A 57,671-nucleotide genomic window follows, 5' to 3' on the forward strand; every position below is an offset into this window, starting at 1 on the left:
GTTTTTGCAAGATGATAGTTTTTCTCATAATTAAGAAATTCCTTGTGTTCAAAATAGTATTGTCTGACATTGTACAATCCGACGTTGTACATGTTCTTGGCAATATGGCACAGTTCTCGAAGAGTCAAGTATTCTTCTTTGGTCAAACCATTTAGCTGTTGTTTGATACAAAAATACATTTTTTCACCTCCCATCTAACTATATTATACTATATTTTACTGAATCTATCCTATTTTCAGCAAAATATAGTTAAGGCGATTCATCTCCCACTTACTCCGCTTCGCTTCGTTGAAGTGGGAGTCTTCTCGCCTAATTAAGATAAACAATTATTTTTTCTTTATATTGTTCAATGAATTCTTTTTTTATTTGTTGATGATTTAGAACATAGTTTTATAAAAATAGATAAAAAATGACTGTACATGTTGTGGCAATGGCTATGCCTATGAGCGTTTCGTACGGAAGCAATGTAAGGCGCTCTTTCGTTGACATATGTACACTCGCTGCGGTGATATGAAAAAAACTGCCGTGCGGTAAATGATCGAGCACTGTTGCCCCCGCATGTACCATAGCTGCTCCCGCAAGCGATGGGACACCCGCTTCAACTAATGCTTTTCCAAACACGTGGCTTGCGACAGCTGTCCCCGCCGTTGTAGATGCAGTAATGCCTGACAATAACGCACCAGCTAACGATGCCATGACGTATGGCGGAAATCCTAGCGATTCGAGCATGTGCATAAACGTTTGGTGCAAATCGGAGTTCGCGATTACACCCGCTAGCGTTCCAGTACCAAGAAGCATGAATACAACACCGCTCATTTTTTCCATGCCTACGCGTAGAAACACGTTCAACTCCCTCGTTTTATTCATAACAATCACACCAATCACCGCACCAGTCGGCAGAGCGATAAGCGGATCAATTGACACGCCAAAGAGCGGGCGTGACAATAAAAGAATTATCGCAACACCGGGAGCAACGATCGCTTTTTGCCATGGAGGTGTTTCTTTTTCAACCGTTTCAATTTTTGGCATATGTTTGTCATCACCCCGCCACCGTTTTGCAAGCTGGTACGTGACAAAAAGACCAATCACCGCCGGTGCGATGCCTGCCATCATGAGAGAGGAAAGAGGGACATGAAATGCCTCAGCAGCTGCAATCGTATTCGGGTTAGGAGAAATAATATTCCCAGCTTTTCCCCCACCAATTAATGCGAGCAATATAGCAAAACGCGACACGTCAAGTCGATGTGCCATCGCAAGCGCAACAGGTGCAATCGTCATAATGGCAACATCAACAAATACCCCACACGCTGTTAACATCATCGCTGCAACACATAGCGAAAATAGCGCATATTTTTCCCCACATGCTTGCATGAGTTTTTCTGCTATTGCCACCGCTGCCCCCGACTGCATTAATACACCAGCAAGCACACCAGCTGCTAAAACGCGCAAAATAGACGGGGTCATCTCTTTTGCTCCATCTATCATTAGCCGAACAGCTTCATCGATAGAAACTCCCCCTAGTAAAGCACCAATAAACGCGCCGCACATCATTCCATACCCTACCGGCACATTTCGTAAAATAAATACAACAGCTAGTAGAAAAGCAGCTATCGCTCCAAATGTGTTCAATTTGATCCCCTCCAAGTATACAATCTATAAACATATCATGATGTAACGTCATTTTTTGTAAATATATCACAAATAACATAAAAACTGTGTAAAAATTTTTAAAAATACGTACAGATGTCATCCGTATATACATTATTTTTGTAATAGTCTTTTTGTCGGAGGTGATCAGTGTAACAGGACGTTTTTTACTTATTTCTCTCGGAACAGGTGTTATAATGGTACTTGGAACATATTTCAAATGAAATGAAGCGAGCCATTCGACAATTTTCCACGTAAGAAAAAGGTGCCCAAATTGGACACCTTTTTCTTACGATGAAATCGTACGTTTAAACGTATCAAATTGCTCTGTCACTTGTTTACCTGGCGCTGCTGTCAATACGCTGACGATAACAATAGCGATGAGGCCTGCGATAAAACCAGGAACCATCTCATACATGACGCTAGCGTATGAAGAGTTTGCCCAAACGATGACCGTCGTCGCCCCTGCAATCATTCCCGCAAGCGCTCCCCATTTTGTCATGCGACGCCACCATAAGCTTAATATAATAACAGGACCGAATGAAGCACCAAACCCAGCCCATGCATAGCCAACAAGATTTAAAATCGTATTGTTTTGCTCATATGCCAAAATTAAAGCAACAACAGCAACAAGTAACACCGATAAACGACCAACAAACACAAGCTCTTTATCGGACGCTGAACGACGGAATAAAACTTTATATAAATCTTCTGTTAGGGAACTTGATGTCACAAGCAATTGCGATGAAATCGTGCTCATAATTGCCGCTAAAATGGCCGCCAGTAAAAATCCTGTAATAAGCGGATGGAATAAAATTTCACCAAGTTTAATAAATACCGTTTCTGGATCTTCTAACGTCATGTCGGCTTGTTTAAAGTAAGCAATTCCAAAAAGACCTGTGAGCATCGCGCCGACAGATGAAAAAATCATCCAGCCCATCCCGATTCGGCGTGCTTGTTTCATCTCTTTCACAGATGAGATGGCCATAAAGCGAACGATAATGTGCGGCTGGCCGAAATAACCGAGCCCCCAAGCAAATAAAGAAATGATACCGACAACGCTTGTCCCTTTAAATAAATCAAGCAAATTCGGATCGATGTCGCGAATTGTTGTTGTCGTTTCCGTTAACCCACCAATGTGCGTAAGCGTTACAACAGGTACGAGAATAAGTGCAATAAACATGATGAGACCTTGCACAAAGTCCGTCCAACTTACCGCTAAAAATCCCCCAAACAACGTGTAAGCTACAACGACGCCTGCCACAATCCATAACCCTGTATGATAATCTGTACCGAACGAGTTTTTAAACATGACCCCACCTGAAACGAAACCAGATGAGACGTAAAACGTAAAGAAAATCATAATGACGAATCCAGACACGAGACGTAACAACTTCGATGTATCGCCGAAACGATTTTCTAAAAATGACGGAATCGTAATCGAGTCGTTCGCCACTTCCGTATATACTCGTAAGCGCGGCGCAACGTATAGCCAGTTGACGTAAGCCCCGAGCGCTAAACCGATGACAATCCATGAAGCGCTCAATCCTTGCGCATACATCGCCCCAGGTAAACCGAGCAACAACCAGCCGCTCATATCCGATGCCCCAGCGCTTAATGCCGTCACCGCTGGGCCGAGCGTTCGTCCACCTAACATATAATCGGACAAGTTTGACGTCCGTTTATACGCCCAATATCCAATTAACAACATCCCTACCATATACAAAACAACAGATGCAATAACCAAAACAATCTCCCCCTCCTTTGTTGTCTTTGAAACCTCTTTGTGTTTATCATTATACTAAAATATATTCACAATTGTACAAAAAATTTTTTCCCAAAAAAGCCTTTTAATGCGAACGCGACGTTTTGCGGGCGTTATGCAAGCCGGCTCATAAAATATCCGAACCAATCGTTCCCAAACGGTACATATACGCGCATAGTGTATCCTTCTTTCACCAATTGCTGCTGCATATCTGTTTCGTGTGTTGCAATCGCTGTATAGCTTCCGTTCAATAAGTGAAGTCGAATGATGTTCATGTAGTTTTCATCGACTTGTTGCTTATCTTGAAACGCCACTTCCGGCGGCTCTTTATACGTACCTTTCACTAAACGAAGCGATACACCTTTTAAGTTTTTTACATCTTGTTCCTTATCATACATTTGCCGAAGCTCATGCAAAAGATCGAGCGTCGCTTGACAATGCCCTAAATCTTCCATATCCATGCGCACAAAGTTGTTATATCGTTTTGCTGTGTCAACAATTTGACGCATGTTATTTAAACAAAAAATTAAAATCAATGTCGAGCCCAAGTTGTGTCAGCTTCACACATAAGTTGCTACGAACTCCTGCCCGACGAATAGCTTCTAACGTGCGAATGTTATACTCTGTCGCTTCGATTGCCTCCTCGCGACTACAAACAAACTCCCCTAAATGGTCAAGCGTACAAACAAGTCCTTTTTCATTCAGTTTACGCACTTTTTTTGATAGCGCCTTCAATCGTTTCACCCGCAACGACTTGGGAAACTCCAAAACGGATCCCTCATTTTCTCGCTGCTTGATTTAACATTTTACTTTGCGAAGCATACAAAAAGATGTTTTTCGATAATTGTGCAAACACCGTATTCACCTCTTTTAAAACATTTCGCCACTGTTTTTGCTTGCATGTACAACACTTGATCAAAGGCGTGAAAAAAGGACTTCGGGCAGCCCGAAGTCTTTTTCTATTAACGTTTTCCTTTGACATACGGCGTACCGAGCGCTTTTGGCGCATCCGCACGTCCGATAAATCCAGTTAACGCTAAAATCGTTAAAGCATACGGCAAAATAAGCAAATAAACAGTCGGTACGTTTTTCAAAAACGGAATCGCCTGTCCGACGATGCTTAAACTTTGCGCAAATCCGAAGAAAAGAGCCGCTCCCATCGCGCCAAGCGGATGCCATTTTCCGAAAATCATTGCAGCAAGCGCCATAAATCCTTGACCAGAGATCGTCGCATGGCTGAAATCGCGTGAAATAATTATCGCATAAATCGAACCGCCAATTCCTGCAAGTGCACCGCTTAACATCACTGCGATGTAGCGCATTTTTGTCACATTAATCCCCATCGTATCTGCTGCCATCGGATGTTCCCCAACGGCACGAAGGCGAAGTCCGAACGGCGTTTTATAAATGACGTACCATACGACAAACGCTAATACAATCGCTAAATAAGATGGCAAATATCCGTTTGAAAATAAAATCGGACCGAGAACAGGAATTTTACTTAAAATCGGAATATCAATTTTATCAAAACCAACTTGTACTTGGTCTGTCTGTCCTTTTCCATACCACATTTTAACGAGGAACAACGATAACCCTAATGCTAAAAAGTTAATCGCCACCCCGCTAACGACTTGGTCAGCACGAAGCGAAATGGATGCTACTGCATGCATGAGCGAGAAAATAGAAGCAACAACCATCGCAACAACAATCGCAAGCCATGGGGTTAGTTCGCCAAACTGGTCAGCAAACGTTAAGTTAAATACTACACCAGTAAACGCTCCGATGACCATCAAGCCCTCTAATCCGATGTTGACAACGCCGGAGCGTTCGCTAAATACGCCACCAAGCGCCGTGAAAATGAGCGGTGCCGCAAAGAAAATCGCGGAAGGAATAATAATTTCAAGGATGTTTAACATTTATTTTCCCTCCTTTTTCAAGCGCGTAAGCACAAGACGAATTAAATAGCTAGAAGCAACGAAGAAAATGATCAACGCAATGACGATGTCAACAAGTTCTGTCGGCACATCGGCCGCTGATGGCATCTCTAACGCTCCGACTTTTAACGCTCCAAATAAAATAGCTGCTAAAATAATTCCAAATGCATGGTTTCCTCCAAGGAGGGCAACCGCAATTCCATCGAATCCGACTCCAGTAAATCCCGCTTTAACGGAGACGTTTTCAAATGTCCCTAATCCTTCCATTGCTCCAGCAATACCGGCGAATACCCCTGAAATAACCATTGACAATACGATATTACGGTTCACGTTCATACCAGCGTAGTGCGACGCATGTTGGTTAAAGCCGACGGCGCGGAGTTCGTATCCTGTCGTCGTTTTCTCAAGCAAAAACCACATGACAACAGCCGCAATCAACGAAATAATAATGCCGTAATGAAGCGTCGAGTAATCTGTTAATGATTGTAAAAACTCAGAACGTAACGACGCCGATGGATAAATTTTCTCCGATTTAAATCCTTGATCCGATAATACGGAACGAATGACCGCATTCGATACGTATAATGCAATATAGTTCATCATAATCGTAACGATAACTTCATGAACGCGGAAACGAGCTTTTAAAAAACCAGGAATGAATCCCCAAAGCGCTCCCGCCGCTGCAGCTGCAAAAATGGCAAGCGGCAAATGAATAACTTTTGGAAGTTCAAACGCAACGCCTACCCAAACCGCAGCGAGCCAACCGACGATGAGCTGTCCTTCTACACCGATGTTAAATAGTCCTGTTCGAAAGGCGAACGCAACAGCTAAACCGGCTAAAATATACGGCGTCACTTGACGAATCGTTTCCCCAATATAATATCGATCACCAAAAGCACCGTACAATAAAGCAGAATATCCAGCAATCGGATCATAGCCGCTGACGAGCATAACAATTGCTCCGACGATAATTCCGAGAATAACCGCAAAAACAGGGACGAGAATATTCGTTAGACGATTTTCACTCATGATGATACACCTGCTTCCTTCCGTTTGCTTCCTGCCATCAACAAACCAAGCTCTTGTTCTGTCGTTTCTTTCGGGTCGACAATGGCGACAATTTTTCCTTCGTAAATGACCGCAATACGATCGCTGACGTTCATAATTTCATCTAGCTCGAACGAAACGAGCAAGACAGCTTTTCCTCTATCACGTTGTTCAATGAGACGTTTATGAATAAACTCAATCGCTCCAACGTCAAGTCCGCGCGTCGGTTGTGCGGCAATGAGCAAATCTGGGTCGCGATCTACTTCCCGTCCAATAATTGCTTTCTGTTGGTTTCCTCCTGATAGTGCGCGCGCTTTCGTATATTCATCTGGCGTACGAACATCGAATTCTTGAATGAGCTGACGCGCTTTGTCGTAAATAGCTTTGAAATTTAAAACGCCTCGTTTAGAATATGGCTCTTTGTAATATGTTTGAAGCACCATATTTTCTCCGATCGAGAAGTCAAGGACAAGTCCATGTTTATGACGGTCTTGTGGGATGTGCCCAACACCTGTTTCTGTAATTTGGCGCGGTGTTAAGTTGCGAATTTCTTTCCCATTTAAACGAATCGAGCCCGATTCAGATTTCATTAAACCTGTGATCGCTTCGATGAGCTCTGTTTGTCCGTTGCCGTCTACCCCTGCAATACCGACAATTTCACCCGCGTGTACCGTCAAATGCAAATGATCGACAACAGTAATTCCACGCGAATCTTTCACGACTAAGTCTTGAATTTCGAGTACAGGCTTGCCGACTTTTGGCGGTTGTTTTTCTGTTTTGAAATGTACTTCACGTCCGACCATTAACGCAGCGAGTTCGTTCGGATTCGTTTCCGATACATTTAACGTGCCGATCCCTTTTCCACGGCGAATGACGGTCACTCGATCGCACACTTCCATAATTTCTTTTAACTTATGCGTAATTAAAATAATGGACTTCCCTTCACGTACAAGCGCTTTCATAATTTGGATAAGTTCTTGAATTTCTTGCGGTGTTAACACGGCCGTCGGTTCATCGAAAATTAAAATATCCGCCCCACGATATAACGTTTTTAAAATTTCTACACGTTGTTGCATTCCGACAGAAATGTCCGCAATTTTCGCTTTCGGGTCAACGGCTAAGCCGTAACGCTCTGATAGTTCACGCACTTCTTGTTCAGCACGCTCAATATCGATTTGTCCGCTTTTTGTCGGTTCGCTTCCTAAAATGATGTTTTCAGTAACTGTAAACGTATCAACAAGCATAAAGTGTTGGTGTACCATTCCGATTCCTAAGTCATTGGCGACGTTCGGATTGGGAATGTTCACTTTTTTTCCTTTGACGCGAATTTCCCCACCATCTGGTTGGTATAAACCGAATAACACGTTCATTAGCGTCGATTTTCCTGCACCGTTTTCGCCTAACAGTGCATGAATTTCCCCTTTTTTCAGTTGCAGCGTAATGTTATCATTGGCCACAAAACTCCCAAAAACTTTGCGGATGTTTAGCATTTCGATTACGTACTCCAAACGTGATCCACTCCTTATATGAGCATGATTTACATCACTAAATGAAAAGCCGCAACGTGTTGCAACCCTTCATTTAGTGAGTTCTCCGAAGGGAAGGATCCCTTCGGAGAACGATCATCTACCTATTTTAACTCTGCACGAGTTGTAGGCACTTTCACTTCACCGTTAATAATTTTTTGTTTCCATTCGTCAACTTGTTTTAACACGTCTTCAGGAACGTTGTTTTTAGATGTTGGTGCAATACCTACACCATCTTCTTTTAAGCCGTACTCAACTGCTTGACCGCCAGGGAAGTTTCCGTTTTTCGTTTTTGTCGCTAAGTCGTATACAGCAACGTCAACACGTTTTACCATCGATGTTAATGTTACGCTTTTGTCTGTTCCTGGCACTTTTCCTTCTTCATATTGGTCACGGTCAACACCGATCACCCAAATTTCTTTGTTTGGATCTTGTTTTTTCAAGTCGATCGCTTCAGAAAACACGCCGTTTCCTGTTCCACCAGCTGCATGATAAATAATGTCAACACCGGAAGCATACATGCTTGAAGCAATTGCTTTTCCTTTATCCGCTTTATCAAACGCACCTGCGTATTGTACTGTTACTGTTGCATTCGGGTTAACGGCTTTTACACCTGCGATAAAACCACTTTCGAACTTCTCGATTAATGGCAGTTCCACACCGCCAACGAAACCGATTTTATTCGTTTTTGTCATTAAGCCAGCGACAACCCCAACGAGGAACGAACCTTCGTGCTCTTTAAATGTAATGCTCGCTACGTTTGGTTTTTCTACAACGCTGTCAACGATAGCGAATTTGTTATCTGGTTTTTGTTCCGCAATTTCCGTAATGGCATCTGTCATTAAATACCCGATACCGAAAATTAGATCAAAATCGTTACGTACAAGTTTATTTAAGTTTGTCGCATAGTCAGCATCACCTTTTGACTGTAAATAGTCATAGCCGCCTTTCCCTTTTTTCAAACCGTTTTCTTCACCAAATTTTTGTAGTCCTTCCCACGCTGACTGGTTGAACGACTTATCGTCAATCCCTCCCATATCTGTAACCATTGCCACGCTAAATTCAGACACTTTTCCTTCATCTGTTTTCGGCTCTTCTTGCCCTTGTTGACCACAGCCGCCAAGAATTAAACCGGCAGTTAACAATAAAGACATGGACAATCCAAAACGCTTTTTCTTCATCAACCATTACCCCCTCAATTTTCAAATATAGATTAAGTAAAAAAGTGGAATGTAAACAAACCTTCTCCCTCCAATGTCACCTCCTTAATAAAATAAGCATGTTTATAGCTACACGCGTTTTCGTAACACGTGGAAGCTAAACTTATCCGATTTAAAATAGTCGATCGAATATAAGATCGGCTCGTCGTTTTCGTCAAAATGCATTTGTTTTAAAACTAAAAGCGCAGTTTCCGGCTCGCATTGCAAAACCGGTGATACTTTTTCATGATAACCGAGCGGTTCAATGTGTGTAATAGCGTACGCAATATATCGATTCGCTTCATCATGTAATATTTCTAATAACGACTCGTTTTCATAGGCAATCCCTTTAGGTAAATATTTACAAGGGACTTTATCAATACAATACACAACCGGTTCGTTATTTGCTGTGCGCACTCGCTCGACAACGAGCAAATCTTCCTCTTTATGACATTGAAAGCGCTTTATATCATCTTCAGTCGGTTTCTGAATAGAGGATGATAAAAAAATCGTTCCCGGTTTGCGCCCGGCTTGGCGAATCATCTCCGTCACGCTGCTCAATTGCTCAATGCCAGAGGTGAACATCGGGCGGGAACTAACGAACGTTCCAACGCCATGGCGGCGGATGATGACGTTTTCTTCCTCTAACACCCGCAATGCTTCCCGCAACGTCGCTCGGCTAACCCCTAATTGTTTGGCTAGTTCAAATTCAGAAGGAAGCTTTTCTTTTTCCTTGTATACCCCTTGTTCAATATCCTTTTTAATCCGATCAATGACTTGTAAATATAAATGTCGATGATCTGTTTTAACAGACATTCACCATCCCCCACCTTAGATATCAGACATCTGATGTTAGACAAATTTCTCACTAATAATGTAACATTTTTTTGCCCATAAATAAATAGCAAATAAAAAAATTGTCGAAAAAAGTCGTATAAAATCATATGTAACCGATTTTAATAATATATCATTATTATATCCCATTTATACAAAAAAGAGGCTTACTTTTAGCCTCTTTCATGACGTTTTTGCTTGATCGCTCGGAGATACGAGCACCGCGCGCGGTTTACTTCCTTCATAAGGCCCGACAATACCACGCGCTTCCATCGCATCAATTAAACGTGCCGCCCGATTATAGCCGATGCGGAACCGTCGCTGCAACATAGAAACAGATGCGCTTTGCATTTCAATGACAAGCTGAGCCGCCTCATCAAACAGCTCATCATCAAACGCTTCTTGCGGCTCATCATCTTGCGCCATCATCGTCTCTTCGTATTGCGCTTGTTGTTGTGAAATAACATATTGCACGACCGCTTCCACTTCTTGATCGGAAACGAAAGCGCCCTGCACGCGAACGGGCTTAGAGGCACCGACAGGTAAAAAGAGCATGTCCCCACGCCCGAGCAGTTTTTCGGCCCCTCCCATATCTAAAATCGTCCGCGAGTCTGTTTGTGACGATACGCTAAACGCGATGCGCGATGGAATATTTGCCTTAATGACGCCGGTAATGACGTCAACGGATGGACGTTGCGTCGCGATAATTAAATGAATGCCTGCTGCGCGCGCCATTTGGGCAAGACGAGTAATGGAATCTTCTACATCACTTGAGGCAACCATCATTAAATCTGCTAGCTCATCCACAATAACAACGATGTAAGGTAGAAGCGGTTGTTTCGTTTCCGCAGTCTCATTATGACGCTCAATATATTCGTTATATCCTTCAATATTGCGCGTGCCTGTATGCGAAAATAGTTCATATCGCCGTTCCATTTCGCTTACGACTTTTTTTAACGCTTGGGACGCTTTTTTCGGATCAGTGACGACCGGAGAAAGCAAATGCGGAATACCATTGTATACGCTTAACTCAACCATCTTCGGATCAATCATCATCATCTTTACTTCATGCGGCTTTGTACGCATAAGCAAGCTAACGATTATGCCATTAATGCATACGCTTTTTCCGCTCCCCGTCGCGCCAGCAACAAGTAAATGTGGCATTTTGTTCAGTTCGGCAAGCACCGCTTGTCCAGATATATCGCGCCCGAGTCCGATTAGCAACTTCGCCTCCCGTTTGTCCGCTTCCTTCGCTTCTAGCACTTCACGCAAAGAAACCATCGCAATTTCTTCATTCGGCACCTCGATGCCGATAGCAGATTTTCCAGGGATCGGTGCTTCCATACGAATGTCTTTTGCGGCGAGAGCAAGCGCTAAATCATCGCTTAAGCTAACAATTTTACTTACTTTTACACCGACATCCGGGTATACCTCATATCTTGTGACAGCTGGACCAATATGCACTTTCGTTACCTTTGCCTTCACACCGAAGCTTTGAAACGTTTTTTCAAGCTTGCGAGCATTTTCATAAATGTTTTCTTTTTCTCGTGATTGATCGACCGCCTTTGGTGGAGAAAGCAAATCAATTGGTGGCAAAACATAATCTGTTTCATGCGTTTGCGTAAATACGATCGGCTTTTCTTCTTCCACTGCTTCATTAAAATTAGAAATGACAGGACCTTCGCTTTCTTTTTCCTCCGCTTCATCTTCCTCTTTTTCTTCGAATGCCGTCACCACTTCAATGTGTGGTTGAAGTTGCTTTTCTTTTTTCGGACGACTCAAAAACGAACGAACATCTGAAAGAACGGCTTGCGTTTGCCTCCGCATAAATGAAATGAACCATTCAATCCCTTTTCCAGCAGTATCACGTAACGTTTTTCCTGTTAAAAGCAACAGACCGATAATCATCAATATGGAAGCGATCCATTTTGTTCCTAGCTGATCAAATAAATAATAACTAATTGTATACAGTAGGGCACCGAGCATGCCGCCGCCCAAATCAGAAAAAGAACCGTTTTCTCCGCGCACATCTGCCCAAAATAACTCCCATGTCGTCTGAATAATGCTCGGATTTACTAATTTTCCATTCCGCGATAAAATGTTGAACAACGTTTCGTGACTAAATAGTAATAATGAAAGAATGATTAAATACAATCCGACGAGCACGCGTTGAAAAAACGGAGGCCACGCTCGCTTCCAAATGATGTACAACGACGTCATAAGCGCTCCTAACAACGCAACAATGTACCACTCCCCTAAAAAAAAGCGCGTAGTAAAAACGAGTGAACGTCCGACAGCGCCGACATTTGCCATCGCGATGACCGTGCATGCTAACATCGTTAAACCGATGAGTTCGAAATGCAATGTTTTTTTCCACTGTTCTTGTTTGTTTGTGCGACGTTTATTTTTCTTTCCCATATTTCGCCCACTCCAACATATAAGATGAAAAAGCAGCCAACAGGAGAAGCGTGGCTGCTTGCTCTTATTATACCATAAATTGTAGCGATGTCGCACAAAGTTTTGTGCCCGGCTCATACGTTAAATAATGCTGTGGATCACTACTTAGTAGCCGAACGATTTCATACTCATTCGTTTCCGTTTGTTGTACAAGTAAAGGGATCCCATTATAATAGACCGTTCGTTGCTTTTTATACTCTGATTCATCTGTTTGAAAAATGATAAATGGTGAAGCGACCGTATGTAAAATCATTGTAACATCGCCCCTTGTTGATTCGAATGATCGATCAGTTCTCGCAATTTGCGCATCGCTTGCGAAAGCCCGCCAACTTCATCAATTAAGCCATACTTCACAGCGTCCGTCCCGACGACGTTCGTGCCAATATCTCGCGTTAAATTTCCTTTTGAAAACATAAGTTCTTTGAATTTCTCTTCACTAATACGTGAATGCTTTACGACAAAATTCACGACGCGTTCTTGCATTTTATCCAAATACTCAAACGTTTGTGGAACGCCGATGACAAGACCCGTCAAACGAATCGGATGAATCGTCATCGTCGCCGTTTCTGCAATAAACGAATAGTCGCACGAAACCGCAATTGGCACACCAATCGAATGTCCACCGCCGAGCACAATCGAAACAGTCGGCTTAGACATCGATGCTAACATTTCAGCGATCGCCAACCCTGCCTCCACATCTCCACCTACTGTATTTAATACGACAAGCAATCCTTCAATATTTGGGTTTTGCTCAATCGCCACAATTTGCGGAATGATATGTTCATACTTCGTCGTTTTATTTTGTGGTGGTAATTGAATATGCCCTTCAATTTGACCAACAATTGTTAAGCAATGAACGGTCGAATCTGAAGAAAGCTGCGGAACATTCGTTTGACCAAGTTGCACAATATTTTCTGTCGGAGACGGCTTCGTTTCCTCTTGAGATATATCTCGCTCGTCCATAACACAATCCCCTTTCTGTCGTGTGATGTCGTTAGTATACGTGAACATCGTCTTATTCATACAAAAAACACCTGCGTATCGCAGGTGTGCGTATCGCAGGTGTTTTTTTGACTTTGAGCATGTTGTTTTACACTTCCATAATAATTGGTAAAATCATCGGTTTCCGTTTTGTTTTTTCAAATAAATATTGGCTAAGTGCATCGCGAATGTTTGTTTTTAATGAAGACCATTCAATAACGTAATCTTCCATACTTTTTTCAACAATCTCTTTGACGATTTTCACAGATTCTTCAAAAAGCGTTTCTGATTCACGCACGTACACAAAACCGCGCGAAATCATTTCTGGACCAGCAACAACGCGTTTATGTTGCTTACTTAATGTGACGACAACGATCATAATACCGTCTTGTGAAAGTAAACGGCGATCACGCAATACAATGTTGCCTACATCTCCAACGCCTAACCCATCAATTAAAATTTGACCGCTCGGCACCTTGCCGCCAAGACGGGCGTGACCGTTGCGAAATTCGATAACTTCCCCTTTTTCAATTAGAAAAATCGCATCTTGACGAATGCCGACCGCTTGGGCAATTTTCCCATGCGCCTTTTGCATACGAAACTCTCCATGCACCGGAATAAAATACTTCGGCTTCATAAAATTTAACATTAACTTTAACTCTTCTTGATAACCGTGTCCGGATACATGTACGCGACGTTGACCGTACACGACGTTCGCCCCTGCCCGATATAGCGCATCAATCGTTCGGGCAATAAACAGTTCGTGTCCCGGCATTGGAGAAGAAGCGACGATGACTGTGTCCCCTTCTTTAATATTAATATATTTATGTGCTTGTTTCGCCATGCGGGCAAGCGCCGCCATCGGCTCCCCTTGATTGCCTGTCGTTAAAATGACTAAGTCACGATCGTTGTAGCGATCAACTTCATTCATCGGAATAATCATATTTTCATCAAACTTTAAATATCCAAGGCGCACCGCAATATCGATCACTTTATGCATATGACGGCTCATAATGACGACTTTTCGTTTATGATCGCGTGCAGCATGCAACACTTGTTGAATGCGCGTAATGTTTGATGCAAAACACGCTACAATAATGCGTCCGCTCGCATTGTAAATGACATCGGAAATTTCTTGGCCAACAATCGCCTCTGAGCCTGTATACCCCGGTTTTTCTGCATTCGTACTATCAGATAGTAAACAAAGTACACCTTGCGCTCCAATTTGTGCCATCTTCCCAAAATCGGTGCGACACACTCCTACAGGCGTTTGATCAAACTTAAAATCGCTTGTGTATACAACAGCCCCTTGCGATGTGCGAATGCTGACGCCAAGGCAATCTGGGATGCTATGATTCGTCGGGAAAAACGATACGATCGCTTTATCAAATACGATTTCACTATCTGCATGTATTTCTATACGCTTCGCCTTAGATGTAATTCCTTGCTCCTTTAGTTTTTCTTCCATGAGCGCAAGAGTCAATTTTGCTCCGTACACAGGTACAGTAATTTTTCGTAGCACGTACGCGATCGCCCCGATATGGTCGTCATGGCCGTGCGTTAAAAAAATGCCGCGAATACGCGCCTGTTGCTCAACTAAATACGAAATATCGGGAATGACCATATCAATGCCAAACATTTCGTCCTCTGGAAACATAAGTCCAGCATCTAGGACAAAAATATCTTCATCTACCTCGACGACGTACATATTTTTTCCTACCTCTCCGACGCCGCCAAGGGCAAATACACGTATTTTCTCTGCTTGTTTCATCATAAAATCCTCCTACAATCAAACAAACTAGCCCGCTCAAAGTCACTTACATCCATTATAACTGATTCAACAATAAAAAAGAAAGGGATGAATTCCCTTTCTTTTAACCTTGTAGTACATGCATGAGTTGCAAGCGTTCTTGCTCCGTTAGCGGCACGAGCGGAAGACGAACGGAACCGACATCTAATCCTTTCAATTGTAAAGCCGTTTTTACTGGCACAGGACTTGGGGCAGCAAATAACGCCTTCATCATTGGCAACAGCCGTTGATGCATCGCTGCCGCTTCCCGATTGTCTCCACGCATAAACGCTTCGATCATTTCTTTCATTTCATTTCCGATAATGTGTGAAGCGACGGAAACGACGCCGCTTCCGCCGATCGCTAGCACCGGAAGCGTCAATCCGTCATCTCCGCTATACAACATAAAATCGTCGCGCGTTTTTGCAATAATTTCTGTCATCGCATCTAAATTTCCACTTGCATCTTTGACAGCCACAACGTTCGGGATTTCAGAAAGACGGACAATCGTTTCAACGGAAATATTGACAACCGCCCGCCCCGGAATGTTGTACACCATTACTGGTAACGATGTGCTCTCTGCAATCGCCTTGTAATGTTGATAAATGCCTTCTTGGTTCGGTTTATTATAGTAAGGGGCGACGATCATGACCGCATCGACACCAATATGTTCTGCTTTTTTCGTCAACTCAATGGAAGCGCGCGTATTATTGCTTCCTGTTCCTGCAATAACTGGCACGCGTCCGTCTACAACTTCAACGACGTGGCGAAAAAGCGCCAATTTTTCCTCTGTCGTCAACGTCGGAGATTCCCCTGTCGTTCCAGCAACAACGAGCGAATCGGTGCCGTTTTCAATTAAATAATTAACTAATTGCGTCGTTTTCGCAAAATCGACGTTCCCTTTATTGTCAAATGGTGTGACCATCGCTGTGGCAATTTGACCAAATTGAACCACAATATTTCACTCCTAACTCCATTCATATGATTCAGCCGCAGTCGGCTGTTTAGCAAGCTGAAACGCTTCATGAAGCGCATTGACCGCTTCTTTTAAATGTTCTTCTTTCACAAGTACCCAAATCGTCGTATGGCTATCTGCAGATTGCAAAATTTGAATGCCACGCTCGGATAGCGCTGTGACAATTTTCGCTGTAACGCCTGGAACACCAGCAATACCCGCTCCGACGGTCGATACTTTCGCGCATCCTCGGGTAACCGTTGGTTCGTAACCGAGCTTTTGCAACGTGGCGACAGCCCGATCTGCAACATCGCTTGATACGGTATATACGACTCCATTTGGCGAAATGTTGATGAAGTCTACACTAATTCCTTCATTCGCCATCGCTTTGAACACTTCGGCTTGCAAATCGTAATGTCCCTCTTTGGCCGGCACTTTAATTTGTGTAATGTTTGAAACGTGCGCAATTCCTGTTACTAGTCGCTCTTTCACATCGCTTCCTTTTTTCGCAATCGATGTAACGAGCGTGCCAGGCGCATCGGAATATGTCGAACGAATGCGAAGCGGTACTTTTGCTTGCATCGCAATTTCGACCGCGCGTGGATGAATGACTTTTGCCCCTTGATACGCCATGTTGCAAATTTCTGTATACGTGACGACATCAAGCGGCCGAGCATTTTTTACGATGCGCGGATCTGCCGTCATCACCCCTTCAACATCGGTGAAAATATCAATCCACTCCGCACCGAGCGCTGCACCGAGTGCCGCTGCAGACGTATCGCTTCCTCCGCGCCCAATCGTCGTTACATCTCCGTTTTCAGCAGCTCCTTGAAAGCCTGCAACAACGACAACGTCATGCTCTTTTAGCGCACGCAATAAACGCTCGCAACGCATATCGACGATTTTCGCGTTCGTATGGTCTTTGTTTGTGCGGAAACCTGCTTGCGCGCCTGTGAAGGCTGTCGCTTTTATCCCGTGCTTATTTAACATGTTTGTGAATACAACGCTTGAAATTATTTCACCGCACGCCATCAGTAAATCTTTTTCTCGGTTCGTCACATGCGCATTTGCCCCATCAATGAGGCTAAGCAACGTATCCGTTGCATATGGGTCTCCTTTTCGCCCCATTGCTGAGACGACAACAACAACTTTATACCCATCTTGTAGCGCTTTTTCAATATGTTTGCGCGCTAAATTTCGGCCGTGTTCATCGCGAACAGATGTACCGCCAAATTTTTGAACGATTATTTTCAACGTCAACACCTCGATGCTGATTTTACGCTTTTACAAACCCTAATTTTAAAAGACTTTCTGCAATTTGAACAGAGTTCCATGCCGCTCCTTTTAATAAGTTATCAGAAACGATCCATAAATGGAATGCTGTGTCGCGATCTAAATCTTTGCGAATGCGACCGACGAATACATCGTTTTCCCCTGTGGCATATAAAGGCATCGGGTACAGCTGTTCGCTCGGATCGTCTTGCAGTACAACGCCAGGCGCTTCTTTTAATAATGATTTCAACTCGTCAACTCCTACACCTTCTTTTTCAATTTCAATATATACGGATTCGGAATGACCGGTCATGACCGGAATGCGCACGCACGTTGCTGCCACTTCTAGCTCAGGCATGTGCATAATTTTCTTTGTTTCATTAATCATCTTCATCTCTTCAAACGTAAACCCGTTATCTTGAAACTTATCAATTTGTGGAATGGCATTAAACGCAATTGGATAATGTTTACGGTCTGATTTTACCGGCAAAATTTCTGGTGTCACTTCTTCCCCGTTTAACATTCGTGCCGTTTGCGTTTTTAATTCTTCGACAGCTTGCGCGCCTGCCCCTGATACAGCTTGATATGTCGAGACGATGACGCGCTTTAATCCGAACGCTTGACGAATTGGTTCGAGGGCAACGACCATTTGAATCGTTGAGCAGTTTGGGTTCGCAATAATTCCTTTATGCCAATGTAAATCTGCTTCATTCACTTCAGGAACGACAAGCGGTACGTTTTCATCCATACGAAACGCGCTCGTGTTATCGACAACGATTGCACCGCGTTTCACCGCTTCCGGAGCAAGCTGCTTCGACACCGCCCCTCCTGCGCTAAACAACGCGATATGAACACCTTCAAAGCTTTCTGGTTTCGCTGCTTGTACCTCGATTTCTTCACCTTTAAACATTACTTTTTTCCCTGCTGAACGCTCCGATGAAAGCAACGATAGTTTAGCAATTGGGAAATTTCTTTTCTCTAACGTTTGAATCATTTGTTGTCCGACAGCTCCTGTCGCACCAACGACTGCAACGTGTAATCCTTTTTGTTCCATCACTTCTTCTCCTTCCAACTGATAGACAATTTTAATATCATTTATTTTAGCATATTCATTCATAAAGGAGAGACGTTTTTTATAAATTTTCTTTCAACTGTTTATTTATGAGCGACGATGACCGGCTGAATTTGCCGACCTTCTAGCGCCGCTTCTACCGTATCAAGCAACAACGGCATATGGGCAACCATCGAATTTGGCTTTTTAAACGGATCATCTTGCCCGAACGGAATGAAGTAAATATTTTTCGCTGCCATTAATCGCATTAAGTTAACTCCATTCAAGCCGAGTGCGTCATTTGTCGAAATGCCGACAACGACCGGACGATGATTGCGCATCGTTGCTTTAGCCGCCATTAATACGGGAGAATCTGTCATCGCGTTCGCCAACTTGCTCATCGAGTTCCCTGTTAATGGGGCAATGACCATGCAATCAAGCGGCAATTTCGGCCCTAATGGCTCCGCTTTTACAATTGTATCAATGACTTGATGACCTGTCATCTCTTCCAGCTTCTTTACCCATTCCTCACCTTTGCCAAATCGCGTATTTGTCGTTTGTACCGTATATGAAACGATCGGTATGACATCCGCCCCTTTAGCAATTAATTTTTCAATTTCGGGCATGACCGCATCGTATGTGCAATGCGATCCTGTTAATCCAAAACCGATCCGCTTTCCTCGTACGTTCATTTTTTATTCTCCTTTCGTTTTTTCAAATCTGCAGAAAGAAGTTGTGCCAGCACATTCGCTACAATTTGCCCCGCTGTTTTTGGAGCGACAATGCCAGGAAGTCCTGGAGCCAATAGCGCTTGAATCCCACGCTTTTCAGCATAGCGAAAGTCCGTTCCACCAGGCTTAGACGCCAAATCAATGATGAGCGTATGAGCAGGCATTTTTGCAATAACGCTTGCAGTCACAACCATATGTGGAATCGTATTAATACAAACATCAATATCTTTTACGTGTTGCTCTAAATCGTTTAAGTGAAACGGCTCTAACGCCATTTCTGCAATGCGCGCTAAATGTTCAGAGCGGCGAGCCCCGACTTTTACTCGCGCCCCTAAAGCAGCAAACGTTCGCGCAACCGTCATCCCTACACGCCCTAAACCTAAAACAGCAATACGCGAGCCGTGGATGGTTACATCTGTATGTTGAATGACCATCATGACTGTTCCTTCTGCCGTTGGAATAGAGTTGTAAATCGCGACATCGTCCCGTTCAAATAGTTGGATATGTTTCCGACCAACCGACTTGATCACATCGTCTAAATAGTCGTTTGTAATGCCTGAATAGACGGTGCAATGCGTCGGTGTTTGACGAAGTAACTCTTCTGTAAACATCATTTTTTCGTTTGAAAATACCGTCTGAATTTCGCCGTCCATATTCGTTCCGTGAACAGGTAAAATGATGGCATCTACATCATGGAAATCAACTTCATGAATTTTCATTTTCGTTACCCCAGCAAAGCCATGGTCTAATTGATCGAAGCCAACGAGTGACAATTTCGCGTCAAGTTCCATCAATTTCCGAATGACTTCAAGCTGCCGAGCATCCCCGCCAATGATCGCAACATACATTCCTGTCAGCATGAGTTCATTCACCCTCTTATCCAACTAGTTTTTTGCCCATCGTTACTTTCACATCTTATGATATTACTCATCAAACGGTGAGGGAAAAATGAAAAAAGACACCCATTTTGAGGTGTCTAGTCATCTACATCAATTAAAATCATATCAGAGCCAATTTTTTTGACCCGGCTCCACGGTACACGTATATCTGTCCCTTCTTTCCGAAAGCCAAACCATTTTGTTGTTGGTATAAGAAGCGCTTGAATTTGACCTGTTCGTTCATGAATTTCCAAATCCGTATGCCCTAAAATGCCAAGCCGTTCTGCCCGCTTCATATCGACGATTTCTTTTCCGCTCAATTCACTTAATCGCATATGATCCCCCCTTCTTTATCATTGTAGAGAAAAGGCACAAAAAAATGCCTGCAAGTTCATTCTTGCAGGCTTTTTGGCAACTTTCCTTCCGGGCTGATTAGCGCAACAGAGAAGTCATCTGTAAAAATCGTTCGCGCCATGCGGTCGACGCTTTCCTTCGTCACGCGATCGATGCTTTCAATTATTTCATCGAGCGAACGATGACGGCCGAGCAGAAGTTCATTTTTTCCATTTCGGCTCATACGGCTGTTTGTACTTTCTAGGCTAAGCATTAAGTTCCCTTTCATTTGCTCTTTGCTATTTTCTAGCTCTTTTTCCATAATGCCGTCTTGTTTTAATTGTTCGATTGTTTGCTGAATCGTATCAAACAAAAGATCGAGCTGTTGACTTCCTGTTCCTCCATAAATCGTTACCATTCCACCGTCACGATATGAAGAATGGTATGAGAAAATAGAGTATGCTAATCCACGTTGCTCGCGCACTTCTTGAAACAGTCGGCTGCTCATGCTTCCACCTAAAATATTGTTTAAAATAATTAAGCTATAAATATCTTCATGACCGATTGGCAACCCGTTAAATCCGATACATACGTGAGCTTGTTCTGTTTCTTTTTTGCGCGCCGTTTTATTCGGATAAAACGTCGGTGCTGTATGCACGTCGCTTCCTTTTTGTCTCGCAAACGTACCGAAATACGCTTCTACTTGTTGAATGAACGATTCATCGACATTTCCTGCGATGGAAACGACAACTTGATCTGGAGTATACGTTTCGTACATGTATTGCCGCAACGTATCGCCTGTAAATGTCGCTAACGTTTGCTCCGTTCCTAAAATCGGATAGCCGAGAGGGTGATTACCGTAGCTCGCTTTGCTCAACAAATCGTGAACGAGATCATCCGGTGTATCTTCGTACATCTTAATTTCTTCAAATACTACATTTTTTTCCTTTTGCAACTCATCATCTACAAACGTAGAGTGGAAAAACATATCCGCTAATATATCTAAAGCAAACGATGCATGCGTATCTAATACTTTGGCATAATAGCACGTATATTCTTTTGATGTAAAAGCGTTGACTTGCCCGCCAATACGATCAAACGATTCGGCGATATCGCGCGCTGAACGCGTCTTCGTTCCTTTGAAAAACATATGCTCGAGAAAGTGCGAAATTCCATTGTTTTGTTCATTTTCATTGCGTGACCCGGTGCCGATCCAAATTCCAATAGCTACTGATCGCACCGTTGGAATATGCTCGAGTACAACTCTTACCCCATTTTGACACGTATATGTTTTAATCAATTCCCTTCCTCCTACTTTTTACAATTCTTTCCTCACTTAATAATGTAGACACATCGCCCATTTCGTATTCTTGTTTTTGTAACGATTGAATTAACGGCTCTAACGCTTTCACCGTTGATACAGTCGGGTGCATTAAAATCATCGCCCCATTATGCACTTTCGATGTTACTCGTTCCACTATAACAGATGGAGACGGTTTTTGCCAATCAATTGTATCAACCGTCCACAAAATCGTATACATCCCGAGCTCATGAGCAATATGCACAACATCATCGCGATAGCTCCCGCTTGGCGGTGCAAATAAACGCGGTCTTATCCCTGTCACCGCTTCAATCGCATCGTTTGCTTTGACTATTTGTTCCCGAATCGCTTGTTTACTCATCGTTTTTAAATCCGGATGGTTATATGAATGATTGCCAATTTCATGTCCTGCATCTACAATCATTTTCGCAAGCTGCGGGTTTTCTTTCACCCAGCGCCCTTCTAAAAAAAACGTAGCACGAACGTTATGTTTTTCAAGAGTATGTAGCATGTTTGGAATATGCTCGCTTCCCCAAGCGACATTAATTAAAAATGAAACCATCGGTTTATCCGGATGCCCCCGATAAATAGGGGATGGAGGTAAATCTGACAAATGAATGGTAGGTCGTACTTGTTTATACACGAGCTGTTGCTCAGAAAATATTCCACTTCGTTTCATTTGTTCATACGATGCCTCAACATCTACTTCTAATCCGTTGTAGCCTGGGATCGCCTTCCAAACGCGGTCGACTTTCGCATTTTGCGCAGGAATGCTATATTGTTTTGCCCGCTCTATAATTTGAATATATAATGGATCGCTTTGTTTCGTCGCTGTCATATGCCGTAATTCATAAATATATGTTGTCGTCCATGGATTTTGTACAATGATGGCCGCCATACATACAATCATCGCTAAAAAGAGCGCTCGCCGCACACGCCATCCCCTCCTTTTCTAATAAAGAGGGTATGTGTAAGAAGGACAAGGTAGAACGAACACAAAAAAATTTTATACACAGCAAAGAAGCCAAGGGGATGCGAACCCAAGGCTCCATTTTTATTGCTCTACTTCTCTTTGATCGCGCAATACAGCTTTACGCGACAAGTTTACGCGGCCTTGTTTATCAATTTCCGTCACTTTCACTAAAATTTCATCGCCGATGGAAACGACATCTTCCACTTTCCCTACGCGTTCTTCCGCTAGTTCTGAAATGTGGACAAGACCGTCTTTTCCGCTAAACAGTTCGACAAACGCTCCGAATTTTTCAATTCGTTTGACTTTTCCTAAATATACTTGTCCTACTTCTACTTCACGAACGATATCTTCAATAATCTTTTTCGCCTTTTGATTCATTTCTTCATTCACAGACGAAATGAAAATTGTACCATCTTGTTCAATATCAATTTTTACGCCAGTTTCTTCAATAATTTTATTAATTTGTTTGCCGCTCGGACCGATGACGTCGCGAATTTTATCTGGGTTAATTTGCATCGTTAAAATTTTTGGTGCATATTTTGATAGTTCTTTGCGTGGCTCGCTCATCGTCTGCATCATATGTTTTAAAATTTCAAGGCGACCTTTGCGCGCTTGCTGCAACGCTTCCTCTAAAATCTCGCGCGATAAACCTTTAATTTTAATATCCATCTGCAAGGCGGTAACTCCTTTTTCCGTACCAGCCACTTTAAAGTCCATATCGCCTAAATGGTCTTCCATTCCTTGTATATCTGTCAAAATCGTGTAGTGCTCTCCATTTTTCACAAGACCCATCGCAATTCCGGCAACCGGAGCTTTGATCGGTACACCAGCATCCATCATCGCCAACGTGCTTGCACAAATGCTCGCTTGAGATGTTGAACCGTTTGATTCTAACACTTCAGATACAAGGCGGATCGTGTATGGAAACTCTTTTTCAGATGGAATAACTGGTTCAAGCGCACGCTCGCCAAGCGCTCCATGTCCGATTTCCCGGCGACCAGGTCCGCGCATCGCTCCTGTTTCCCCTACCGAAAATGGCGGGAAGTTGTAGTGATGCATAAATCGTTTTGTCTCTTCAATGCCAAGCCCATCTAAAATTTGCACATCACCGAGTGCGCCAAGCGTACATACGCTAAGTGCTTGTGTTTGACCGCGCGTAAACAAGCCAGATCCGTGCGTGCGTGGTAAAAGCCCGACCGTTGACGAAAGTGGGCGGATTTCATCCACTTTTCGACCGTCTGGGCGCACTTTCTCTTCCGTAATTAAACGGCGCACTTCTTCTTTAATAAGTTTATATACAATTTCTTTTACTTGCTTAATTGTTTCTTCATCCGCTTCTTGTTCCTCATATGCAGCAACAACATCAGCTTTTATTTGTTCCAACGCTGCTTCACGCGCTAATTTTTCAGGCACTTGTACAGCTCGTTTAATTTCGCCTTCCACGCGAGCGCGAACGTCTGCTTCAAGTTGGGCATCGAGCTCATAAAGAACGACTTCCATCTTTTCTTTACCGACTTTCGCTGCAATGTCTTCTTGAAATGCGATTAACCGCTTAATTTCCTCATGACCAAACATGATTGCTTCAAGCATCACTTCCTCAGGTACTTCATTCGCCCCTGCTTCAACCATGTTGATCGCATCTTTCGTCCCTGCTACAACAAGGTGCATATCGCTTCGTTCCATTTGAGCAACCGACGGATTAATGACAAATTCTCCATCGACGCGACCAACTGTTACTCCTGCGATCGGCCCTTCGAATGGAATATCAGAAACCGTTAACGCAAGGGAAGAGCCAAACATAGCTGCCATTTCTGGTGAGCAATCTTGATCGACGCTCATGACCATGCTGACGACTTGCACTTCGTTACGAAACCCTTCAGCAAATAGCGGACGAATCGGGCGGTCGATTAAGCGACTAGCTAAAATTGCTTTTTCGCTAGGACGTCCTTCACGTTTAATGAATCCCCCCGGAATTTTACCGACAGCATATAAGCGTTCTTCATAGTTGACTGTTAAAGGAAAAAAGTCAACACTTTTTGGCTCTTTCGATGCTGTTGCTGTACTTAATACGACCGTATCCCCGTACCGTACTAATACCGCACCGTTTGCTTGTTTCGCTAATTCACCGATTTCAACGGTTAACGGCCGACCTGCCCAGTCGATCGAAAACACATGTTTTTCATGTTCCATATAAACCGAGTACCCCTCTCTATGTACAAATCAAAAGTTACGCTTGTTCTAGTATAATCAAATATCGGTGCAAATACTAATAAAAAGCGGGAATGCTCCCGCTTTTTACTTATCGGCGTAATCCGAGTTTGTTAATCAATTCACGATAACGGTTGACGTCTTTGTTACGTAAGTACGTAAGCAAGTTACGACGACGACCAACCATTTTTAAAAGACCACGACGAGAATGATGGTCTTTACGATGAACGCGTAAATGTTCGTTCAAGTTGTTAATTTGCTCAGTAAGGATAGCAACTTGTACTTCTGGAGAACCTGTGTCAGTTTCGTGAATTTTGAACTGGTTGATGATCTCGTTTTTACGCTCTTGTGTTAATGCCATCCTTGTTCACCTCCTCTTTTTTCAACCCCAATTACCGAGCAAACGCCGGTGACTCGTATTGCCCAGCAATGGTTAACATACACTAAATAGAATACATGTTTTTCCGATAAAATGCAAGGGGATTTTGAAAATATTCGCGTGCCGCTTGGGCATCGCGATGAATTTGTTCCACAAGTTCATGAACAGAAGAAAATGCTCGTTCATCACGCAATCGTTTATGCCATTGAATAGACACATTTGCTCCATAAATGTCTGTTGAAAAATTAAACAAATGTACTTCAATCGCTGGCTCATCCCGTCGTACTTGAAACGTCGGTTTATATCCGACATTGCATACGCCTTCCCACGTTTTTTCATCGATCGTGACCGTTACCGCATATACGCCGACGCGCGGAATGATGTAGTCGTCATCAAGCGCGACATTGGCCGTAGGAAATCCGATCGTCCGCCCACGTTTGTCTCCGTGAACGACTGTACCTGTAACTTTATACCATCTTCCAAGCACATGCGGCAATTGCTCGACATCTCCTTCAGCTAATCGTTGCCGAATGTATGTCGAACTAATTTTTTCTTCACCAAACGTCTGTTTCGGAATGACTGTTTGGGTAAATTGTTCGCGGGAATGAAACGGCAACGTTTCCATCGTTCCTTTTCCGAGACGACCGTACGTAAAATCAAAACCTGCCACAACATGCTTTACGCCAAGTCCGATGATGTATTCATCTACAAACTGTTGTGGTAACAAATGAGCAAATTCAGCAGTAAATTCAACGACGTATAAATAATCCACACCAAGCTTTGCGATTTGTCGTTCTTTTTCTTTTAACGGCGTAATGAAACGAACATGTTGCTGTGAGCGCCCGAGCACGACAGACGGATGCGGATGAAATGTCATGACGGCGCTTTTATATTCGTGACGGTCAGCTATTTGCTTCGCTGTTTCAATCACTTTTTGGTGTCCTAGATGAACACCGTCAAAATAGCCGAGCGCCATAACGAGCGGATGATCGTTTTTTTCATGTAACGGATGAGACAGCCAAATGGTTTTCATCGTTTTCACCTACAATACTTTTAAGGGTTTCATATAACTTTGCTTCGTCGGATGAGGCATATAAATAGCTAACGCTTCTCCGCATGCACTCAACATTAACATACGTTCAGGCATAGAAGATGGAGCCGGAAGAAGCGCACCGTTTTTTACTTTTTTCTCTTCTTCCGTATTCAGTACATATGTCGGCATGTGCGCTAACGCACACTCAATCGGCCATAATAACGCATGAACATTTCCTTCTTCTATATGACGTTCAATTTGTTCAAACGTCACACATTGTTCAAGTGTGAATGCCCCAGATGCCGTGCGAACAAGATGCGACATGTGCGCTGGGTAACCGAGCTTTTCACCCATTTGAACGGCGAGCGTACGCACGTACGTCCCTTTGCTGCATGTGACGCGAAAGCGAAAAGAAATACGCTCTCCCGTAAAAACGGTTCGTTCATCGAGTAGCTGCAGCTCGTGAATGTACACCATCCGTTTCGGGCGCTCTACTTCCATGCCAGCACGGGCATATTCGTATAACTTTTTACCATTCACTTTTACCGCTGAATACATCGGTGGCACTTGTTCAATTTCCCCCGTGAGCTGAGCAAATACACGTTCAATGTCACGGCGGAAGATGGGACGTTCGATTGGCTTGATGCAGACGACATCACCCGATGCATCTTCTGTTGTCGTCGCGATGCCTAACGTTGCTTCCCCTTCATACGTTTTTCGCTCCGCCGTTAATAGCTCAACAATTTTTGTCGCTTTTCCAATGCAAATCGGCAATACGCCCGACACATCAGGATCGAGCGTTCCTGTATGACCAACTTTTTTCGTTTGGAATAACTTACGAATGCGCATGACACAATCATGTGACGTCATGCCAGCAGGTTTATGTAACAATAACACTCCGTCCATCGCTTCACCTCTAAAAATAGCGGAAATGGATAGACGCACGTCTATCCATTATTCTTCTTTATGTTCTTTTTCTTCGGAAATTTGTTTAATTAAACTTTCGATTCGTTGTCCGTAATCGATCGTTTCATCAATTTCAAAGTAAATTTCTGGCGTTTTGCGCAAACGAATACGTTGCCCAATCTCCGAACGGATAAAGCCTGTGGCTTTCGCTAATCCTTTTAACGTATTTTTCTTTTGTTCTTCATCACCAAGGACAGAAATATATACTTTCGCCTGCTGCAAATCGCCTGTCACCCGAACATCTGTGACAGTAACAAAACCGATGCGCGGGTCTTTTAGTTTGCGCCCAATAATATCGCTTAATTCTTTTTTCATTTGTTCGCCTACACGTGTGGCTCGCAAACTCATGATCATCACCTCGATTAAAACCACTCAAATGTCGTAACCGTTCGCTCAATTTCTGGAAATGAATCAATAAATTGTAGCGCCCGATGCAATTCTTGTTCCGTTGCGGTTCGCTCAGCTGTAATGGCTACAATGCCAAGCTTCGTGCGTTGCCATACGTTTTGATAATCTACTTCGGCTACGGATATATTATATTTTTGTTTAAGCCGTGTGACAACACGTTGCAACACGGCTCGCTTTTCTTTTAATGATTGGACGTCGTAAATGATGCATTCGCATTCGACGTATCCGATCATTTCCGCTCAACTTCTTGCATAACATAGGCTTCAATGACGTCGCCCTCTTTAATATCATTAAAGTTTTTAATCGTGACACCGCATTCGTATCCTTGGGCAACTTCTTTCACATCGTCTTTGTAACGTTTTAACGTATCGATTTGTCCTTCATAAACGACGATGCCTTGACGAATGAGGCGAACGCTACTGTCGCGCGTAATTTTTCCATCTGTCACATAACAACCAGCGATTGTACCAACTTTCGATACTTTAAACGTTTGTCGAACTTCTGCTTGACCGATGACTTTTTCTTCGTACTCCGGATCAAGCATTCCTTTCATCGCCGCTTCGATTTCTTCGATCACTTTATAAATGATGCGATGGAGGCGAATGTCTACCTTCTCCGCTTCCGCCACACGTTTTGCATTCGCATCTGGACGAACGTTGAAACCAATCACAATGGCGCTCGATGCGGATGCAAGCATAATGTCGTATTCTGTAACTGCTCCCACGCCAGAGTGAATAATTTTAACGCGCACACCTTCGACTTCAATTTTTTGTAATGCAGCGACGAGCGCTTCAACAGAACCTTGTACATCCGCTTTCACGATAATGTTCAGTTCTTTCATTTCGCCCTGCTTAATTTTTTCAAATAAATCATCTAAGCTGACGCGCGCTTTCGCACTCCGTTGTTGCACAATTTGCTTTTGCGCGCGCGCTTCGCCAATTTGACGAGCTTTTTTCTCATCTTCAAACACCATAAAGCGATCTCCCGCTTGCGGCACTTCATTTAGCCCTGTAATTTCTACCGGTGTAGACGGGCCTGCCTCTTTGACGCGACGACCGAGATCGTTCGTCATCGCCCGTACACGTCCGTACGTATAGCCGACAACGATTGGATCACCGACGCGCAACGTACCTGATTGCACGAGAAGCGTCGCCACTGGACCGCGACCTTTATCTAATTTCGCTTCGATCACTGTTCCTGTCGCACGACGGTTCGGATTTGCTTTTAATTCTTCCATCTCGCTAACCAGCAAAATCATTTCAAGTAAATTGTCAATTCCTTCGCCCGTTAACGCCGATAGTTTACAATAAATTGTATCGCCGCCCCACTCTTCCGGAACGAGTTCATACTCCGTTAACTCTTGCATGACGCGATCTGGATTTGCTGTTGGCTTATCGATTTTATTGACTGCCACAATAATTGGAACGTTTGCCGCTTTCGCATGGTTAATCGCCTCAACAGTTTGTGGCATGACCCCATCATCCGCTGCAACGACGAGAATGACGATGTCCGTCACTTGCGCTCCACGTGCGCGCATTGTTGTAAACGCTTCGTGACCAGGTGTATCTAAAAACGTGATTTTTTTGCCGTTGACTACAACTTGGTACGCACCAATATGTTGCGTAATACCGCCGGCCTCTTGTTCTGTTACTTTCGTGTGGCGAATCGAATCAAGTAACGTTGTTTTCCCGTGGTCAACGTGTCCCATGATCGTTACGACTGGCGGACGTTCAACTAAATCTTCTGGATTGTCGACGATTTCAATCGTTTCGAATTCTGTTTCATCGATCGTTACTTTTTCTTCTACTTCTACACCGTAATCGGAGCAAATTAACTCGATCGCATCCTTGTCTAAGTCTTGGTTAATTGTCGCTGGAATGCCGAGCAGAAATAGCTTTTTAATAATTTCTGACGGCTGTTTCCCTAATTTTTTTGCTAGTTCAGCGACCGTTAATGAACCTTCGAACGTCACTTTTTTCGGAAGCTCTTTTTCTTTTTTCTTTTGTACTTCTGGCTGTGGAGCTGGCTGAGGCTTTTGTTTTTTATTTTTTTTGTTATTGAAAATTTTCTTTTCTTTTTGTTGGATTTGCAAGTCGTGTTTTTTCCCTTCGCGATTTTTTACTACTGGTTTTTTAATTGGCACTTTTTTTTGAATAACTGTATCGTCATCTTCTTCAAATTGTTCTAAAACAGGTTTCTTTGCTGGTTGCTTCTTTTCTTCTTTTGTCATTTGTTGTTTTCGTTCTTGCTCTTGTGTTGGTTTAAACGAACGATCTAACTTTTCGACAACATCGGCTTCAATCATCGTCATATGGTTTGATACGTCGATGTTCATTTCTTTTAGTTTATGGATGACATCTTTACTTGACACATTATGTTTTTTGGCATATTCGTATACACGCATTTTTGACATACATTCACCCCCAAAATGTTAGAGCATCGTTTTTAGCTTTTGTGCGAATCCTTCATCAGTAATCGCTACAACGACTCGTGCTCCTTTTCCAATCGCCCCACCTAATTCATAGCGATTGTCTACATAGCAAAGCGGAACGCGGTAAAACGCACATTTATCGGAAATTTTCTTCGTTGTGTTTTCTGATGCATCTTCCGATAAAATGACAAGCTTCGCGCGCTTACGCTGAATTTCCTTTACGACAAGCTCTTCTCCCGAAACAACTTTGCGCGCCCGATTCGCCAATCCGAGAAAAGAAGCCCATGGTTTATCATGCATTTGTTTCTCCGTTCTCCTTCTCAGCAAGCTGTAATAGCTGTTCGTAAATTGAATCGTCAATCGTTGTCTTTAAATGATGCGCAAGCGTATTTTTCTTTTTCGCAAGCAAGATACATTCTTTGCTTAACGTGATATACGCACCGCGTCCAGCTTTTTTTCCTGTCGGATCAATCGATACATCGCCTTCTTTCGAGCGGACGATGCGGATCAGCTCCTTCTTTGGCTTCATTTCCCCTGTGACAACACATTTGCGCATCGGAATTTTTTTCGGCATGTTACTCCACCTCACTAATCTCCTCTTCGTCAACTTGGAACGATGATGAAGAACGAGGGTAAATACCTAGCTGTTCTGCTTCAGACTGGCTTTTAATATCAATTTTCCAATTTGTTAATTTAGCCGCTAAACGCGCATTTTGTCCACGTTTTCCGATCGCAAGAGATAATTGATAATCTGGCACAATGACCGTCGTTGCTTTTTCTTCTTCGTTGACGATGACATCGAGCACTTTTGACGGACTTAGCGCATTAGCTACAAATTCAACCGGATCTGCCGACCAACGAACAATGTCGATTTTTTCACCTTTTAATTCGCTTACAATCGCTTGTACCCGCTGACCTTTTGGTCCGACACACGCGCCAACCGGATCGACTTCAGGGTTATCAGAATGAACAGAAATTTTTGAACGATCTCCCGCTTCACGTGCAACAGACTTAATTTCTACCGTCCCGTCATAAATTTCCGGCACCTCTAATTCAAACAATCGCTTAAGCAATCCTGGATGCGTGCGCGATACGTAAATTTGTGGTCCTTTTGTCGTCTTTTCTACTTTTGTAATGTATACTTTAATGCGATCATGCGGCTTATATGTTTCATTCGGCATTTGTTCACTTATCGGAAGTAGCGCCTCAATTTTACCGAGGCTGACATAAATAAATTTCGAATCCGTTCGCTGTACAATACCTGTCATAATATCTTCTTCGCGATCAGCGAACTCGGCATAAATGACACCGCGCTCCGCTTCACGAACGCGTTGTGTCACTACTTGTTTCGCTGTTTGAGTAGCAATACGTCCGAAGTTTTTCGGCGTCACCTCAATTTCAACAACGTCGCCTACTTGATAATTTGGATTGATTCGCTTCGCTTCATCGAGCGAAATTTCTAAGCGGGAATCGTACACTTCATCTACTACTTCTTTGCGTGCAAATACGCGAATCGTTCCCGTTTCTTGATTAAAATCCACACGCACGTTTTGCGCTTGATTAAAGTTACGTTTATAAGCGGACACAATCGCCGCCTCAATCGCTTCAATTAACACTTCTTTACTAATGCCTTTATCGCGCTCAAGCGCCGTTAAGGCATCCAACAATTCTGTATTCATGAACCGGTCGTCCCCCTTTATGTGAATTAAGAGAAAATGACAGCCAGCCGTGCGCTAGCTACTTTTTCATATGGAATCGTCACCATTTTTTTCTTTGTTTTTACTTTCACTTCTACTGTCACCGTATGACCATCAAATGCGGCTAGCAACCCTTCGAACTCTTTTTGGCCATCAATCGGTTCGTACGTTTTCATATAAACATGTTTCCCGACGGCACGTTCGAAATCTCTCGTCTTTTTGAGCGGACGTTCAGCCCCCGGTGACGATACTTCTAAAAAGTAATTGTGCGGAATCGGATCGACTTCATCTAGCTTTTCGCTTAATCGTTCGCTGACGACACCGCATTGATCAATATCAATTCCAGTCGGTGAATCAATAAAGACGCGTAAAAACCAGTTCTTTCCCTCTTTCACATATTCAATGTCGACAAGCTCTAATCCGATCTCTGTCAAAATCGGGGTGACGAGCTCTTCAACAATGTGCGTCACTTTTTTCATCTTGGTCCTCCTAACTGCAAGAAAATCCCTTGCAACGGCAAGGAATCTCGAATCAATACGAAAGAGTGGGTTTCCCCACTCTTTTTGTACATTATCTTTACCAATTCCACTAGAACTATAACATATTGGCAAAAAAATTGCAACTCATTTAAAAGAGCGACAATTGGTTTTGATCTGGTAGCGACTGCAAACAGCCGCGACTTTCGAGATATTCTAAAATCGTTTTTGATACTTTTCCACGTTGCTGTAAATCTTCTTTCGATAAAAATTCGCCTTCTTCCCGTGCGCGCACGATGCTAAGCGCAACGTTCGTCCCTAATCCTGGAATCGCGTTAAACGGCGGAATGAGCGAATTTCCGTCAATAATAAACTCTGTTGCTTGTGAACGATACAAGTCGATATTTTTGAATGAAAATCCTCGTTCACACATTTCGAGGGCAATTTCAAGCACCGTTAATAAGTTTTTTTCTTTTGCGGAAGCGTCAAGCCCTTTCGCTTGGATTTCTTCAATTCGTTTACGAATCGCAGCAGATCCTTGAATCATCGCATCTAAATCAAAATCTTCTGCGCGTACGGTAAAATATGATGCATAGTAAAGAAGGGGATGGTGCACTTTAAAATACGCGATGCGCACCGCCATTAACACGTAAGCAGCCGCATGGGCTTTCGGGAACATATATTTAATTTTTTTGCACGATTCGATGTACCATTCCGGCACATCGTGCTTGCGCATTTCTTCTTCAAACTCCGGCGTTAATCCTTTCCCTTTCCGCACTGATTCCATAATTTTAAATGCTAGCGACGGCTCTAAACCGCGGTAAATTAAATATACCATAATGTCGTCGCGACATCCGATCACTTCCGATAGCGTACACGTTCCGCTCTGAATAAGTTCTTGGGCGTTGCCGAGCCAAACGTCTGTCCCGTGCGATAAACCTGAAATTTGCACAAGCTCCGAAAATGTTTTCGGTTTTGTTTCTTCTAACATTTGGCGAACGAAGCGCGTACCGAACTCCGGAATTCCTAGCGTACCTGTATTGCACATAATTTGTTCAGGCGTTACTCCGAGCGATTGTGTGCTACTAAAAATTTTCATCACTTCTGGATCGTCTGTCGGAATTGTTTTTGGATCAATTCCGCTTAAATCTTGCAACATGCGAATCACTGTTGGATCATCGTGTCCGAGAATATCTAACTTTAATAAGTTATCGTGAATGGAGTGGAAATCAAAATGGGTTGTACGCCACTCCGCACTCGTATCATCGGCTGGATATTGAATTGGTGTAAAATCATAAATGTCCATATAATCTGGAACGACGATAATACCGCCTGGGTGTTGTCCTGTCGTCCGCTTGACTCCCGTACATCCTGCCGCTAACCGATCTACTTCTGCTCCGCGCACGTGAAGGTTATGATCGTTTATATACCCTTTCACAAACCCATACGCTGTTTTGTCAGCTACGGTGCCAATCGTTCCTGCGCGATATACGTTATCTTCACCGAATAACACTTTCGTATAGTTATGCGCTCGCGGTTGATACTCGCCTGAAAAGTTCAAATCGATATCTGGCACTTTATCCCCTTTAAACCCTAAAAACGTTTCAAAAGGGATGTCGTGGCCATCTTTATTGTACCGTGTGCCACATTTCGGGCAGTCTTTATCCGGTAAATCAAATCCAGAACCAACCGAGCCGTCATCAAAAAACTCGGAATGCTTGCAGTTCGGACAGACATAATGCGGTGGAAGCGGATTAACTTCCGTAATTTCGGTCATCGTCGCAACAAATGACGAGCCGACCGAACCGCGAGAACCGACAAGATAGCCATCATCAAGCGATTTTTTTACAAGTTTATGAGAAATTAAATAAATGACTGCAAAGCCATGACCGATAATGCTCTTTAACTCTTTTTCTAATCGTTTTTCAACGATGTCTGGAAGCGGATCACCGTAGATGCTTTTTGCACGCTCATAGCTCATGCGACGAATTTCTTCGTCTGCGCCTTCGATTTTTGGTGTGTACAGCTCGTCTTTAATCGGCTTCACTTCCCCGATAAGATGGGCGATCTTGTTTGTATTTGTGACAACAATTTCTTTCGCTTTTTGTTCACCAAGAAATGAAAACGCCTCTAACATTTCGTTTGTCGTTCGGAAATGAACGTTCGGCAATTCATGTCGATTTAACGGATTGCCGCCCGATTGTGAATGAATTAAAATTTTGCGATAAATTTTATCCTCTTTGTTCACGTAATGTACGTTTCCTGTCGCCACAACCGGAATGCCGAGCCTTTCGCCAAGTTCTACAATATTTGTAATAATTTCTTGTACCGCTGCTTCATCGCGCACATACTCCATCTCAATGAGCGGAGCGTACACTTCCGGTGGATGCACTTCAAGAAAGTCATAAAACGGAGCAATTTTTTCTGCTTCTTCCATTCCTTTTTGCATCATCGCTTCAAATAACTCACCTTTGTCGCATCCTGAACCGACTAAAATACCTTCGCGATGTTGCTGTAATACGGAACGTGGGATGCGCGGAACCCGGTAAAAATAATGAACGTGTGAAAATGAGACGAGTTTAAATAAGTTTTTTAAGCCGACTTCGTTTTGCACGAGCAATGTTGCATGAAACGGGCGAGATCGCTGAAAAGCACCTTGTTCTTTTGATGCCGCATTGAGATGATCGTGATGAGTAATTCCTTTTTTATCAAGCTCTTTTAATAAATGAATAAGCAAATACCCTGTCGCTTCAGCATCATAAATGGCGCGATGGTGTTGAGTGAGTTCAATGTTAAATTTTTTACAAAGCGTATTTAAACGATGGTTTTTTAACTCTGGATACAAATAGCGAGCAAGTTCAAGTGTATCAATAACTGGATTTGTTACTTTACCCCGGTGAATCTTTTTAAATCCTGCATTTAAAAAGCCGATATCAAACGTTGCATTATGAGCAACGAGCACACAGTCTTCTATCCAATGATAAAATTTCTCTAACACTTCTTCGACGTCTGGAGCGTCTTTTAACATATCATCCGTAATTTTCGTTAATTCAATAGTCGTTGCAGAAAGCGGATGATGTGGGTTAGCAAACGACTCAAAACGGTCAATAATTTCTCCGTTTTTTACTTTTACCGCGGCTAATTCAATAATTGTATCATATACAGCGGAAAGCCCTGTCGTTTCCACGTCAAATACGACAAACGTATCGTCCATAAGGCAACGGTGAGCTTCGTTGTAAGCGATCGGTACACCATCATCGACGATATTTGCCTCTAGCCCATATAAAATTTTCACACCATATTTTTTCCCTGCACTATATGCTTCAGGAAACGACTGGACAACGGCATGATCCGTTACAGCGATCGCCTCATGACCCCATTTTTTTGCTTGTTCAACAAGCTTTGTGATAGAGGCGACAGCATCCATTTGACTCATCTGCGTATGAACATGAAGCTCGACACGCTTTTCTTCCGCCGTATCTTGACGTTCATTTGGTTTCACTTCATTTAAATCGTTCGCAATGAGCACAAGATCGCGTACAAACGTATCGTTTTGCACGCTGCCGCGCACTTTAACCCACATTCCTTTTTTTACACGTTGCATTAATTCTGCATCTTCTTTATCGCGCGAAAACATTTTCACAAGAATGGAGTTTGTATAGTCGGTCATTTTCAACGTCAATAACGTTCTTCCACTTTTTAACTCTTTTGCTTCTACATCGAAAACGTACCCTTGCACGACGACACGCCGCTCTTCTTCTACAATTTGGTCAAGAGAACGAATTTGTTCCTCGTCTTTAATATGGTAACCGATTACAAGCGGACCGCTTTCCTCATTCTCGTGGTTCTCTTCTTGTTTCGGCATCGCTTCCATAAACGCGGCTAAAGCGCGCTCTTCATCTTCTTTTTGTTTTTGAGCTAAAAATTGTTCAAACTGCTGTTCATCGTGTTTCACGTCAGCTTCTAATTGCAAATGCGGAAAGCCAAACGAGGCGTACGTCTCAGTAAACAATTGAGCAAATCGTTTTTTCAAAGCAATCGCTTCTGCCTCATTGCGCGCTTGTACAGTTACTTTCGTTCCTTTTACTGCCGGTTGCTGTTGCGCGAGCAAGGAAAGAAGAGGCGAGTTTTGTTGAATCGTGTCAATAAAAATCGGCCAATACATCGCGACATCTTCAGCAGTAAACGTTTGATCCTCTGCTACAACTGTGCATTGCACATGGGCGATATGGCGAAATTGTTCGATTAATCGTTTACGAAATTCAGCATATACGTGCGCTTGCAAAATGGCAGGAAAGCGAAAGTAAAAATGCCAACATGTCGTTCGTTTGTCGACAACGACTTTTTCAATTCGTCCATGCGCCAAATCGTTTGCGATATGAGAAGAAGAAAGCTGCAACTGTTGTAATAAAATAGAAAATCGTTCTTTTTGTTCTTCCTTCATTGTTGTTCGTTACAAAAAGATGTAACGGTACACCTCCCTTTCTTTTTTATACATCGTTTGGGAGCGATAGACGACAGAAAGAGAGGGACTCCCCTCTCTGTCGTCTACAAATAACGGCGCAATGTTTCAATTAATTGCGACACGTGCACTTCTTCTGTTTCACCTGTTTTGCGCACTTTCACTTCAACCATTCCTTCACTTGCGCGCTTTCCGACCGTTACACGCACAGGCAAGCCAATTAAATCGCTGTCAGCAAATTTTACTCCTGGACGTTCTGCACGATCATCGTACAACACTTCAAATCCTTCTTGTTGTAAACGGTCATACCATTCATCTGCAAGTTCCCGTTGCTCGTCCACTTTTGGATTGACAGAAATGAGATGAACATGGAACGGAGCAACTGCTGTCGGCCAAATGAGCCCGTGTTCATCGTTATATTGCTCTGCGATGGCTGCAAGTGTGCGAGATACACCAATGCCATAGCACCCCATAATCATCGACTGCGTGCGCCCATTTTCGTCTAAATATGTTGCATTCATCGCTTCACTATAACGCGTTCCGAGTTTAAACACATGTCCAACTTCGATTCCACGCGCAAAACGAATCGTTCCTTTTCCGTCTGGCGATGGGTCTCCTTCTTGAATAAAGCGAACATCGGCATATTGCGCAGCAAAGTCACGATCTGGGTTAACTCCTTTGTAATGGTAGTGGGCTTCATTCGCTCCACATACACCGTTAACAATTGCTTTCACCGCATGATCGGCTAAAACGAGCACATCGTCGCGAACGCCAATTGGACCAAGGGAACCAACTTCGCAGTTCATTACTTGTTTCGTTTCATCTGGTGTTGCTAATTCAACAACTGTTGCTTCTAATATATTTTTCACTTTCACATCGTTAACCTCATGATCGCCGCGAACGAGAACGAGCACGTAACGATCGTCCACTTTAAACAGTAACGACTTGATACATTTTTCTTTTGGCACTTGAAGGAATTGGCTCACTTCTTCAATTGAGCGTTGTTCTGGCGTATGCACTTTTTCAAGCGGTGCATGCGGCTCATCGCTTCGCTCATACGTTGTAATCACTGGTGCCATTTCAATGTTCGCAGCATAATCAGAGGAATCTGAGTATGCAATCGTATCTTCTCCAACATCAGATAAAACCATAAATTCATGCGTATCTTTTCCGCCCATCGCACCAGAATCGGCAATGACTGCACGGAAATTTAATCCGCAACGACGGAAGACGTTTGCATACGCTTCGTACATTTTATTGTACACTTCATCTAAACTTTCGTGTGAAGCATGAAAGGAATACGCGTCTTTCATAATAAATTCACGACCGCGAAGCAAACCGAAGCGCGGACGCTTTTCGTCGCGAAACTTCGTTTGAATTTGATAAAGCGTCAGCGGCAAACGTTTATATGACTTCACTTCATCACGAACGAGCGCCGTAATGACTTCTTCATGTGTTGCCCCAAGCGCAAAGTCGCGATCGTGGCGATCTTTTAAACGCATCAATTCCGGTCCGTATGAATACCAACGGCCCGATTCTTGCCATAATTCCGCTTGTTGGAGCGCTGGCATGAGCAGTTCAATAGCACCGGCGCGCTCCATTTCTTCGCGAATGATCGCTTCGATTTTTTGTAACACACGCTTGCCGAGTGGTAAAAAGCTATATACTCCGCTCGCACTTTGACGAATGAAGCCGGCGCGAAGCAATAGCTGATGGCTTTTAATTTCCGCATCTGCTGGTACTTCACGCAACGTAGGAATAAATGACATACTTTGTTTCATCTTTTGCACCTCTTACTCCATCAATTTATTATAAGAAAAATTTTTGAATATCGTTCCATGTCACAACAAGCATAAGCAACATAAGAAGGGCGAAGCCAATAAAATGCACAATGCCTTCTTTTTGGCGATCAATCGGCTTTCCACGCAGCGCTTCAAGCGCAAAAAACGTTAAGCGGCCACCATCGAGCGCTGGAAGCGGAAGTAAGTTGATAATCCCTAAGTTGATGCTTAAAATCGCTCCCCATTTCATTAAGTAATACACTCCTGATTGAGCGACTTTATGCGTCGAAACTGCAATACCAACTGGTCCAGATAACATATCGAACGAAAATTTTCCCGTCAGCAAATGACCTAAACCAACAATAATCTCCTTTGTCCAATAGTACGTTTCTAGCGCGCCCTGCTTTATAGCACCAACAACTGATTTTTCCATCGGTCCATACACGCCAATTAGTCCAATTGTTTCTCCTTCAATCGTTTTCTTTTCCGGTGTAACGGTAAGATCGATCATTTCACCGTTGCGATTGATTTGAAATTGGAGCGGTTTTTCTGGACTTTTCCGAATGACTGTAACGACATCTGTCCACGAAGACATGGACTGTCCATCGATGGAAATGACAACATCCCCTTGCTTTAACCCAGCTTCACGTGCTGCACCGTCTTCGGTTAACTCGCCAATGATCGGTTTGTCAACAGGATAACCTTGCAATAGCCCAATAACAATAAAAATGACGAGCGCTAAAATAAAGTTCATTAGCGGGCCAGCGAAAATAGTCATGGCGCGCTGTCCGAGCGTTTTAGAACCGAATTGACGATCGTACGGCGCAATTTGCATTTCCTCTCTGTCAATGACAAAATACGCTGGGTCACTTAATTCAAAACGTTGTAAGCGATCATCATCACCTTCATAGCCTTCAATATATAGCTCATGCTCAAAGTCAGCGCGCTCCACTTCAATGATTTTGGCATCTGGATATTCATCTTTATGATTGACGATTACTTTTTTCACTTTGCCTTCCGAGTCAAACAATAATCCGACAACTTGACCGCGCTTAACGTCCATCATCTCCGGATCTTCACCGGCCATGCGGACGAAACCACCGAGTGGAAGTAAGCGAATCGTATATGTCGTTTCCCCTTTTTTCATGGAAAACACTTTTGGGCCGAATCCAATCGCAAACTCACGGCATAAAATACCAGCCCGCTTAGCGAAAATAAAGTGACCTAACTCATGAAAAAATACAAGCGCACCAAAAATGATAATAAAAGCAATAACCGTTTCCAACGTTCCAACCACCTTTTATATGTGTAGTGATTTTACAAATTGTCGCGTTTCGCGATCAATCATTCGAATCGTGTCAAGATCCGGATCAGCAATTGGGACATGCCGTTCCATCGCCTGCTCAATGTATTGTTCAATCGCTAAAAACGATATTTGCCCAGCTAAAAAGGCGGCCACTGCTTCTTCGTTTGCAGCGTTTAACACGGTCGGCATCGTCCCGCCTATTTTTCCTGCCTCATAAGCAAATTGTAAACAACGAAACCGGTTCATGTCCACTTTTTGAAAATGTAACGTAGCCACTTCTGCTAAGTTTAGTCGCTCGATATGGAGCGGAAAGCGATCTGGATATGTTAATGCATATTGAATGGGCACGCGCATATCTGGCGTTCCAAGTTGGGCAATGACGCTTCCATCATGAAACTGTACCATGGAATGAATAATGCTTTCTTTATGTAAGAGCACATGAATTTGCTCATACGGTAAGTGGAACAACCAATGCGCCTCGATGACTTCAAATCCTTTGTTCATCATCGTCGCAGAATCGATCGTAATTTTTGCCCCCATCGACCAATTCGGATGTTTGAGCGCTTCTGCAACAGTGACATGCTGCAGCTGCTCGCGCGTACGATCGCGAAAACTACCTCCGGATGCGGTCAAAATAATACATTCAACGTTTTTCTGTTTTTCTCCTTGTAAACATTGAAAAATCGCGGAATGTTCACTATCTATCGGCAAAATCGAGACACCATAGGCAGCGGCGTGCTTCATGACGAGATGACCCGCAGTAACTAACGTTTCTTTGTTCGCTAATGCGATTGTTTTTCCCGCCTCTATCGCTTTTAACGTAGGCACTAGTCCGACGCTTCCTACAACCGCATTAACGACAATATCCGCTTGTTCAACCGTCGCCACCTCAATCAACCCGTCTTCACCGGAAACGATGCGCACACGTCCAATATATTCGCGCTGTAACATGTCTGCATCTTCTTTTTGAGCGACACATACGATTTTCGGTGAAAATTGTTCAATAATCATTCGAGCCTGTTCAATGTTTCGTCCAGCTGAAAAAGCAACGAGACAAAACGCATCACGATGGGCGCGAATGACATCGAGCGTTTGCATCCCGATCGAACCTGTCGCACCTAATAAGCTAATTGCTCGCAAACTGTTCACTCCTTTTTACACAATGAGGTAAAACAAATATAAAATCGGTAAAATAAACAGCAAACTGTCGAAACGATCTAAAATGCCGCCGTGCCCTGGTAAAATCGCCCCTGAATCTTTTACTCCATAGTGGCGTTTAAACGCGGATTCAACTAGATCACCGAGCTGCCCGAAAATAGATAAAATAACGGTTGCAATAAGCAACAAAAGAAACGATGGGGCAAACGGCGATAGCCACTCATAAACGCTCACAACAAGAAGCGCACATAACACACCGCCTATTGCACCTTCTACCGTTTTATTCGGACTAATATGCTCCCATAATTTACGCTTCCCAAACGCCCGACCGATAAAATACGCTCCGCTATCTGTTGCCCAAATTAAAAATAGGGCATAAAAAATATAAGACAATCCTGCTTCTCGCACTTGTAAAAAGGAATAAAATCCGACGCCTACATATAACAAAGAAGCAATCATAAAACCGGCGTCATCGAACGTAAACGCATTTTTAGATATAACCGTATAAATAAGCAACAATAAAAGCCCGATGATGAGCATCCATATGTTTATCATATGTTCATATGGATATAAAAAGAGCCATAAAACGAGAAAACTGACGACGCTCGGAAACGAAAAGAGCGATATGCGTTTCATACGAATGAGCTCAAATAAACCAACCGTAGCTAACACATACGTTAAAATGAGAAATGGCCATCGGCCGTATATGACAATAGGTAAAAAGAGCGAAGCTGCAATGATCGCTGTTACAATTCTTTGTTTCATATGAAATTATACGCCTCCAAATCGACGGCTTCGTTGCTGGAATGCATGTACCGCCTGTAAAAAATGTTGCTCTGTAAAATCTGGCCATAATACATCTGTAAACCAAAACTCCGTATAAGCTAACTGCCAAAGCATAAAATTACTTAACCGAATTTCCCCGCTTGTACGAATGAGTAAATCCGGATCAGGCAAATCGTTTGTCATCAAATACAAATGGAACAACTGCTCATCGACATCGTTTACTTCAATCGTTCCGCTTTGAATATCAGCAACGAGCTTTTGTACCGCATGTACAATTTCTGCGCGACTTCCGTAGTTTAGCGCAAAGTTTAAAATTAAACCTGTATTTTGCTTCGTTTCTTCGATCGCTTTTTCAACTGCACGTAACGTATGTAAAGGTAGTTCATCTTTATGTCCCATCACGCGTACTTGCACGTTTTCGGCGATGAGCTCAGGTAAAAATGTGTTTAAAAATTGTTCAGGCAATTGCATTAAATAGTCAACTTCTGTTTTTGGCCTTTTCCAATTTTCCGTCGAAAATGCGTATAGCGTCAACACTTTTACACCTAGCTCGTTCGCAAAGCGCGTAATTTTTCGCACCGTCTGCATCCCTTCGTAATGTCCAGCCATACGTGGCAACGCGCGTTTTTTCGCCCAACGTCCATTTCCATCCATAATGATCGCCACATGCACCGGAATTGGCCCTTGTAAAATGGATTGTTTTGAACTTACTTCTTCTTCGTTTTTCCATCTTTTTATTTTTTCAAACATTAGCGCGTGTCCTCCAGCTTTCGTCCATCGTGATTAGGCTGTGCGCCCTATTTCGTAATTATAGCAAAAAACCCTCTATAAACATAGAGGGACTTATACTTCCATAATTTCTTTCTCTTTTTCTTTCGTAATCGCATCAATTTTTGCAATGTGGTCATCCGTTAATTTTTGAATGTCTTCTGTATACCCACGCAATTCATCTTCCGTAATGTCGCCGTTTTTCTCTAACTTTTTCAACTCGTCATTTGCATCGCGACGGATGTTGCGCACAGCAACTTTCGCTTCTTCTGCATATTTTTTCACGAGCTTCACAAGTTCACGACGACGCTCTTCAGTGAGCGGTGGAATTGCGATGCGAATGACTGAACCGTCATTTGAAGGTGTAAGTCCTAAATCTGATGCTAAAATGGCTTTTTCGATTTCTTTTAATACCGATTTGTCATACGGCTGAATGACAAGAAGACGCGCTTCTGGCACTTGAATACCTGCTAACTGAATAATCGGTGTTGGCATGCCATAATAATCAACTGTAATTTTTTCTAACAAAGCAGGATTTGCTCGTCCAGCACGAACCGTTGCGAGTTCACGAGAAAACGCTTGTACAGCTTTATCCATTTTTTCTTTCGCATTCGTTAATACTTGCATCTTATTTCCCCCTTACAATTGTTCCAATATTTTCGCCTAATACAGCACGTTTAATATTTCCTTCTTCCATAATCGAGAAAACGATAAGTGGAATATCGTTATCCATACATAGCGAGGAAGCGGTGGAATCCATCACACCTAACCCTTGTTTAATTACATCTAAGTAAGATAATTCATCGTACTTGAACGCATTTTTATCGACTTTTGGATCGGCACTATACACGCCGTCTACGTTGTTTTTCGCCATTAAAATAACGTCCGCTTCAATTTCTGCCGCACGAAGCGCAGCTGTCGTATCTGTTGAAAAATATGGATTTCCTGTGCCTGCCGCGAAAATGACGACACGTTTTTTCTCTAAATGACGAATGGCTCTTCTACGAATGTACGGCTCTGCCACTTGACGCATTTCAATAGACGTTTGTACACGTGTTTGTACACCGAGTTGCTCTAAGCTATCTTGTAGGGCGAGCGAGTTCATCACCGTTGCTAACATGCCCATATAATCCGCTGTGGCACGATCCATCCCCATTTCGCTACCAACTTTTCCGCGCCAAATATTTCCGCCGCCAACAACGACAGCAACTTCGACTCCAAGTTCAGCTACTTCTTTCACTTGCTGGGCAATCGATTTAATGACCGCTGGATTAATCCCGAAGCCTTGATCACCAGCTAACGCTTCACCACTTAGTTTTAAAACGACACGTTTATACTTTGGGCTTTTCATTTTAAACCTCCATACCGTTCTTTAAAAATAGGGAACACACATGTGTTCCCTATTTGCTTCCTTACTTACGAACTTGGCTCATAACTTCTTCAGCGAAGTTATCTTGACGTTTTTCAATTCCTTCGCCTACTTCGTAACGGATGAAGCTTTTCACCGTTGCGCCATTTGATTCTACAAATTGACGCACTTTCACATCTGGATTTTTGACGAAGCTTTGCTCAAGCAAGCAAATATCCTCAAAGAATTTGCCTAAACGACCTTCAACCATTTTTTCAACGATGTTTTCCGGTTTCCCTTCGTTTAATGCTTGCTGTTTTAACACTTCACGCTCACGAGCAATTTCATCCGCAGATACTTCATCGCGAGAAACGTATTTTGGATTAATTGCTGCAACGTGCATCGCTACATCTTTTGCCACGTCGCTATTTGTTGTACCTTCTAATACAGTTAATACGCCGATGCGGCCTCCCATGTGTAAGTATGCACCGAACGCTGCATTGTCGCCTTTTTCTACAACTGCAAAACGACGTAACGTAATTTTCTCACCAATTTTAGCAATCGCTGCGTTAATGTGCTCTTCTACTGTTACACCGTTGTCCATTTTTTGTTGTAGCGCTTCTTCTACTGTTGCAGGCTTATGCTTTAATAAATGCGCTGCTAATTCTTTAACTAACGTTTTAAATCCTTCGTTTTTCGCAACGAAATCTGTTTCAGAGTTTACTTCTAAAATGACTGCTGTATTGCCGTCAACCTCGATTAACGTTGTTCCTTCAGCGGCGATGCGATCGGCTTTTTTCGCAGCTTTCGCCATTCCTTTTTCACGAAGCCAGTCAATTGCTTTTTCCATATCTCCGTTTGTTTCTGTTAACGCCTTTTTGCAGTCCATCATTCCTGCGCCTGTTTTTTCGCGCAACTCTTTTACCATTTGAGCAGTAATTGCCATGTTCAACATCCTCCTTTTTATATGTACAAAATCGTATGTACAGCTTGTAAATATAGTATGCCTGATTTTCTTAAAAAAAGGTGATAAAAGGCTTCCCCCTCTTATCACCTTTCACATGCTTACTCAGCTGTGACAACGGCTTCTTCGCCTTGCTTTGCTTCTAAAATCGCATCAGCAATTTTAGATGTAAGAAGTTTCACAGCGCGAATCGCATCGTCGTTTGCAGGAATGACGTAGTCGATTTCGTCTGGATCACAGTTTGTATCCACGATTCCGATGATCGGAATGTTTAATTTGCGAGCTTCTGCAACGGCAATGCGCTCTTTACGTGGGTCGATGACAAACAACGCGTCTGGCAATTCTTTCATTTCTTTAATACCGCCTAAAAACTTTTCAAGACGCTCTAATTCTTTCTTTAGCTTTACCACTTCTTTTTTAGGCAATACGTCGAATGTGCCATCTTCAGCCATTCTTTCGATTTCTTTTAAACGTTTAATACGTTTTTGAATCGTTGCGAAGTTCGTTAACGTTCCACCTAACCAACGTTGGTTGACGTAGAACATGCCAGAACGTTCCGCTTCTTCTTTTACAGAATCTTGCGCTTGTTTTTTCGTACCAACAAATAAGATTGTGCCGCCATTTGCTGCAAGTTCTTTAACGAAGTTGTACGCTTCTTCTACTTTTTTCACTGTTTTTTGCAAGTCAATGATATAAATACCATTGCGCTCAGTGAAAATGTATTTTTTCATTTTTGGGTTCCAGCGACGTGTTTGATGCCCGAAGTGAACCCCTGCTTCAAGCAACTGTTTCATTGAAATAACAGACATCTTTCATCCTCCTACACGGTTTTTTCCTCCGCTCATGTCATTTTTAAGCAAGACTGCAAAGCAGCACCGTTGCTTAAATCGATGAGCGTGTGTATTCACACCAAATAGAACTATATCACAATTAAAAAGCACATTCAACTACTTTTGGTGAAATTTAAGCAAAAGCTCCATTTCTGTCTTGCCACGTTTTAACGCTTTCGCTATTTCGTCGATCGTTTTTCCTTGTTGTTGAAGCTTTAATGCTTCCGAAACGAGCGATTCAAGCGATTGCTCTCCATTTCGCTTAGCTGTCGATAGTTCCACTCGATCGACCACTTGTTCGATCGGCAGCGAAGGAGGCGCTTCTTTTTTCTTTTGACGAACAGCCGATGATGTAATTTGTTTAACAAATCGTTCGTTCTCTTCTTTAAACTGCATTAAATATGTCGTCATCATCGTTTCCATTTCGCGAAGCCATTTTTCTTGCTCTTTTTCTGTTTCTTTCATTTTCATCCACTTTAACGATAAAAGAATAATGAGAAAGAGCGAAATGCCGTGCAAAACGAAGCTGATCATCCATAAAAACGTCGTCATAACATCCCTCTTATCCAATGAAGTCAATGTGTGTCCCTTTGTAAGGGTGTTTGCTCTTTTCTTTTTTTTCATTATGTTTTTTCCATTTTGTTTGTTCGCTTCGTTCAGCTTTCGTGACTTGTTGCCGAATGCGCTCATCTTGTTTTTTTATCTCTGCTGCAAGCTGTTGTTGAGCAAGCTGTCCGTACTGTTGCATATGTTCTTGCCATTTTCCGAGCTCATGCGTTTTCGGCAACGCGACTTGCAATTCGACGAGTTTGAAGCTCATATTTGTCACTTCCTTCATAAAATTGATGAAGGACTGCCATCATTACATAGCTTGCTCAATCAATCAATTTGCGCATTTTAAATAATGCTTTAGCGTGAATTTGGGAAATACGCGACGTTGACAGCCCCATAATATGCCCGATTTCTGTGAACGTCAATTCTTCTTTGTAAAATAAGCTAACGACTAATTGTTCTTTTTCATTTAGTTGTTGAATGACGTTTGCTAGTTGTGCAATTTGCTCCTCACGCAATATATGTTCTTCAGGCGATGGCGATTGATCGTCACGAACGGTAAATGACATATGTTCGTCATCATCATCAAACGGCCGTTCATCAAGCGATAAGATGTGAGCGAAAAATTGTTCGCTCATGACAGCATACACTTCATCTTCTGGCATGTTTAACGCCCCAGCAACTTCTTTAGCACTTACCTCACGCATGTACGTTTGTTGCAGCTGTTCGATCGTTGCTTCAATTTTTTTTGCCTTTTCTCGCACGCTGCGCGGAAGCCAATCTTCTTTCCGCAATCCATCTAAAATCGCTCCACGAATACGGAATGAAGCGTACGTATCAAATTTCAAATCGCGTGAAGGATCAAATTTTTCAAGCGCATCGTACAAGCCGAGCAAAGCTAAACTTTTCAATTCTTCTTTCCTCACGCTTTTCGGAAGGGATGAAGCGATACGTTGGACGTGATAATCAACAAGCGGCATATATTTTTCAATGAGTTGATCGCCCGCTTCTCGATCGCGAGCGTCTATCCACTTTTGCCAGCATTGTTCAATCATATCATCCCCCCTAGGTGAAAAGGTAGCCTACAACGTTTGAAATTTATTTTTCTTCATGGCTTAACAGTTGACGAATATATTGCGCCACTTCTTGTTGCTCTTCTTCGCTCAAGCCTTCAATCATTTGCTCTACATGTTCATCATTTCGTTCCTTCCGTGAAACGTCTAGAGTGGATTCATCTTTTTGAATAAAGGCGACCATCCAGCGAATGACAAAAGCAAAAATAAAGAAAATAGCAAATGTGAGAAAAGCGCGCACGATAGACGTCCATATGCTATTTTGCAACAACGAAGAAAAGAAGGCGATCATACAGCCGAATAAGGCAAAAACAATGTTAAATTTCCACGTGCCAGCCATTACATTTCCCGTACCCCTTGATTTACTGTCCGGATTAGCAATATGCCTGTTTTCGGATGAAATTCAATCGTCCGTCCACTACTTCCTCCGACGTCTTCAGCGACGATTGGGATGCGGAAACGTTGAAGCTGTTCGCGGACAGCTTCAACGTTGCGCGGCCCAATGCGCATCATATCTGTCGTTCCTGTTCGAAATTGAAACATTTGCGCACCGCCGGCCATTTTCGCTTTTAAATGTCCGTTTCGTCCTCCTGACCCGATGACGCGACGTATTAACTCTTCGATCGCCGTGTCGGCATATTTCGCTACGTTCATTTGCTCGGATTTTGCTAACGACGAATCTGGCAACATGACATGCGCCATCCCTGCCACTTCTTTTGCTAAGTCGTACACGACAACCCCAACGCATGAGCCGAGTCCGCATGTACGAATGACATATGGCGCTTTCACCACGTTCATGTCAGCAATTCCGACTTTAACTACATGAACAATTTCACTCATCATGTTCCACACCTAAAGACTGAAAGATGATACGAAACGATTCTGGGTCAGGAAGTAAGAAAAAGTGGCCATTTACACGATCATTCGGCTGATGCTCCTCATGAATTGCCGTATCCACGACAATGACATGATCGCCGACGCGCGACATTTCAATTAATCCATAGCTTAAAATCGCTCCGATCATATCAATGCTAAGCGCTGGAACAGATGGATATAAATTTAAGTTTGTAAAATCGGATAAAGATGATAAATATGAGCCAGCTAAAATGTTGCCAAGCTCCTGCAAAGCAGAAAGCGACAACTCCGAACAATCTTGTTCAAGTTTAAATTGTTCATCACCAATCATTTGTCGAATAAACCGTTCCGCTTGTTCAAGCGATAACACGAAAAACATGTTGCCAGGCGCATCTCCTTCGATGCGCAAAAAAACGGCAGCAACGACATTATCAGCTCCACCGACAATGTCCATCATTTCATCAAATGAAATGATGCGCACATCTGGAATCGTCATTTCTATTCTTTTATTTAGCAACTGTGATAACGCTGTTGCTGCATGGCCCGCTCCAATATTTCCAATCTCTTTTAATATGTCCATATGGACGGCACTCATCCGTTCAAAATATGACATGGACAAATTATCCTTTCTCCTTTTCTAATACTTTTTCTAAGTTTAATAAGATGAATAGACGCTTCTCAATTTTTACGACGCCATTAATATATTCTGCTGTCGTCGCATCGACTACTTCTGGCGGCGGTTCGATCGCTTCTGTCTCAATATCAACGACATCGTTCGCCGCATCAACAATTAAGCCGACTTCAACATCATCGAGCGCGACGATAATGACGCGCGTATGATCAGAAAACTCCGCTTCCTCTAAGCCAAAACGCATGCGCAAGTCGATAATGGGTGTAACAACCCCACGTAAATTAATTACGCCTTTCACATACTTCGGAACGCGAGGTACACGCGTAATATGTTGAATCTTTTCAATCGAGCGCACTTGTTGAACCGGAATCGCGTATTCTTCATCTTTCAGTTGGAATACAATCACTTTCAGCTCAGCCACATTCAATTCCCCCTCTCGCTTGTCCCTACTTAATTAACGCATTGCAATCAATAATGAGCGCGACTTGGCCGTCACCTAAAATCGTCGCCCCCGAAATGGCAAACACGGACGTTAAGTAGTTGCCAAGCGATTTTAACACCACTTCTTGTTGACCGATAAATGCGTCAACGACAAGCCCTGCCATTTTCTCGCCTTTGCGTACAATGACAACAGATAAGAAATCATCGTCTTCCTTCACAACAGGCACTTCAAAAATATCTTTCAAAAATAAGAGCGGAACAACTTTTCCACGGAAATCAATGACTTTTTGATTATGGGCATGCAAAATGTCTTCTTTTTTCACGATGGCTGTCTCGATGATCGATGACAACGGAATCGCATATTTTTCCTTTTGAATTTCAACGAGCATAACAGAGATAATGGATAGTGTAAGCGGTAGTTGAATCGAAAAGATCGAACCGACTCCTTCTTCTGAATCAATCGATACCGATCCACCAAGCGATTCGATCGTACTTTTTACAACGTCTAATCCGACACCACGTCCTGAAATATCGGATACTTTATCCGCTGTAGAAAAACCTGAAGCAAAAATAAGCTCATATACTTGTTTATCCGTTAAGTTCGCTGCATTTTGTTCAGAAATAATTCCTTTACTAATGGCTTTTTTCAGCACTTTTTCGCGACTAATGCCTGCACCGTCGTCTTCAATTTCAATAAATACATGATTGCCGCTATGATACGCTTTTAACTTTACTGTTCCTTCTTCCTGTTTTCCTTTCGCCCGACGCACATCTGGCGTTTCAATCCCGTGATCGATAGCGTTGCGCAACAAGTGAACGAGCGGATCGCCAATTTCGTCGATGACTGTGCGGTCAAGCTCTGTTTCTGCTCCAATAATTTCAAGATTAATTTTCTTTCCTAAATCGCGAGCTAATTGCCGTACCATGCGCGGAAAGCGGTTAAATACCGTTTCGACCGGTACCATGCGCATATTTAAAATAATGTTTTGCAAGTCTCCGGAAATGCGCGACATCCGCTCGACCGTCTCATGCAATTCAGGATTGTTCAGTTCGCGCGAAATTTGCTCCAATCGTCCGCGATCAATAACAAGCTCTTCAAATAAGTTCATTAGTACGTCTAAACGTTCAATGTTGACGCGAATCGTCTTGTTGCTTACTTGTTTTCCAGTTGCTTTTTCTTCTTGTCCTTCTTGCTTTTTCTCAACCGCTTGCTCTACTGCTTGCTGTTCTTCTTTTTGTTCGTGTTTTGTTTCCGTCGTTTTTTCTTCTTCTGTAGATCGATGTAAGTTCACTCGTTGAATGATAACTTGCTCCACTTCCGACACTTTCATAATGCGCTTTTGTAACTCGTCTTCTAATACTTTTGTCACAACTGTCACGACAAATTGATCATCGAACTGTTCTGCTTCTAGCATCTCAACGGTCGGAACGGATTTAATGACTTCTCCAATTTGTTCAATCACTTCAAAAATCATAAACACACGCGCTGCTTTTAATAAGCAGTCGGAGCGCAATTTTACAGTTACTTCATAACTATGAAATCCTTGTTCAGCTGATTGTTTTAAAATAGTATATTCAAATTCATCATACGTTTGTTCATGTGTTGGAGCTGGTTTTTGTGGAGCGGCGACCGCTTCCCCTTTTTCGATTTGCTTTAGCTGGGCGACAACATTTGTAACGTCGCGCTTTCCATCTCCACCTTCAGAAATAGAAGCGACCATCGCTTCTAAATCATCGACAGCGCGAAAAATGACATCGAGCAATTCAGGTGTGACGGCAATTTTCCCGTTACGAATCGCATCAAGCACATTTTCCATTTGATGGGTCAAATTGGCCAAGTCTTCAAAGCCCATCGTCGCAGACATCCCTTTTAACGTATGCGCAGAGCGGAAAATTTCATTGACGATCGACACATCATCTGGATTTTTTTCAAGCTCTAACAATTGTTCGTTAATCGTTTGTAAATGTTCTCTACTTTCATCAATAAACACTTCGAGGTATTGACTCATGTCCATTGTTCCTATCCCCCTCAAACTTTTACGTGCTTCATTACCGCTTCGGCAATGTCATCAACGTGAACGATTTCATCAACAACGTTCGCAGCAATGGCTGATTTCGGCATACCGAATACGACGGAAGATTCGGCGGACTCTGCGATGACAAATGTCTTTCCGGACGCTTTTAGCTGTTTCAGCCCTGCCGTGCCATCTGAACCCATACCTGTCATAATAACAGCAATTTTTTCATAATCCGTTAACGTGCTTAACGACTCGAACATCACGTCAACGGAAGGACGATGTCCATTGCGCGGCTCTGCTTCATCGAGATGAATCGCAAGCGATGTGCCCACGCGTTTTACATATAAATGTTTTCCGCCTGGCGCGATATACGCTGTGCCTTTTTGAATGATTTCACCATCTTCTGCTTCTTTGACGCGAATATGACTTAACGAATCCAAACGGGTAGCTAACGATTTTGTAAACCCTTTCGGCATATGTTGGACGACTAAAATCGGTGCGTCAATCGTTGCCGGAAACTTCGTTAGCACATGTTGAAGAGCGCGTGGCCCCCCTGTCGATGTGCCAATGGCAATCACTTTTTTCTTTCCGCCCACGCTTTGTCGTTCGCTTACCTCTATTTTACTATATTGTTTTTGTGGCAACATAGACATTTTTTGCTTTGTTTTGACTGTTCGCAAATTCGCTTCGCTTGCTAAAAGCACTTTTTCGATCATTTTATCTTTAATTTTATATAAATCTAGCGAAATGGCACCCGAAGGCTTAGCGATAAAATCAACCGCACCGTATTGCAGCGCTAAAATAGTATTTTCCGCCCCTTCCTTCGTTGTGCTTGAAATCATAACGACAGGAAGCGGGTGTTTTTGCATAATATGTTTTAACGTCTCAAGCCCATTCATGACAGGCATCTCAACGTCTAACGTCACGACATCCGGTTGGAGCTGCTCGATTTTTTGCAACGCTTCTTGCCCATCGCGCGCTGTGCCAACAACGGTCAAACGCGGATGCTGTGACAAAAAGTCGCTAATTAATTTGCGCATGAAAGCAGAGTCATCAACGACGAGCACCTTTGCTTTATTCACAGCGATGATAACCTACCTCTCTAAAAAGTATTGGCGCAACTTCGCAAAAAAGTGAAATGGACGTTTCATCTGCTCCTTATGCTCTTCATTTGCCAAATAGCGTTCAGTCATTTGTATGACTGCCTTGCTTGCTTTCGCACTCGGATCAAATAAAAGAAAAGGCGTTTGACGAATAACTGCATTGCTTACCGTGCGATCTTCAGGTACGTACCCTAAAGCATGCAGTTCTTTTCCTAAAAAACGTTTCGCTACTTGCTTTAAACGTTGCAACGTCTCTATCCCTTCTTTGTCGGAACGGGCGCGATTAACTAACACATAAATCGGAAGTTGATGGTCTGCTAAATGAATGTATTTCATCGTCGCATACGCATCCGTTAACGCTGTTGGTTCAGGCGTCGTCACGATGAAAATATCGTCAACTGCCTTCAATAACTGAAGGCGATCTTCGGACATGCCTGCCCCCATATCGAAAATGATGTAATCATACTGCTCGGAAACAAGTTGTAGTTGTTCAATGAAATATTGTACTTTCTGTTCATCCATGTGAAAAATGTCCGTTAATCCCGTTCCGCCAGCGATAAACGACAAGTTTTCTGGTCCTGTTTTTATAATATCATGAATCGTTACGTTAGGACGAAAAATATCGATAATCGTGTGGGATGATGTTTGTCCAAGCAAAATGTCGATATTTCCCATACCGATATCCATATCAAACAACAATACGTTTTTCCCGCGTTGACGTAGTGCTAAAGAAAAGTTTAATGACACGTTCGATTTTCCAACGCCACCTTTGCCGCTTAATACAGCAATCGCTTTCGTTTCTGTTTCATGTTGCATTTTTTTCACGCGTAAACGTAAACTTTCAGCCTGATCTCTCACCATCGTTGCTCGACCCCGGTAATCATATTTGCAACAAGCTGTGGAGTAGCTTCCACAATATCATCGGGTACGTTTTGTCCGTGCGTCACATACGCCGCCCCGATGCCACATTGGATCATCATGTTTATCATCGCACCATGTCGGCTCGTTTCATCGACTTTTGTAAAAATAAACTTATGAATAGGAATAATTGAAAACTGATCGTAAATGTCTTTCATATCTCGCCATTTTGCCGTTAACGATAGGACGAGAAATGTTTCCATTTCCTCGTTAAAATCAATCATTTCTTTTAAATCGTTCACGTATTGGGCGTTGCGAAAGTTTCGCCCGGCAGTATCGATAAAAACGATGTCGTATGACGCAAGCTTTTCCTTCGCTTGACGAAAATCGTCGACATTGTAACATACTTCAAGTGGCACATTTAAAATTTTTGCGTACGTTTTCAATTGGTCAATCGCGGCAATACGATACGTATCTGTCGTAATAAATGCCACTTTTTTATGATGTGTAATGACGCAGTCGGCCGCCATTTTGGCAAGCGTCGTCGTTTTGCCAACCCCTGTCGGCCCTACAACGTTGACGTATTTTTTTTGAAATGAAATCCCACCAAATGAAAAGGACGATAATGTTTTGACGATATCATCGTGAAGCCATTTTTTCACTTCGTCGTCTGAAGCGTTCGCCCCGGACGTATACCATCGTTGCAACAATGCAGACATGAACATCGCACGCACATCGTCACTTATTTCTTGATCGATCAAATGCGCATCGATCACCTTTAGAAGGGACGGATAATGCTCCATCGCCCCTCCTTGCGTCAATTGATGAATCGTCGCTTTTAACTGCTGAATTTCTTTCAACAATTGCTCGTCACGCAGCGGTTCGATTCGTTCTTTTCGTTTTTCTTTTATTTGTTGAACAGGCGGAGTGGCTTGTTTTGGATCAACGGCAGCAATGACCTCGATATTTTTTCGGGAAAATAGTCCGAGAAAGCCTTTTTTATGAACGACTTTCGAATTTAAAATGACCGCATCATTTCCAAGTTCCGCTCGAATCATTTTCATCGCTTCTGGCATCGATGAAGCAACAAACTTTTTTACTTTCATTCGACATTCACCACCCCAACACTTTGAACTTCCACGTTTGCTTCAAGTTCATTATACGACAACACGGGAACGTGACGGAAATACCGCTCCGTTAATTGTCTCACATACATGCGCACAGCAGGGGAACAAAGCAAAATTGGCGATTGATCTTGAAACGGGAATTGTTCAATTTGCACGGCAATTGCTTCGATAATAGCTTGGGAAACGGCCGGATCGAGCGCTAAATAATTGCCGTGTTCAGTTTGCTGTACACCTTCAGCAATCATTTTTTCAACTTTCCCTGACAATGTGATGACGCGCAACGGCTGACCTTCAACAACATATTGGCTCGTAATTTGACGAGCGAGCGCTTGACGAACGTATTCCGTTAAAAGATCTGGATCTGTCGTCATTCGCCCAAAATCGGCAAGCGTTTCAAAAATGACCGGCAAGTTGCGAATGGACACTTTTTCACGCAATAAGTTGGCAAGTACTTTTTGAATGTCACCGACCGACAACGGATTCGGTGTTACTTCCTCTACTAAAATCGGATACGATTCTTTCACGTGGTCGATCAGCTGTTTCGTTTCTTGACGGCCGAGCAACTCATGCGCGTGCGCTTTTAACAGCTCAGTAATATGCGTTGATACGACGGACGGCGGGTCAACGACTGTATATCCGAACATTTCAGCCCGTTCCTTCATATCTTCAGAAATCCATTTTGCTGGTAATCCGAACGCCGGCTCAATTGTATCAATTCCTTCAATCGCATCATCTTCAACGCCGGGGCTCATCGCCAAATAATGATCAAGCAACAGCTCGCCGCGCGCTACTTCGTTTCCTTTAATTTTTAGGCGATATTCATTTGGTTGCAGTTGAATATTGTCACGAATGCGCACAACGGGAATAACTAGGCCAAGCTCTAAAGCTAATTGACGACGTATCATCACGATACGATCTAATAAATCCCCGCCTTGGTTGGCGTCAGCAAGCGGAATTAACCCGTACCCAAACTCAAACTCGATTGGATCAACACTTAGTAAACTTACAACGCTTTCTGGACTTTTCATTTGATCCATTTCGATTTCTTCTTCAGTCTCTTCTGTTGTTGCTTCAGGCGCATCGGCTTGTTTTGTAAATTGGTATGCCCCCAAAGCGAGCAACGAAGCGATCGGAATTGTTAACAAATCATTAATTGGGGTAAATAGCCCAAGTAAAAAAATCGTCCCTGCTGTCACGTATAACATTTTTGGGTACGCAAACAATTGCCGCATAATATCGGCACCTAAATTGTTATCCGAAGCAGCACGCGTAACAACAATACCTGTCGCAGTAGAAATTAATAACGCCGGAATTTGACTAACAATTCCATCTCCAACAGTTAATAATGTATATCGTCTAGCTGCTTCACCAATGTCCATACCTTGCTGCACCATTCCGATAACAATTCCAAACAGCATGTTAATAAGAACGATAATAATGCCCGCGATCGCATCACCTTTGACAAACTTGCTCGCTCCGTCCATCGCGCCATAAAAATCAGCTTCTTGAGCAATTTTTTCGCGTCGCTCTCTCGCTTGCTGTTCAGAAATAATTCCAGCATTCAAATCCGCATCAATGCTCATTTGCTTCCCTGGCATAGCATCGAGCGTAAAGCGCGCTGCTACTTCCGATACACGCTCTGCCCCTTTTGTAATGACGACAAATTGAATAATGACTAAAATTAAAAAGACGACAAACCCGACGACAACATTGCCACCGATAACAAACGTACCAAACGTTTCGACTACCCCGCCAGCTTCTCCTCTGCTTAAAATCGAGCGAGTTGTTGAAACGTTTAAACCGAGGCGGAACAACGTAAGTAAAAGAAGAAGCGAAGGGAAAATCGAAAACTGGAGCGGTTCGCGCATATTCATCGACGTTAAGAGAACGAGCAGAGCAAGAGAAATATTGAAAATGATGAGGACGCTAAGCAACCACGATGGTAGGGGAATAATAAGCATCGCTACAATTAATATAACCATAAGTAATACAGACAAGTCCCTTGCCGACATAAACGTTCTCTCCTATTTACAGTTTGTTTTTCATCTTGTAGACGTACGCTAAAATTTCCGCTACCGCTTTAAAAAAAGCTTCTGGAATAACCATTCCGACATCTGTTTGATCGTATAGCGCACGTGCGAGTGGACGATTTTCAACGATCATCACGTCGTTTTTTTTCGCAATATCTTTTATTTTTTGGGCGATATAATCTGCTCCTTTCGCGACAACGATCGGAGCGTCTGCTTGCTGCTCATCATACTTTAACGCCACAGCAAAATGCGTTGGGTTTGTAATGACGACATCTGCCTTTGGCACTTCTTGCATCATGCGGCGCATCGCCATTTCCCTTTGTTTTTGTTTAATGCGTGATTTAATGAGCGGATCCCCTTCTGTCTTTTTATATTCGTCTTTAATGTCTTGTTTCGACATACGAATATTTTTTTCAAAATCATACCGTTGATACAAATAATCGAATATCGAAAGAAACAATAAAGCGACAGAAGCGGCGATGCCCATTTGAATCATTAACCGTCCGAGCGTTGCCGCAATCGCACCAATCGATTTGTGCGATAACGATAAAATCTCATCGATATGCAACCATAATACAGAGAATGTAACAACTCCAACAAACAATACTTTTAAAATCGATTTTAATAATTCGACGATCGCTCGCAGCGAAAATATACGTTTCAATCCTTGAATCGGATCGAGTTTGCTTAGTTTCATTTGTAACGGCTCCGTCGTAAATAAAAAGCCGACTTGTACAAAGTCTGCAAATAGTGCCGCAGCGATCGCCGCTACAAAAATCGGGCCGACGAGCATCGCGAGCTGCTGGAGAAGATCCATGAAAATGAGCTGCACCGAATGAACGGTAACGTCCATGAAAAAATAATGCTGAAACGACTGACGAAACAGCCGTACGACCGCATCTCCCCACGCGCCCGAAGAAAAAGAAAGCACGAGAAAAACAACGAGCATTAAAAAGGCAGCGGTCGCATCAGCACTTTTCGCCACTTGTCCTTTTTTACGCACTTCTTGCCGCTTCCTCGGCGTTGCTTTTTCTGTCTTTTCCCCAGCGAAAAACTGTAAATCAACCGACAGCCAGCTCACGTTATGCGCCTCCTAGTAATTTCATTATGCCGCGCATCGACATAAAAGTCAGTTCGAACAACTGTTTCGTAACAACAAACATGCTTGAAAACACAATGATAAACAAAACGAAACTAACTATAATTTTTACAGGTAAACCGATGACGAAAATGTTCATTTGCGGAACTGTCCGAGCGACAATACCGAGCGCTACATCGACTAAAAATAA

General features: G+C 43.0%; 54 protein-coding genes and 2 pseudogenes (1 of these 56 running past the window's edge). All 56 read right to left on the bottom strand.

What is annotated here, in order from left to right; all coding sequences use genetic code 11:
* Positions 1-179, bottom strand: a pseudogene (locus BM213_RS14850) (RNA-guided endonuclease TnpB family protein); the annotation flags it as partial.
* A gap of 211 nt (positions 180-390) precedes the next feature.
* Entirely contained in the window at positions 391-1,635 is a 1,245-nt protein-coding gene (locus tag BM213_RS00005) for a GntP family permease (RefSeq protein WP_091700050.1), read from the bottom strand.
* 301 nt (positions 1,636-1,936) lie between these two features.
* Entirely contained in the window at positions 1,937-3,394 is a 1,458-nt protein-coding gene (gene putP / locus BM213_RS00010) for a sodium/proline symporter PutP (protein ID WP_091699934.1), read from the bottom strand.
* Positions 3,395-3,525: 131 nt separating this feature from the next.
* Positions 3,526-4,268, bottom strand: a pseudogene (locus BM213_RS00015) (proline dehydrogenase family protein).
* 106 nt (positions 4,269-4,374) lie between these two features.
* The gene (locus BM213_RS00020; protein WP_091699935.1) at positions 4,375-5,328 is read right to left on the bottom strand and encodes an ABC transporter permease; all 954 of its coding nucleotides are present in this window, start codon (positions 5,326-5,328) and stop codon (positions 4,375-4,377) included.
* The gene (locus BM213_RS00025; protein ID WP_091699936.1) at positions 5,329-6,375 is read right to left on the bottom strand and encodes an ABC transporter permease; all 1,047 of its coding nucleotides are present in this window, start codon (positions 6,373-6,375) and stop codon (positions 5,329-5,331) included.
* Positions 6,372-7,901 (bottom strand): ABC transporter ATP-binding protein, encoded by a 1,530-nt coding sequence (locus BM213_RS00030; protein WP_091699937.1) that lies wholly within the window; start codon positions 7,899-7,901, stop codon positions 6,372-6,374. Before BM213_RS00030 ends, BM213_RS00025 begins: the two co-directional genes overlap by 4 nt.
* 122 nt (positions 7,902-8,023) lie before the next feature.
* Entirely contained in the window at positions 8,024-9,100 is a 1,077-nt protein-coding gene (locus tag BM213_RS00035; RefSeq protein WP_091699938.1) for a BMP family lipoprotein, read from the bottom strand.
* A gap of 108 nt (positions 9,101-9,208) precedes the next feature.
* Positions 9,209-9,934, bottom strand: a complete 726-nt coding sequence (locus BM213_RS00040) for a GntR family transcriptional regulator (protein WP_091699939.1) — start codon at positions 9,932-9,934, stop codon at positions 9,209-9,211.
* 201 nt (positions 9,935-10,135) lie between these two features.
* Entirely contained in the window at positions 10,136-12,370 is a 2,235-nt protein-coding gene (locus BM213_RS00045) for a DNA translocase FtsK (RefSeq protein WP_091699940.1), read from the bottom strand.
* 67 nt (positions 12,371-12,437) lie between these two features.
* Positions 12,438-12,662, bottom strand: a complete 225-nt coding sequence (locus tag BM213_RS00050; RefSeq protein WP_091699941.1) for a YlzJ-like family protein — start codon at positions 12,660-12,662, stop codon at positions 12,438-12,440.
* Complete coding sequence (locus BM213_RS00055) at positions 12,659-13,372, bottom strand: ClpP family protease (protein ID WP_091699942.1); 714 nt, start codon at positions 13,370-13,372, stop codon at positions 12,659-12,661. Before BM213_RS00055 ends, BM213_RS00050 begins: the two co-directional genes overlap by 4 nt.
* Before the next feature lie 127 nt (positions 13,373-13,499).
* Complete coding sequence (locus BM213_RS00060) at positions 13,500-15,161, bottom strand: ribonuclease J (protein WP_091699943.1); 1,662 nt, start codon at positions 15,159-15,161, stop codon at positions 13,500-13,502.
* 103 nt (positions 15,162-15,264) lie between these two features.
* Positions 15,265-16,134, bottom strand: coding sequence for a 4-hydroxy-tetrahydrodipicolinate synthase (dapA, locus tag BM213_RS00065; RefSeq protein WP_091699944.1), 870 nt, complete (start codon positions 16,132-16,134; stop codon positions 15,265-15,267).
* Positions 16,135-16,146: 12 nt separating this feature from the next.
* Entirely contained in the window at positions 16,147-17,388 is a 1,242-nt protein-coding gene (gene dapG, locus BM213_RS00070; protein WP_091699945.1) for an aspartate kinase, read from the bottom strand.
* A gap of 22 nt (positions 17,389-17,410) precedes the next feature.
* On the bottom strand, positions 17,411-18,460 hold the full coding sequence (gene asd / locus BM213_RS00075) for an aspartate-semialdehyde dehydrogenase (RefSeq protein ID WP_143091161.1): 1,050 nt from the start codon (positions 18,458-18,460) through the stop codon (positions 17,411-17,413).
* Between the two features lie 101 nt (positions 18,461-18,561).
* Entirely contained in the window at positions 18,562-19,149 is a 588-nt protein-coding gene (gene dpaB, locus BM213_RS00080) for a dipicolinate synthase subunit B (protein WP_091699947.1), read from the bottom strand.
* Entirely contained in the window at positions 19,146-20,048 is a 903-nt protein-coding gene (dpaA, locus tag BM213_RS00085; protein ID WP_091699948.1) for a dipicolinic acid synthetase subunit A, read from the bottom strand. Before dpaA ends, dpaB begins: the two co-directional genes overlap by 4 nt.
* A gap of 116 nt (positions 20,049-20,164) precedes the next feature.
* Positions 20,165-20,401, bottom strand: coding sequence for a YlmC/YmxH family sporulation protein (locus tag BM213_RS00090; RefSeq protein ID WP_091699949.1), 237 nt, complete (start codon positions 20,399-20,401; stop codon positions 20,165-20,167).
* A gap of 56 nt (positions 20,402-20,457) precedes the next feature.
* Positions 20,458-21,699, bottom strand: a complete 1,242-nt coding sequence (locus BM213_RS00095) for a M16 family metallopeptidase (protein ID WP_091699950.1) — start codon at positions 21,697-21,699, stop codon at positions 20,458-20,460.
* Positions 21,692-22,618: a polysaccharide deacetylase family protein gene (locus BM213_RS00100; protein ID WP_425265901.1), complete on the bottom strand. Its 927-nt coding sequence runs from the start codon at positions 22,616-22,618 to the stop codon at positions 21,692-21,694. Before BM213_RS00100 ends, BM213_RS00095 begins: the two co-directional genes overlap by 8 nt.
* 156 nt (positions 22,619-22,774) lie before the next feature.
* Positions 22,775-24,883, bottom strand: coding sequence for a polyribonucleotide nucleotidyltransferase (gene pnp / locus BM213_RS00105; RefSeq protein ID WP_091699952.1), 2,109 nt, complete (start codon positions 24,881-24,883; stop codon positions 22,775-22,777).
* 109 nt (positions 24,884-24,992) lie between these two features.
* Positions 24,993-25,262: a 30S ribosomal protein S15 gene (rpsO, locus tag BM213_RS00110; RefSeq protein ID WP_091699953.1), complete on the bottom strand. Its 270-nt coding sequence runs from the start codon at positions 25,260-25,262 to the stop codon at positions 24,993-24,995.
* A gap of 82 nt (positions 25,263-25,344) precedes the next feature.
* Entirely contained in the window at positions 25,345-26,313 is a 969-nt protein-coding gene (gene ribF, locus BM213_RS00115; protein ID WP_091699954.1) for a bifunctional riboflavin kinase/FAD synthetase, read from the bottom strand.
* A 9-nt stretch (positions 26,314-26,322) separates the two neighbouring features.
* A complete protein-coding gene (truB, locus tag BM213_RS00120; RefSeq protein WP_091699955.1) occupies positions 26,323-27,219 on the bottom strand; it encodes a tRNA pseudouridine(55) synthase TruB in 897 nt (298 codons plus the stop codon).
* 48 nt (positions 27,220-27,267) lie between these two features.
* Positions 27,268-27,627 carry a 30S ribosome-binding factor RbfA gene (rbfA, locus tag BM213_RS00125; RefSeq protein WP_003394813.1) on the bottom strand — a complete coding sequence of 120 codons (360 nt, stop codon included), beginning with the start codon at positions 27,625-27,627 and terminating at the stop codon, positions 27,268-27,270.
* A gap of 14 nt (positions 27,628-27,641) precedes the next feature.
* Complete coding sequence (locus BM213_RS00130; RefSeq protein WP_003394815.1) at positions 27,642-27,920, bottom strand: DUF503 domain-containing protein; 279 nt, start codon at positions 27,918-27,920, stop codon at positions 27,642-27,644.
* On the bottom strand, positions 27,917-30,100 hold the full coding sequence (gene infB / locus BM213_RS00135) for a translation initiation factor IF-2 (RefSeq protein ID WP_091699956.1): 2,184 nt from the start codon (positions 30,098-30,100) through the stop codon (positions 27,917-27,919). Before infB ends, BM213_RS00130 begins: the two co-directional genes overlap by 4 nt.
* 18 nt (positions 30,101-30,118) lie before the next feature.
* Positions 30,119-30,418 (bottom strand): YlxQ family RNA-binding protein, encoded by a 300-nt coding sequence (locus tag BM213_RS00140; protein ID WP_003394819.1) that lies wholly within the window; start codon positions 30,416-30,418, stop codon positions 30,119-30,121.
* Entirely contained in the window at positions 30,411-30,692 is a 282-nt protein-coding gene (rnpM, locus tag BM213_RS00145; protein WP_003394822.1) for an RNase P modulator RnpM, read from the bottom strand. The genes BM213_RS00140 and rnpM overlap by 8 nt, the downstream gene beginning before the upstream one ends.
* Position 30,693: 1 nt before the next feature.
* Positions 30,694-31,797: a transcription termination factor NusA gene (gene nusA / locus BM213_RS00150; RefSeq protein ID WP_091699957.1), complete on the bottom strand. Its 1,104-nt coding sequence runs from the start codon at positions 31,795-31,797 to the stop codon at positions 30,694-30,696.
* A gap of 26 nt (positions 31,798-31,823) precedes the next feature.
* Positions 31,824-32,294 (bottom strand): ribosome maturation factor RimP, encoded by a 471-nt coding sequence (gene rimP, locus BM213_RS00155; protein ID WP_091699958.1) that lies wholly within the window; start codon positions 32,292-32,294, stop codon positions 31,824-31,826.
* A 148-nt stretch (positions 32,295-32,442) separates the two neighbouring features.
* On the bottom strand, positions 32,443-36,735 hold the full coding sequence (locus BM213_RS00160) for a PolC-type DNA polymerase III (RefSeq protein ID WP_091699959.1): 4,293 nt from the start codon (positions 36,733-36,735) through the stop codon (positions 32,443-32,445).
* A 104-nt stretch (positions 36,736-36,839) separates the two neighbouring features.
* The gene (locus BM213_RS00165; protein WP_091699960.1) at positions 36,840-38,534 is read right to left on the bottom strand and encodes a proline--tRNA ligase; all 1,695 of its coding nucleotides are present in this window, start codon (positions 38,532-38,534) and stop codon (positions 36,840-36,842) included.
* Between the two features lie 28 nt (positions 38,535-38,562).
* Positions 38,563-39,819 (bottom strand): RIP metalloprotease RseP, encoded by a 1,257-nt coding sequence (gene rseP, locus BM213_RS00170; RefSeq protein WP_091699961.1) that lies wholly within the window; start codon positions 39,817-39,819, stop codon positions 38,563-38,565.
* 15 nt (positions 39,820-39,834) lie between these two features.
* Positions 39,835-40,980 carry a 1-deoxy-D-xylulose-5-phosphate reductoisomerase gene (dxr, locus tag BM213_RS00175; RefSeq protein ID WP_425265900.1) on the bottom strand — a complete coding sequence of 382 codons (1,146 nt, stop codon included), beginning with the start codon at positions 40,978-40,980 and terminating at the stop codon, positions 39,835-39,837.
* Between the two features lie 15 nt (positions 40,981-40,995).
* Positions 40,996-41,763 (bottom strand): phosphatidate cytidylyltransferase, encoded by a 768-nt coding sequence (locus BM213_RS00180; protein ID WP_091699963.1) that lies wholly within the window; start codon positions 41,761-41,763, stop codon positions 40,996-40,998.
* Between the two features lie 6 nt (positions 41,764-41,769).
* Complete coding sequence (locus tag BM213_RS00185; RefSeq protein WP_091699964.1) at positions 41,770-42,534, bottom strand: isoprenyl transferase; 765 nt, start codon at positions 42,532-42,534, stop codon at positions 41,770-41,772.
* 93 nt (positions 42,535-42,627) lie between these two features.
* The gene (frr, locus tag BM213_RS00190; protein WP_003394838.1) at positions 42,628-43,179 is read right to left on the bottom strand and encodes a ribosome recycling factor; all 552 of its coding nucleotides are present in this window, start codon (positions 43,177-43,179) and stop codon (positions 42,628-42,630) included.
* A gap of 1 nt (position 43,180) precedes the next feature.
* Positions 43,181-43,903, bottom strand: a complete 723-nt coding sequence (gene pyrH, locus BM213_RS00195; protein WP_091699965.1) for a UMP kinase — start codon at positions 43,901-43,903, stop codon at positions 43,181-43,183.
* Positions 43,904-43,964: 61 nt separating this feature from the next.
* Complete coding sequence (gene tsf, locus BM213_RS00200; RefSeq protein WP_091699966.1) at positions 43,965-44,846, bottom strand: translation elongation factor Ts; 882 nt, start codon at positions 44,844-44,846, stop codon at positions 43,965-43,967.
* A gap of 119 nt (positions 44,847-44,965) precedes the next feature.
* Positions 44,966-45,673: a 30S ribosomal protein S2 gene (gene rpsB, locus BM213_RS00205; RefSeq protein ID WP_003394841.1), complete on the bottom strand. Its 708-nt coding sequence runs from the start codon at positions 45,671-45,673 to the stop codon at positions 44,966-44,968.
* Between the two features lie 138 nt (positions 45,674-45,811).
* Positions 45,812-46,246 (bottom strand): hypothetical protein, encoded by a 435-nt coding sequence (locus tag BM213_RS00210; RefSeq protein ID WP_091699967.1) that lies wholly within the window; start codon positions 46,244-46,246, stop codon positions 45,812-45,814.
* A 10-nt stretch (positions 46,247-46,256) separates the two neighbouring features.
* A complete protein-coding gene (locus BM213_RS00215) occupies positions 46,257-46,514 on the bottom strand; it encodes a hypothetical protein (protein ID WP_091699968.1) in 258 nt (85 codons plus the stop codon).
* 55 nt (positions 46,515-46,569) lie between these two features.
* Positions 46,570-47,301: a FliA/WhiG family RNA polymerase sigma factor gene (locus BM213_RS00220; protein WP_091699969.1), complete on the bottom strand. Its 732-nt coding sequence runs from the start codon at positions 47,299-47,301 to the stop codon at positions 46,570-46,572.
* Positions 47,302-47,344: 43 nt separating this feature from the next.
* Positions 47,345-47,659: a hypothetical protein gene (locus tag BM213_RS00225; RefSeq protein WP_091699970.1), complete on the bottom strand. Its 315-nt coding sequence runs from the start codon at positions 47,657-47,659 to the stop codon at positions 47,345-47,347.
* A complete protein-coding gene (locus BM213_RS00230) occupies positions 47,659-48,159 on the bottom strand; it encodes a chemotaxis protein CheD (protein ID WP_091699971.1) in 501 nt (166 codons plus the stop codon). Before BM213_RS00230 ends, BM213_RS00225 begins: the two co-directional genes overlap by 1 nt.
* Complete coding sequence (locus BM213_RS00235; protein WP_003394848.1) at positions 48,152-48,787, bottom strand: chemotaxis protein CheC; 636 nt, start codon at positions 48,785-48,787, stop codon at positions 48,152-48,154. The genes BM213_RS00230 and BM213_RS00235 overlap by 8 nt, the downstream gene beginning before the upstream one ends.
* Positions 48,788-48,794: 7 nt before the next feature.
* Positions 48,795-49,226 (bottom strand): chemotaxis protein CheW, encoded by a 432-nt coding sequence (locus BM213_RS00240; protein WP_091699972.1) that lies wholly within the window; start codon positions 49,224-49,226, stop codon positions 48,795-48,797.
* 25 nt (positions 49,227-49,251) lie between these two features.
* Complete coding sequence (locus tag BM213_RS00245; protein WP_091699973.1) at positions 49,252-51,261, bottom strand: chemotaxis protein CheA; 2,010 nt, start codon at positions 51,259-51,261, stop codon at positions 49,252-49,254.
* Positions 51,262-51,275: 14 nt separating this feature from the next.
* The gene (locus BM213_RS00250) at positions 51,276-52,346 is read right to left on the bottom strand and encodes a protein-glutamate methylesterase/protein-glutamine glutaminase (RefSeq protein ID WP_091699974.1); all 1,071 of its coding nucleotides are present in this window, start codon (positions 52,344-52,346) and stop codon (positions 51,276-51,278) included.
* Positions 52,347-52,358: 12 nt separating this feature from the next.
* Positions 52,359-53,228 (bottom strand): MinD/ParA family protein, encoded by an 870-nt coding sequence (locus tag BM213_RS00255; protein WP_003394855.1) that lies wholly within the window; start codon positions 53,226-53,228, stop codon positions 52,359-52,361.
* On the bottom strand, positions 53,222-54,331 hold the full coding sequence (flhF, locus tag BM213_RS00260; protein ID WP_091699975.1) for a flagellar biosynthesis GTPase FlhF: 1,110 nt from the start codon (positions 54,329-54,331) through the stop codon (positions 53,222-53,224). Before flhF ends, BM213_RS00255 begins: the two co-directional genes overlap by 7 nt.
* Positions 54,328-56,364, bottom strand: coding sequence for a flagellar biosynthesis protein FlhA (gene flhA, locus BM213_RS00265; protein WP_091699976.1), 2,037 nt, complete (start codon positions 56,362-56,364; stop codon positions 54,328-54,330). Before flhA ends, flhF begins: the two co-directional genes overlap by 4 nt.
* A gap of 16 nt (positions 56,365-56,380) precedes the next feature.
* The gene (flhB, locus tag BM213_RS00270) at positions 56,381-57,463 is read right to left on the bottom strand and encodes a flagellar biosynthesis protein FlhB (RefSeq protein WP_091699977.1); all 1,083 of its coding nucleotides are present in this window, start codon (positions 57,461-57,463) and stop codon (positions 56,381-56,383) included.
* Position 57,464: 1 nt separating this feature from the next.
* Positions 57,465-57,671, bottom strand: the 3' portion of a protein-coding gene (gene fliR, locus BM213_RS00275; protein WP_091699978.1) for a flagellar biosynthetic protein FliR. Its footprint extends 573 nt past the window's final position; the window shows 207 of its 780 coding nt (coding positions 574-780); its start codon lies beyond the right edge, outside the window; its stop codon occupies positions 57,465-57,467.

This window comes from Anoxybacillus pushchinoensis (genome assembly GCF_900111795.1).
In the GTDB taxonomy this organism is placed as follows: Bacteria; Bacillota; Bacilli; order Bacillales; family Anoxybacillaceae; genus Anoxybacillus; species Anoxybacillus pushchinoensis.

What these genes read in the sequence shown, in the direction of transcription:
- BM213_RS00090 (WP_091699949.1), bottom strand. Translation starts at nt 20,401, where the DNA reads ATGCGATTAAGTGAATTGAGCGGAAAAGAAATCGTCGATATGAAGCGG.
- BM213_RS00185 (WP_091699964.1), bottom strand. Translation starts at nt 42,534, where the DNA reads ATGTTTGAAAAAATAAAAAGATGGAAAAACGAAGAAGAAGTAAGTTCA.
- BM213_RS00245 (WP_091699973.1), bottom strand. Translation starts at nt 51,261, where the DNA reads ATGGACATGAGTCAATACCTCGAAGTGTTTATTGATGAAAGTAGAGAA.
- BM213_RS00165 (WP_091699960.1), bottom strand. Translation starts at nt 38,534, where the DNA reads ATGAAACAAAGTATGTCATTTATTCCTACGTTGCGTGAAGTACCAGCA.
- BM213_RS00140 (WP_003394819.1), bottom strand. Translation starts at nt 30,418, where the DNA reads ATGCATGATAAACCATGGGCTTCTTTTCTCGGATTGGCGAATCGGGCG.
- BM213_RS00060 (WP_091699943.1), bottom strand. Translation starts at nt 15,161, where the DNA reads ATGAAACAAGCAGAGAAAATACGTGTATTTGCCCTTGGCGGCGTCGGA.
- BM213_RS00040 (WP_091699939.1), bottom strand. Translation starts at nt 9,934, where the DNA reads ATGTCTGTTAAAACAGATCATCGACATTTATATTTACAAGTCATTGAT.
- flhA (WP_091699976.1), bottom strand. Translation starts at nt 56,364, where the DNA reads ATGTCGGCAAGGGACTTGTCTGTATTACTTATGGTTATATTAATTGTA.
- BM213_RS00130 (WP_003394815.1), bottom strand. Translation starts at nt 27,920, where the DNA reads ATGATCGGATACGTCGAATGCGAATGCATCATTTACGACGTCCAATCA.
- BM213_RS00160 (WP_091699959.1), bottom strand. Translation starts at nt 36,735, where the DNA reads ATGAAGGAAGAACAAAAAGAACGATTTTCTATTTTATTACAACAGTTG.
- BM213_RS00210 (WP_091699967.1), bottom strand. Translation starts at nt 46,246, where the DNA reads ATGACGACGTTTTTATGGATGATCAGCTTCGTTTTGCACGGCATTTCG.
- infB (WP_091699956.1), bottom strand. Translation starts at nt 30,100, where the DNA reads ATGTCAAAAATGCGTGTATACGAATATGCCAAAAAACATAATGTGTCA.
- rpsO (WP_091699953.1), bottom strand. Translation starts at nt 25,262, where the DNA reads ATGGCATTAACACAAGAGCGTAAAAACGAGATCATCAACCAGTTCAAA.
- pyrH (WP_091699965.1), bottom strand. Translation starts at nt 43,903, where the DNA reads ATGAAAAGCCCAAAGTATAAACGTGTCGTTTTAAAACTAAGTGGTGAA.
- rbfA (WP_003394813.1), bottom strand. Translation starts at nt 27,627, where the DNA reads ATGAGTTTGCGAGCCACACGTGTAGGCGAACAAATGAAAAAAGAATTA.
- tsf (WP_091699966.1), bottom strand. Translation starts at nt 44,846, where the DNA reads ATGGCAATTACTGCTCAAATGGTAAAAGAGTTGCGCGAAAAAACAGGC.
- BM213_RS00230 (WP_091699971.1), bottom strand. Translation starts at nt 48,159, where the DNA reads ATGAGTGAAATTGTTCATGTAGTTAAAGTCGGAATTGCTGACATGAAC.
- BM213_RS00235 (WP_003394848.1), bottom strand. Translation starts at nt 48,787, where the DNA reads ATGTCATATTTTGAACGGATGAGTGCCGTCCATATGGACATATTAAAA.
- BM213_RS00180 (WP_091699963.1), bottom strand. Translation starts at nt 41,763, where the DNA reads ATGAAACAAAGAATTGTAACAGCGATCATTGCAGCTTCGCTCTTTTTA.
- BM213_RS00215 (WP_091699968.1), bottom strand. Translation starts at nt 46,514, where the DNA reads ATGAGCTTCAAACTCGTCGAATTGCAAGTCGCGTTGCCGAAAACGCAT.
- BM213_RS00045 (WP_091699940.1), bottom strand. Translation starts at nt 12,370, where the DNA reads ATGGGAAAGAAAAATAAACGTCGCACAAACAAACAAGAACAGTGGAAA.
- pnp (WP_091699952.1), bottom strand. Translation starts at nt 24,883, where the DNA reads ATGGAACATGAAAAACATGTGTTTTCGATCGACTGGGCAGGTCGGCCG.
- BM213_RS00020 (WP_091699935.1), bottom strand. Translation starts at nt 5,328, where the DNA reads ATGTTAAACATCCTTGAAATTATTATTCCTTCCGCGATTTTCTTTGCG.
- BM213_RS00225 (WP_091699970.1), bottom strand. Translation starts at nt 47,659, where the DNA reads ATGGCTGGCACGTGGAAATTTAACATTGTTTTTGCCTTATTCGGCTGT.
- ribF (WP_091699954.1), bottom strand. Translation starts at nt 26,313, where the DNA reads ATGAAAACCATTTGGCTGTCTCATCCGTTACATGAAAAAAACGATCAT.
- BM213_RS00050 (WP_091699941.1), bottom strand. Translation starts at nt 12,662, where the DNA reads ATGATTTTACATACGGTCGCTTCACCATTTATCATTTTTCAAACAGAT.
- dpaA (WP_091699948.1), bottom strand. Translation starts at nt 20,048, where the DNA reads ATGCTGACAGGAATGTATGTTGCGATCATTGGCGGGGATGCTCGGCAG.
- flhF (WP_091699975.1), bottom strand. Translation starts at nt 54,331, where the DNA reads ATGAAAGTAAAAAAGTTTGTTGCTTCATCGATGCCAGAAGCGATGAAA.
- BM213_RS00025 (WP_091699936.1), bottom strand. Translation starts at nt 6,375, where the DNA reads ATGAGTGAAAATCGTCTAACGAATATTCTCGTCCCTGTTTTTGCGGTT.
- BM213_RS00255 (WP_003394855.1), bottom strand. Translation starts at nt 53,228, where the DNA reads ATGGTGAGAGATCAGGCTGAAAGTTTACGTTTACGCGTGAAAAAAATG.
- BM213_RS00055 (WP_091699942.1), bottom strand. Translation starts at nt 13,372, where the DNA reads ATGGACGAGCGAGATATATCTCAAGAGGAAACGAAGCCGTCTCCGACA.
- rnpM (WP_003394822.1), bottom strand. Translation starts at nt 30,692, where the DNA reads ATGCCGAAAAAAATTCCGATGCGCAAATGTGTTGTCACAGGGGAAATG.
- BM213_RS00220 (WP_091699969.1), bottom strand. Translation starts at nt 47,301, where the DNA reads ATGATTGAACAATGCTGGCAAAAGTGGATAGACGCTCGCGATCGAGAA.
- rimP (WP_091699958.1), bottom strand. Translation starts at nt 32,294, where the DNA reads ATGAAAAAAGTGACGCACATTGTTGAAGAGCTCGTCACCCCGATTTTG.
- BM213_RS00100 (WP_425265901.1), bottom strand. Translation starts at nt 22,618, where the DNA reads ATGGCGGCCATCATTGTACAAAATCCATGGACGACAACATATATTTAT.
- truB (WP_091699955.1), bottom strand. Translation starts at nt 27,219, where the DNA reads ATGGACGGAGTGTTATTGTTACATAAACCTGCTGGCATGACGTCACAT.
- asd (WP_143091161.1), bottom strand. Translation starts at nt 18,460, where the DNA reads ATGGAACAAAAAGGATTACACGTTGCAGTCGTTGGTGCGACAGGAGCT.
- nusA (WP_091699957.1), bottom strand. Translation starts at nt 31,797, where the DNA reads ATGAATACAGAATTGTTGGATGCCTTAACGGCGCTTGAGCGCGATAAA.
- frr (WP_003394838.1), bottom strand. Translation starts at nt 43,179, where the DNA reads ATGCAAGTATTAACGAATGCGAAAGAAAAAATGGATAAAGCTGTACAA.
- BM213_RS00035 (WP_091699938.1), bottom strand. Translation starts at nt 9,100, where the DNA reads ATGAAGAAAAAGCGTTTTGGATTGTCCATGTCTTTATTGTTAACTGCC.
- rpsB (WP_003394841.1), bottom strand. Translation starts at nt 45,673, where the DNA reads ATGTCTGTTATTTCAATGAAACAGTTGCTTGAAGCAGGGGTTCACTTC.
- dpaB (WP_091699947.1), bottom strand. Translation starts at nt 19,149, where the DNA reads ATGAACGTACGAGGAAAGCGGATCGGTTTTGGATTAACAGGATCGCAT.